This is a genomic window from Xanthomonas sp. PPL134, assembly GCF_040595915.1.
GTDB lineage: Bacteria > Pseudomonadota > Gammaproteobacteria > Xanthomonadales > Xanthomonadaceae > Xanthomonas_A > Xanthomonas_A indica.
Genome location: NZ_JAMDLL010000003.1, coordinates 1 through 57,394, shown reverse-complemented (window position 1 = coordinate 57,394; position 57,394 = coordinate 1). Strand labels below are relative to the sequence as shown.

50 protein-coding genes and 1 other RNA gene (1 of these 51 cut by a window edge) are annotated in these 57,394 nt (G+C 69.6%); 23 read left to right on the top strand and 28 right to left on the bottom strand.

Annotation, left to right across the window (positions count from 1 at the left end):
• From M3U25_RS08210 to M3U25_RS08170, 9 genes are all read right to left on the bottom strand, one after another.
• On the bottom strand, positions 1-614 hold the 5' portion of the coding sequence (locus M3U25_RS08210; protein ID WP_242160581.1) for a VWA domain-containing protein. 409 nt of this gene lie to the left of the window's left edge; the window shows 614 of its 1,023 coding nt (coding positions 1-614); its start codon is at positions 612-614; the stop codon falls past the left edge of the window.
• Entirely contained in the window at positions 611-1,078 is a 468-nt protein-coding gene (locus tag M3U25_RS08205) for a DUF4381 domain-containing protein (protein WP_355503717.1), read from the bottom strand. Before M3U25_RS08205 ends, M3U25_RS08210 begins: the two co-directional genes overlap by 4 nt.
• Complete coding sequence (locus M3U25_RS08200; protein WP_355503719.1) at positions 1,075-2,013, bottom strand: DUF58 domain-containing protein; 939 nt, start codon at positions 2,011-2,013, stop codon at positions 1,075-1,077. Before M3U25_RS08200 ends, M3U25_RS08205 begins: the two co-directional genes overlap by 4 nt.
• Positions 2,014-2,080: 67 nt before the next feature.
• Positions 2,081-3,100 (bottom strand): MoxR family ATPase, encoded by a 1,020-nt coding sequence (locus M3U25_RS08195; protein ID WP_242160578.1) that lies wholly within the window; start codon positions 3,098-3,100, stop codon positions 2,081-2,083.
• Between the two features lie 152 nt (positions 3,101-3,252).
• On the bottom strand, positions 3,253-5,166 hold the full coding sequence (locus M3U25_RS08190; RefSeq protein ID WP_355503721.1) for a type IV pilus secretin PilQ family protein: 1,914 nt from the start codon (positions 5,164-5,166) through the stop codon (positions 3,253-3,255).
• Between the two features lie 20 nt (positions 5,167-5,186).
• The gene (locus M3U25_RS08185) at positions 5,187-5,726 is read right to left on the bottom strand and encodes a pilus assembly protein PilP (RefSeq protein WP_355503723.1); all 540 of its coding nucleotides are present in this window, start codon (positions 5,724-5,726) and stop codon (positions 5,187-5,189) included.
• Entirely contained in the window at positions 5,723-6,388 is a 666-nt protein-coding gene (locus M3U25_RS08180) for a type 4a pilus biogenesis protein PilO (RefSeq protein ID WP_242160575.1), read from the bottom strand. Before M3U25_RS08180 ends, M3U25_RS08185 begins: the two co-directional genes overlap by 4 nt.
• Positions 6,385-7,176, bottom strand: coding sequence for a PilN domain-containing protein (locus M3U25_RS08175; RefSeq protein ID WP_242160574.1), 792 nt, complete (start codon positions 7,174-7,176; stop codon positions 6,385-6,387). Before M3U25_RS08175 ends, M3U25_RS08180 begins: the two co-directional genes overlap by 4 nt.
• Positions 7,176-8,234, bottom strand: coding sequence for a pilus assembly protein PilM (locus M3U25_RS08170; protein WP_343242790.1), 1,059 nt, complete (start codon positions 8,232-8,234; stop codon positions 7,176-7,178). Before M3U25_RS08170 ends, M3U25_RS08175 begins: the two co-directional genes overlap by 1 nt.
• A gap of 218 nt (positions 8,235-8,452) precedes the next feature.
• Between M3U25_RS08170 and M3U25_RS08165 the strand changes: the two genes are divergently transcribed.
• Positions 8,453-10,888 carry a penicillin-binding protein 1A gene (locus tag M3U25_RS08165; protein ID WP_355503727.1) on the top strand — a complete coding sequence of 812 codons (2,436 nt, stop codon included), beginning with the start codon at positions 8,453-8,455 and terminating at the stop codon, positions 10,886-10,888.
• Positions 10,889-11,040: 152 nt separating this feature from the next.
• Positions 11,041-11,685, top strand: a complete 645-nt coding sequence (locus M3U25_RS08160; protein WP_010341535.1) for a hypothetical protein — start codon at positions 11,041-11,043, stop codon at positions 11,683-11,685.
• 170 nt (positions 11,686-11,855) lie between these two features.
• Here the strand turns inward: M3U25_RS08160 and M3U25_RS08155 are convergent, their stop codons facing one another.
• From M3U25_RS08155 to M3U25_RS08115, 9 genes are all read right to left on the bottom strand, one after another.
• Positions 11,856-13,145 (bottom strand): citrate synthase, encoded by a 1,290-nt coding sequence (locus tag M3U25_RS08155; protein WP_026143410.1) that lies wholly within the window; start codon positions 13,143-13,145, stop codon positions 11,856-11,858.
• Between the two features lie 290 nt (positions 13,146-13,435).
• A complete protein-coding gene (locus M3U25_RS08150) occupies positions 13,436-13,678 on the bottom strand; it encodes a type B 50S ribosomal protein L31 (RefSeq protein ID WP_010341537.1) in 243 nt (80 codons plus the stop codon).
• Between the two features lie 163 nt (positions 13,679-13,841).
• Positions 13,842-14,780 carry a nucleoside hydrolase gene (locus tag M3U25_RS08145; protein ID WP_355503731.1) on the bottom strand — a complete coding sequence of 313 codons (939 nt, stop codon included), beginning with the start codon at positions 14,778-14,780 and terminating at the stop codon, positions 13,842-13,844.
• Positions 14,781-15,015: 235 nt separating this feature from the next.
• Positions 15,016-17,163: an ATP-dependent DNA helicase RecG gene (gene recG / locus M3U25_RS08140; RefSeq protein ID WP_355503733.1), complete on the bottom strand. Its 2,148-nt coding sequence runs from the start codon at positions 17,161-17,163 to the stop codon at positions 15,016-15,018.
• A 9-nt stretch (positions 17,164-17,172) separates the two neighbouring features.
• Positions 17,173-17,556 (bottom strand): RidA family protein, encoded by a 384-nt coding sequence (locus M3U25_RS08135; protein ID WP_010341827.1) that lies wholly within the window; start codon positions 17,554-17,556, stop codon positions 17,173-17,175.
• A 253-nt stretch (positions 17,557-17,809) separates the two neighbouring features.
• On the bottom strand, positions 17,810-19,981 hold the full coding sequence (locus M3U25_RS08130; RefSeq protein ID WP_019797021.1) for a bifunctional (p)ppGpp synthetase/guanosine-3',5'-bis(diphosphate) 3'-pyrophosphohydrolase: 2,172 nt from the start codon (positions 19,979-19,981) through the stop codon (positions 17,810-17,812).
• A 101-nt stretch (positions 19,982-20,082) separates the two neighbouring features.
• The gene (rpoZ, locus tag M3U25_RS08125; RefSeq protein WP_010343101.1) at positions 20,083-20,382 is read right to left on the bottom strand and encodes a DNA-directed RNA polymerase subunit omega; all 300 of its coding nucleotides are present in this window, start codon (positions 20,380-20,382) and stop codon (positions 20,083-20,085) included.
• A 112-nt stretch (positions 20,383-20,494) separates the two neighbouring features.
• A complete protein-coding gene (gene gmk / locus M3U25_RS08120) occupies positions 20,495-21,121 on the bottom strand; it encodes a guanylate kinase (RefSeq protein WP_010343100.1) in 627 nt (208 codons plus the stop codon).
• A 110-nt stretch (positions 21,122-21,231) separates the two neighbouring features.
• Positions 21,232-22,092 carry a YicC/YloC family endoribonuclease gene (locus tag M3U25_RS08115; protein ID WP_242080501.1) on the bottom strand — a complete coding sequence of 287 codons (861 nt, stop codon included), beginning with the start codon at positions 22,090-22,092 and terminating at the stop codon, positions 21,232-21,234.
• Positions 22,093-22,200: 108 nt separating this feature from the next.
• Here M3U25_RS08115 and rph point away from each other — a divergent pair, with 108 nt between their 5' ends.
• The 7 genes from rph (at position 22,201) to pepQ (ending at position 29,681) form a co-directional block, all read left to right on the top strand.
• The gene (rph, locus tag M3U25_RS08110; RefSeq protein WP_010343098.1) at positions 22,201-22,926 is read left to right on the top strand and encodes a ribonuclease PH; all 726 of its coding nucleotides are present in this window, start codon (positions 22,201-22,203) and stop codon (positions 22,924-22,926) included.
• On the top strand, positions 22,923-23,312 hold the full coding sequence (locus M3U25_RS08105) for a VOC family protein (protein WP_355503738.1): 390 nt from the start codon (positions 22,923-22,925) through the stop codon (positions 23,310-23,312). The genes rph and M3U25_RS08105 overlap by 4 nt, the downstream gene beginning before the upstream one ends.
• A complete protein-coding gene (gene rdgB / locus M3U25_RS08100; RefSeq protein WP_160945308.1) occupies positions 23,309-23,920 on the top strand; it encodes an RdgB/HAM1 family non-canonical purine NTP pyrophosphatase in 612 nt (203 codons plus the stop codon). Before M3U25_RS08105 ends, rdgB begins: the two co-directional genes overlap by 4 nt.
• A gap of 134 nt (positions 23,921-24,054) precedes the next feature.
• Positions 24,055-25,284, top strand: coding sequence for a radical SAM family heme chaperone HemW (gene hemW, locus M3U25_RS08095; protein WP_355503740.1), 1,230 nt, complete (start codon positions 24,055-24,057; stop codon positions 25,282-25,284).
• A gap of 105 nt (positions 25,285-25,389) precedes the next feature.
• Positions 25,390-27,756: a DUF1631 domain-containing protein gene (locus M3U25_RS08090; protein ID WP_355503759.1), complete on the top strand. Its 2,367-nt coding sequence runs from the start codon at positions 25,390-25,392 to the stop codon at positions 27,754-27,756.
• A complete protein-coding gene (locus M3U25_RS08085) occupies positions 27,753-28,094 on the top strand; it encodes a PilZ domain-containing protein (RefSeq protein ID WP_160945310.1) in 342 nt (113 codons plus the stop codon). Before M3U25_RS08090 ends, M3U25_RS08085 begins: the two co-directional genes overlap by 4 nt.
• A 264-nt stretch (positions 28,095-28,358) precedes the next feature.
• Entirely contained in the window at positions 28,359-29,681 is a 1,323-nt protein-coding gene (gene pepQ, locus M3U25_RS08080; RefSeq protein WP_355503743.1) for a Xaa-Pro dipeptidase, read from the top strand.
• A 112-nt stretch (positions 29,682-29,793) separates the two neighbouring features.
• Here pepQ and M3U25_RS08075 read toward each other — a convergent pair whose 3' ends face one another.
• Both M3U25_RS08075 and M3U25_RS08070 read right to left on the bottom strand, forming a co-directional pair.
• Positions 29,794-31,125: an aminopeptidase P N-terminal domain-containing protein gene (locus M3U25_RS08075; RefSeq protein WP_355503745.1), complete on the bottom strand. Its 1,332-nt coding sequence runs from the start codon at positions 31,123-31,125 to the stop codon at positions 29,794-29,796.
• A complete protein-coding gene (locus M3U25_RS08070; protein WP_160945314.1) occupies positions 31,125-31,670 on the bottom strand; it encodes a YecA family protein in 546 nt (181 codons plus the stop codon). Before M3U25_RS08070 ends, M3U25_RS08075 begins: the two co-directional genes overlap by 1 nt.
• Positions 31,671-31,880: 210 nt before the next feature.
• Here M3U25_RS08070 and M3U25_RS08065 point away from each other — a divergent pair, with 210 nt between their 5' ends.
• The 10 genes from M3U25_RS08065 to M3U25_RS08020 all read left to right on the top strand — a co-directional run bounded on the left by M3U25_RS08065 (position 31,881) and on the right by M3U25_RS08020 (position 39,340).
• The gene (locus tag M3U25_RS08065; protein ID WP_263392456.1) at positions 31,881-34,064 is read left to right on the top strand and encodes a GGDEF and EAL domain-containing protein; all 2,184 of its coding nucleotides are present in this window, start codon (positions 31,881-31,883) and stop codon (positions 34,062-34,064) included.
• Between the two features lie 67 nt (positions 34,065-34,131).
• The gene (locus M3U25_RS08060; protein ID WP_017910437.1) at positions 34,132-34,353 is read left to right on the top strand and encodes a TIGR02449 family protein; all 222 of its coding nucleotides are present in this window, start codon (positions 34,132-34,134) and stop codon (positions 34,351-34,353) included.
• Complete coding sequence (locus M3U25_RS08055) at positions 34,350-34,643, top strand: cell division protein ZapA (protein WP_242080491.1); 294 nt, start codon at positions 34,350-34,352, stop codon at positions 34,641-34,643. The genes M3U25_RS08060 and M3U25_RS08055 overlap by 4 nt, the downstream gene beginning before the upstream one ends.
• 98 nt (positions 34,644-34,741) lie before the next feature.
• A non-coding RNA gene (gene ssrS / locus M3U25_RS08050) (6S RNA) lies at positions 34,742-34,926 on the top strand.
• A gap of 160 nt (positions 34,927-35,086) precedes the next feature.
• Positions 35,087-35,866, top strand: a complete 780-nt coding sequence (locus tag M3U25_RS08045) for a thioesterase family protein (RefSeq protein WP_355503749.1) — start codon at positions 35,087-35,089, stop codon at positions 35,864-35,866.
• A gap of 81 nt (positions 35,867-35,947) precedes the next feature.
• A complete protein-coding gene (locus M3U25_RS08040) occupies positions 35,948-36,541 on the top strand; it encodes a 5-formyltetrahydrofolate cyclo-ligase (RefSeq protein ID WP_355503751.1) in 594 nt (197 codons plus the stop codon).
• Positions 36,538-37,008 (top strand): EVE domain-containing protein, encoded by a 471-nt coding sequence (locus tag M3U25_RS08035; RefSeq protein WP_017915860.1) that lies wholly within the window; start codon positions 36,538-36,540, stop codon positions 37,006-37,008. The genes M3U25_RS08040 and M3U25_RS08035 overlap by 4 nt, the downstream gene beginning before the upstream one ends.
• Positions 37,009-37,109: 101 nt before the next feature.
• On the top strand, positions 37,110-37,757 hold the full coding sequence (gene rpiA, locus M3U25_RS08030; RefSeq protein WP_295967857.1) for a ribose-5-phosphate isomerase RpiA: 648 nt from the start codon (positions 37,110-37,112) through the stop codon (positions 37,755-37,757).
• 169 nt (positions 37,758-37,926) lie between these two features.
• Positions 37,927-38,376, top strand: coding sequence for a DUF192 domain-containing protein (locus M3U25_RS08025; RefSeq protein WP_355503754.1), 450 nt, complete (start codon positions 37,927-37,929; stop codon positions 38,374-38,376).
• Between the two features lie 118 nt (positions 38,377-38,494).
• The gene (locus M3U25_RS08020; protein WP_242160556.1) at positions 38,495-39,340 is read left to right on the top strand and encodes a SirB1 family protein; all 846 of its coding nucleotides are present in this window, start codon (positions 38,495-38,497) and stop codon (positions 39,338-39,340) included.
• A 272-nt stretch (positions 39,341-39,612) separates the two neighbouring features.
• Here the strand turns inward: M3U25_RS08020 and M3U25_RS08015 are convergent, their stop codons facing one another.
• A complete protein-coding gene (locus tag M3U25_RS08015; RefSeq protein WP_019798180.1) occupies positions 39,613-39,804 on the bottom strand; it encodes a rubredoxin in 192 nt (63 codons plus the stop codon).
• A 72-nt stretch (positions 39,805-39,876) separates the two neighbouring features.
• On the opposite strand from M3U25_RS08015, the gene thiE reads away from it, so the two are divergent.
• A complete protein-coding gene (gene thiE / locus M3U25_RS08010; protein WP_355503757.1) occupies positions 39,877-40,500 on the top strand; it encodes a thiamine phosphate synthase in 624 nt (207 codons plus the stop codon).
• A 471-nt stretch (positions 40,501-40,971) separates the two neighbouring features.
• Here the strand turns inward: thiE and M3U25_RS08005 are convergent, their stop codons facing one another.
• Positions 40,972-44,136 (bottom strand): TonB-dependent receptor plug domain-containing protein, encoded by a 3,165-nt coding sequence (locus tag M3U25_RS08005; RefSeq protein ID WP_355503820.1) that lies wholly within the window; start codon positions 44,134-44,136, stop codon positions 40,972-40,974.
• Between the two features lie 308 nt (positions 44,137-44,444).
• Between M3U25_RS08005 and hemL the strand changes: the two genes are divergently transcribed.
• Positions 44,445-45,737 (top strand): glutamate-1-semialdehyde 2,1-aminomutase, encoded by a 1,293-nt coding sequence (hemL, locus tag M3U25_RS08000; RefSeq protein WP_355503822.1) that lies wholly within the window; start codon positions 44,445-44,447, stop codon positions 45,735-45,737.
• Positions 45,738-45,960: 223 nt separating this feature from the next.
• A complete protein-coding gene (locus tag M3U25_RS07995) occupies positions 45,961-48,735 on the top strand; it encodes a LuxR C-terminal-related transcriptional regulator (protein WP_355503824.1) in 2,775 nt (924 codons plus the stop codon).
• Positions 48,736-48,857: 122 nt separating this feature from the next.
• Here the strand turns inward: M3U25_RS07995 and azu are convergent, their stop codons facing one another.
• From azu to M3U25_RS07965, 6 genes are all read right to left on the bottom strand, one after another.
• On the bottom strand, positions 48,858-49,298 hold the full coding sequence (azu, locus tag M3U25_RS07990; RefSeq protein ID WP_355503835.1) for an azurin: 441 nt from the start codon (positions 49,296-49,298) through the stop codon (positions 48,858-48,860).
• Between the two features lie 162 nt (positions 49,299-49,460).
• Positions 49,461-50,648, bottom strand: coding sequence for a pyridoxal phosphate-dependent aminotransferase (locus M3U25_RS07985; RefSeq protein ID WP_355503826.1), 1,188 nt, complete (start codon positions 50,646-50,648; stop codon positions 49,461-49,463).
• 32 nt (positions 50,649-50,680) lie between these two features.
• Complete coding sequence (locus M3U25_RS07980; RefSeq protein WP_242160550.1) at positions 50,681-51,187, bottom strand: RidA family protein; 507 nt, start codon at positions 51,185-51,187, stop codon at positions 50,681-50,683.
• 45 nt (positions 51,188-51,232) lie between these two features.
• Positions 51,233-51,661 carry a cytochrome c gene (locus M3U25_RS07975; protein WP_355503828.1) on the bottom strand — a complete coding sequence of 143 codons (429 nt, stop codon included), beginning with the start codon at positions 51,659-51,661 and terminating at the stop codon, positions 51,233-51,235.
• Positions 51,658-53,229 carry an NAD(P)/FAD-dependent oxidoreductase gene (locus M3U25_RS07970; protein WP_355503831.1) on the bottom strand — a complete coding sequence of 524 codons (1,572 nt, stop codon included), beginning with the start codon at positions 53,227-53,229 and terminating at the stop codon, positions 51,658-51,660. Before M3U25_RS07970 ends, M3U25_RS07975 begins: the two co-directional genes overlap by 4 nt.
• Before the next feature lie 210 nt (positions 53,230-53,439).
• Positions 53,440-56,124, bottom strand: a complete 2,685-nt coding sequence (locus M3U25_RS07965) for a TonB-dependent receptor (protein ID WP_355503833.1) — start codon at positions 56,122-56,124, stop codon at positions 53,440-53,442.
• 299 nt (positions 56,125-56,423) lie between these two features.
• Between M3U25_RS07965 and M3U25_RS07960 the strand changes: the two genes are divergently transcribed.
• Positions 56,424-57,041 carry an HAD-IA family hydrolase gene (locus M3U25_RS07960; RefSeq protein ID WP_242160619.1) on the top strand — a complete coding sequence of 206 codons (618 nt, stop codon included), beginning with the start codon at positions 56,424-56,426 and terminating at the stop codon, positions 57,039-57,041.
• Positions 57,042-57,394: the final 353 nt, after the last annotated feature.

The following is a 57,394-nucleotide window of genomic DNA, read 5'->3' as shown; positions in this document are numbered from 1 at the left end:
TGCTTCTGCTCGCGCAGGCGCTTGACCGCCAGCGCGATCGCATCGCCCAGCGCGGTCTCGCGACCGGCCAGGCCGACCACGCTGTCGCGCAACTGGTCGCGCACCGTGGCCAGGTCCGCGGTCAGCGGAGTCAGCGCATACGCCTGCTGGCCGAACACCAGCAGGCCGATGCGGTCGCCGTCGCGGCGGTCGAGGAAATCGGCCAGCACCGCCTTGGCCGCGGTCAAACGATCGACCACACGCCCGCCCAGCGTCATGTCCGGCTCGCTCATGCTGCCGGACAGATCCACCGCCAGCATCAGTTGTCGGGCCTGCTGCGGCGGCGCGATGGGCTCGCCCAGTTGCAGCGGCCGCGCCGCCGCTGCGCACAGGCAGAACCAGGCCAGCCATGCCAGCCACACGCTGGCGCGCCACAGCCCACCGCGCACCGGCGCGGCGGCCACGGCCTGCAGGCGCTCGCCATAGGGCACGCGCAAGGCCGGCGCATTGCCGCGGCGTGCCGGCAGCAGCAGGTTGGCCAGCAAGGGCAGCGGCATCGCCAGCCACATCCAGGGCCAGGCGAAGCCGGCCACCAGGTCGCTGAGGCTCTGCCACGACGACGGCAACAGGCTCATCGCCGTCCTCCACGTCGCGTCGCCATCAGCACCAGGAACCGGCGCCGCGCCAGCGGCAGCAACGCCTGCACCTGTGCCGGGTCCACGCTGGGCCGATAACCGCCATCGAGCAGCACACGGCCCGGGCCGGCTGAGAACGCCTGGCGCTTGTCGCCACCGTCCAGGAACCGCAGCCAGTCCTCGCCCTGCAACGTCGCGGCGGCCGGATCGTGGCGTTGTGCCGCACGCCGCAACAACTCCGAGACCGCGGCCACCTGCGCCGGCGGTTCGCCCGCGCGCGTTGCCGCGTCGAACTGGCGGTGCCAGCGCTGCACGCGCTGGCGCCGGCGTATCCACACGAACAGCACCGCGGCGATCGCCAGCAGCAGCACTGCCGCCAGCATCCACCAGCCCGGTGCGGGCGGCCACCAGGCTGGCGCCGGCGGCAGATGCACATCGCGCAGGGGCAGTTGCTGCGGACTCATGCCATCGCCCCTTGCGACACCGGCAGCAACCACGATTCGCTGGGCGCGTCGCTCAGCAGCACCCGCACCTGCACGCCACGGCCCGGCAGTTCCGCAGCCAGGGTTTCCAGCGGCTGCACGAACTGCGCGCGCCAGCGCTGCTGCGCGGTGCTCGCCAGCAGATCCACTTCCACGCGGCGGCCGCCGGCCCAGAACGGCAGGGCTGCGCGCGGCGGCTGCACTTCCAGCGGATCGGCGAGCAGCAACAACTCGACGTCGTTGTGCAGCGCCAGTCCGGCCCAGCGCGCGGCGGGTACCGCCTGGGCGCTGGCCGGATCGGCCAGCACGGTCAGGCGCGATCCTGGGCGCAGCAACTTGGCCGCATGATCCAGGGCCATGCCCAGGCCGGCGTCGTCCTGCGGCGGCTGCGCATACCAGCGCGCCAGCGCATCGAGCACACGCAGCACCCCGCGCGGTCCGGAGGCGGGCGGCACCGGCGCTTCGCTGCGGCTGCCGCGCAGGGCGGCCAGGCGATCGCCCTGACGCTGCGCCGCCCATGCGGCCACTGCCCCGGCACGCGCCGCCTGCACCGACTTGAAGCGGACGCGCGTACCGAAATAGAGCGACGGCGCGGTATCGGCCACGATCAGGCTGAGCCGCTCGCGCTCGGCCTGGAACAATTTGGTGTGGGTACGGCCGCTGCGCGCGGTCAGCCGCCAGTCGATGTGGCGGACGTCGTCGCCCACCACGTATTCGCGCGATTCGGCGTACTCCATGCCACGCCCGCGCATCGGCGATGGCGCGGCGCCGCTGAGGCCGTGACGGCCACGGCGCGGCGCTGGCACTCGTGCGACGGCCGCGCGCAGCGCCACCAGTTCGGTCAGGCTCGGGCGGACGCCCGCCTCGGCCGGCGCGGCGGCCTGTGGTATGCCCGGCGCGGTCGGCTGCGGTGTCATCGTCGTTACTCCGTGCGAAGGCGGACGACCGTCAGCCCTGCATCAGGGCGGGCGTACCTGCACCCGGTCACGGCGGCGGCACCTTGTCCAGCAGCGCGGCGACCAGGCGATCGCCGTCCCAGCCTTCGGCGGTGGCTTCGTAGCTGGGCAACACGCGGTGGCGCAGCACGTCGGCAGCGACCGCGCGCACATCGTCGGGCGTGACGAAATCGCGTCCGGCCAGCCAGGCCCGGGCGCGCGCGCAACGCTCCAGCGCGATCGAGCCGCGCGGACTCGCGCCCCAGGCGATGCGCCGCGCCAACGCGGCGTCGTAACCGCTGGCGTCGCGCGAGGCCAGCACCAGTTCGATCAGATAACGCTCCAGCGGCGGCGCCATGTGCAGCGCCAGCACCGCACGGCGTGCGGCGAACACATCTTCCAGCGGCATGCGCGACGGCGGCGCCTCCCCCGCCTCCAGCGTCTCGCGCGCGCGCTCGCGCGCCAAGCGCAGGATCTCCGCTTCCGCCGCTGCTTCCGGATAACCGATCCGCACATGCATCAGGAAGCGGTCCAACTGCGCCTCCGGCAACGGGAAGGTCCCTTCCTGCTCGATCGGGTTCTGCGTCGCCATGACCAGGAACAGCTTCGGCAGCGCATAGGTATGCCGGCCGACGGTGACCTGGCGCTCACCCATCGCTTCGAGCAGCGCCGATTGCACTTTGGCTGGCGCTCGGTTGATCTCGTCGGCAAGCAGGATCGGATGGAAGATCGGCCCGGGCAGGAACTCGAAGCGGCTTTCCTGCGGACGCCACACCTCGGTACCGGTGAGGTCGGCCGGGAGCAGGTCCGGCGTGAACTGCACGCGGGCGAAGTCCGCTTCCAGGCGCGAGGCCAGGGCGCGAATCGCCGTGGTCTTGGCCAGACCGGGCGCGCCTTCGACCAATAGATGGCCGTCGGCGAGCAGCGCGATCAGCAAGCGTTCCACCAGCGCCGATTGGCCGACGATGGTCTGGGACAGGCCGTCGCGCAGGGCGACGAACGCGGCGTGCAGGCGCTGCTGCTCGGGCGCGGCCGGCGGGGAATCAAGGGGCGAGGAGGACGTGTTCATTTGCGCAGTCTGACCGATCACCGGTGAAAATGGTTCCGCGCGCGGCCGCCGCCGCGTGCTGTGAATTCAGGATTTCCTCATCCATGCGGCGTAAACGACGACGGGAGAGGCCTGCGCCTCTCCCGTCGGAGGATCCCGCCAGTCCGCACCGGTCAGCCGGCGCGCTTGGCCACGCGCATCACCTTCGGGGTCACGAAGATCAGCAGTTCGGCCTTGCTCTTGCTGCGGCCACGCTGCTTGAACAGATTGCCCAGGAAAGGCACGTCGCCCAGGAACGGTACCTTGGAGACGCTGCTGCGATCGGTGAACTCGTACACGCCGCCGATCACCACGGTCTGCCCGTCGTCGACCAGCACCGCGGTGTTGATTTCGCGGCGATTGATTTCCGGCACCGTGCCGTAGTTCTGCAGGGTGACGTAGCGTTCCACCTCGTCCTTCTTGACGTTCATGTTCAAGAAGATGCGGTTGTCGTCGGTGATGGTCGGGGTCACCTTCAGTTCCAGCAGCACTTCCTTGAACTGCACGTTCGGCGTGGCGGCAGTGCCGCCGGTACCACCGGTGATGGTGACGTAGCCGATTTCCTTACCCTGCTTGATCACCGCCTCGCGCTGGTTGGAGGTCACGATGCGCGGGTTGGAGATCACTTCGCCACGTCCCTCTTCCTGCAGCGCCGACAACTCCATGTCCAGCGAGAAGTTGGCGCCCAGCAAGGTGTAGGCGATGGCGCCCGGCGTGCCGGTGGTGAAGGTACCGGCGGGCATATTGAAGTTCAGGCCACCGGGGATGTTGTGCACGTTGTTGTTGATGATCGACGTGTTGTTGGCCAGGTTGCCACTGACCACGCCGGTATTGCCGCCGTACTGCCGGCGGCCGGCGATGCCGAAGCGCGCGCCCAGGTCGCGGGCGAAGGTATCGGTGGCGATGACGATGCGTCCCTCGATCAGCACCTGGTCGACCGGGCGGTCGATCACGTTGATCAGCTCGCGCATCTGCGCGACCTTCTTCGGGATGTCGCTGATCATCAGCGTGTTGGTGCGCTCGTCGGCGACGATGCGCCCGCGCGGCGACAGGAAGCCGTTGTCGTTCTGGCTGTTGCCGTTGCTGCCGCCATTTCCACCGCCACCACCGCCGCCACCACCGATGCCCTTGGCCTCGGTCAGCGCCTTGAAGATCGCCGTGGCGCTGTGATAGTTGATCTGCACGTAGTCGGTGATCAGGTCCTCGCGGTTCTCGATCGCGATGCGCGCGTCTTCCTTGTCCTGTTCGAACTTGGCCAGTTCCTGCTGCGGCGCGACCCAGATCACCTTGCCGTCGCGGCGCTTGTCCAGGCCCTTGGCGCGCAGCACGATGTCCAGCGCCTGGTCCCACGGCACGTTGACCAGGCGCAGGGTGACGCTGCCCTGCACGGTGTCGGACGCGACGATATTGAGATTGGATTCCTCGGCGATCAGCTGCAGCACCGTGCGCACCGGCACGTCCTGGAAGTTGAAGGTCACCGGCTTGCCGCTGTAGCCGCGCTCGGCCACCTGCGCGGCGGCCTGGCTGACCGTGGCCGCGGTGACCGCGCCGACGGCCGGCGCAGCGGCGCGCGGGGTGATCTCGACCACGTACTCGTTGCCCGACTGGTAGGCCAGCGACTCGAACGGGCCGTTGGTGCTCAGCGTCAGCTGCGCGCCGCCCGCATAGGGCTTGGCATCGATGCGCTGCACCGGGGTGGCGAAGTCGGTGACGTTGAGCGGCCGCTGCAGCTCCGGCGGCAGCATGGCATTGCCGACGTCGACCACCACGTTGTTGCCCTGCGTGCGCAGGTCCGGGCTGGCGCCGGCGCCGTTGAAGGACAGGATCAGCCGCCCCGCACCGCCGTCGCCGCGCTTGAAGTCGACCTTCGACACCGTGAGCTTGGCCGGCGTCGCCGCCGCTGCAGCAGGCGTGGCCGCAGGCGCAGTGGCCGGTGCCGCGCTGGCGACGAACGCGTTCCCGAGCATCGCCGCCAGCCCCAACGCGCATAGCCGCATCGTCGCGTGGCGCCGGATGGGGCGCAGGCTCAGGGCTTTGGAAAAAGTCATCGTGCTATCCCCATAATCAATCATTGATCGTCCAGCGCGACGGAGGCGGGACGTTCCAACCAGCCGCCGGCGCCATCCGGCACCAGTTCAATCAAATCGATGCGATCCTCGTGCACCCCGGTCACGCGGCCATCGCTCTGCCCCATGTACACGCCGGGACGCACGCGGTAGGTCACCTTGTCCGGCGCCATCACCAACGCGACCTGGCCCGCGCCACTCCCCAGCGTGCCGACCATGTTGAGGCTGTCCAGCGGGAACTGCTCCAGCGGCTCCTTGCGGCGGTTCGGGTCCGGGCGCAGGCCGCTGCTGCCGTCGGGGCTGGCCCAGGCATCGCTGAACGGATCGCGCAGGCCCTGCGCCGCATACTCGAAGGTTTCGAACTGCTGCATCACCGGCAGCGGCTCCAGCGGCTGCGCCGGCCGCGCGCGCACTTCCTTCACCCAGTTCTCCAGGTTCGGCGCATCGCCAGGCGTGCTGGTGATGCTGCGGCCGCACGCGCCGAGCACGAGCGCCAGCGCGCCCGCGGCGAGCATCCTGACAATCCGCTGCTGCCGGCTCATGCGCCACCGCCTTGCTTGCCCGCCTTCTTCGCGGCCTGCTCCTGTTCTTCCATTTCCTTGTCGTCCAGGTAGCGATAGGTCTTGACCGTCCCGGACAGTTCCAGTTCGCCGCGCGCGGTGATGCCGTTGCTCTTGTCGCGCGGCTTCAGGTTGATGTCGTGCATGGTCAGGATCACCACCCGCGGCAGCGACGCCACGCCGCTGACGAAGGCACCGAACTGGTGGTAGCTGCCGACCATGCGCAGGGCGATCGGCTTCTCCGCGTAGAACTCCTTCGGCGATTCCGGACCCGGCTGGAACAACTCGTTGGTCAGGCCGCTGGACAGCGCGGTCTGCGAGATGTCGATGATCAGGTCGGGCATCTCGGTCTTGCTCGGCAGCTGCCGCAGCATCTGCTGCAGCACCTGCTCCATCTGCACCAACTGCTGCTTGAGCGGCTGCAGGTTCACCGCGCGGCTCTGTTCCTTCTCGAAGGTGGCGCGCAGCTCGGTTTCCTTCTGTTCCAGCCCTTCCAGCTCGTCGCTCTTGCTGCTGATCAGCAGGAACCACGACATGGCCAGGATGAACAGCGTCACCAGCACGCAGAACACGATCTTGGCCTGCTGCGGCCAGTTGCCGATGTTGTTGAAATCCAGCTCTTTGATGTTGAATTTCTTGCTCATGACGCCGGTCCCTGTTGCGCTGGCGTGGCGGCGGGCGTCGGCGCGGCGGCCGGTGCCGGTGCGGCGGAACTGCCCGCGGCAGGTGCAGGCGCCGGCGCACCCGGCGTCTGCGCGGGCGGCGTGCCAGGCGCGCCACCCGCGGGCGCGGCGCCTGGGGTCGCGGGCGCGGCGGAGCCGGCCGGCACGGTCGCGTCGGCCGCCGGGTCGGTGCTCTCACCCGGCACCGGCAGCTTGACCCGCAGCGTGAACACGTACGGCAGCGCCTTGGTGTCGACGATCGGCCCCTTGGCGTCCTTCTCCTGGGCCTTGGCCTCGATCACGGTCAGTTCCGGATTGGTCATCCAGCCAGAGCCTTCGAGGTTGCGCATGTAGGTACTGACCCGCGCGTTGGACTGCGAGCGGCCTTCCAGGGTCAGCATGTCGCCTTCCTGCTTCACCGAAGTCAGCACCACGCCATCGGGAATGGTCCGCACCAGCGAGTCGAACAGATGCACCATCTGCGAGCGCTTGGCCTGCAGTTCCTCGATGACCTGCTTGCGCGCCAGCAGCCGGCGCTTCTTCTCGTCGAGGGTGTCGATTTCCTTGTTCTGCGCCTGGACCTTCTCGATCTCGGTCTGCAGATAGGCGTTGCGTTCGTTCTGGCCGCTGATCTGCAGGTCGTAGTAGAACCAGATCAGGCCCGCCAGCAGCACCCCGGCGAATGCGGCCAGGCCAAGCATCGAATAGAACTCGCGTTCGCGCTGCTTGCGCCGTTCCGCCCGCCAGGGCAGCAGATTGATCTTCGCCATCAGTCGAAGCTCCTCAGCGCCAGGCCGGTGGCGATCATCAGCGCCGGCGCATCCTGGGCCAGCGCATGCGCCTGGACCTTCGGGCCCAAGGTCATCTGCGCCAATGGGTTGGCGACCACCGTGGCCACGCCCAGTTGCTCCTCCACCATCTCCGGCAGCCCGGCCAGGGCGGCGCAACCGCCGGCCAGGACGATGTGGTCGACCCGGTTGAATTCGCTGCCGGCGTAGAAGAACTGCAGCAGGCGGCTGATCTGCTGCACCGTGGCTTCCTTGAACGGTTCCAGCACCTCGACCTCGTAGCTCTCCGGCAGCCCGCCCTGGCGCTTGGCCATGCCGGCTTCCTCGTAGGTCAGGCCGTAGCGGCGCATCACTTCGTCGGTCAGCTGCTTGCCGCCGAACACCTGCTCGCGGCTGTACAGGCTGCGCCCGCCGCGCAGGACGTTGAGGGTGGTCATGGTGGCACCGATGTCGACCAGGGCGACGATGCCGTCGGCGGCCACCGGCAGCTCGCTGGCCACCAGCGCGAAGGCGTTCTCGACCGCGAAGGCCTCCACGTCCATCACCTTGGCCACCAGGCCGCCCAGTTCCAGGGCCGACTGGCGCAGTTCCACGTTCTCCGAGCGCGAGGCGGCCAGCAGCACCTGCACCATCTCGGGGTTGTTGGGGATGACGCCCAGCACCTCGAAATCCAGGTTCACTTCGTCGATCGGGTAAGGGATGTAGTTCACCGCCTCCAGCTCGACCTGGGCTTCCAGTTCGCTCTCGTCCAGGTCGGCCGGCATCGGGATCACCTTGGTGATCACCGCCGAACCGGCCACGGCGGCCGCGGCATGCTTGGCGCGGGTGCCGGAACGGGTGACGGCGCGGCGGATCGCCTCGCCCACCGCCTCGACCTCGACGATGTTCTTTTCGACCACGGCATTGGGCGGCAAGGGTTCCACGGCGTAATGCTCGACGCGGAACCGGTTGCCGTTACGCGAAAGCTGCAGCAGCTTGACCGCGGTCGAACTGATATCGATGCCGATCAGCGGTTGCTGACTCTTTGGGATAAGCCCCACGGATTTTCCCCTGCCGGCGGGCACTTGGACGCCAATGTTGCGCCAGCGCATTAATAACAAATTTTTTGCAATTGGCAACCGCCCGGTTGCATACCGCGATCCGTGTCACGGCATGACCTGCGGCAGCAAACCCGTCGCATCCCCGGAACCGGCCCCAGCCGTTCCCCGGCGTACTCTATACTCTGCGCCCAAGAAATCTGCAATCGGAATCTCTCGCGATGCCCCGTTTTCGTCGTTGGCTGCGCTGGGCGCTGGTCACGTTCGTCCTCCTTGGCCTGGTCGGCGCCGCCGTGGCAGGCGGGCTGTACTATGTCGTTTCCTCCAAGCTCCCGGACGTGCAGACCCTGCGCAAGGTCGAACTGCAGGAGCCCATGTACGTCTACTCCAGCGACGGCAAGCTGATGGCGCTGTTCGGCGAGACCCGGCGCTACCCCATCACCATGAAGGACGTGCCGGAGCGGCTGAAGCAGGCCTTCCTGGCCACCGAGGACGCCCGTTTCTACGAGCACGGCGGCGTCGACTACAAGGGCATCGCCCGCGCGGTGTGGCTGCTGGCCACCACCAACGACAAGCGCGTGCCGGGCGGCTCCACCATCACCCAGCAGGTGGCCCGCCAGTTCTTCCTGAGCTCGGAGTACAGCTACACCCGCAAGCTGGCGGAGATCCTGCTGGCGCGCAAGATCGAGGCCGAGCTGAGCAAGGACGAGATCTTCGAGCTGTATCTCAACAAGAGTTTCTTCGGCAACCGCGCCTACGGCATCGCCGCCGCCGCCGAGTACTACTACGGCAAGAAACTCAACGAGCTGAGCCTGGACGAGATGGCCTCGCTGGCCGGCATCCCCAAGTTCCCCTCCAGCGGCAACCCGATCAGCAATCCCGAGCGCGCCAAGCAGCGCCGCGACAACTACGTGCTCAGCCGCATGGCCGCGCTGGGCTTCATCACCCCGGCCGAGGCCGAGGCGGCCAAGGCGGTGCCGATGCACGCCGCGCCGCATGAGCGCCCGGTCGAGGTCGAGGCGCCGTACGTGGCCGAACTGGTGCGCCAGGAGATGATCGCGCGCTTCGGCGGCGACGTGCTGGACAAGGGCTACCACGTCTATACCAGCATCGACTCGACTCTGCAGACCGCCGCCAACCATGCGGTACGCGAGGGCCTGGTCGTCTACGATCGCCGCCACGGCTGGCACGGGGTGGAGAAGCATTTCGACGTGCCCGCCAATGCCGATGCGGCGGCGCTGGCCAGCCACCTGAGCGGCGTCTACGTGCAGGGCGGGATGCTGCCGAGCATCGTCGCCAGCACCGGCAGCGACGGCAGCGCCACCGTGGTGCTCGCCAACAGGACCGAGCTGGTGCTGCCGGTGGCCGCCAGCCGCTGGACCGGGCGCAGCCCGGCCACCCTGCTCAAGCGCGGCGACCTGGTGCGCATCCAGGCCGGCGACAAGCCGGGCGAATGGGAGATCACCCAGATCCCGCGCGGCCAGGCCGCCCTGGTCTCGCTGGACGCCAACAACGGCGCGCTGCGCGCCATGGTCGGCGGCTTCAGCTATGCCGGCAACAAGTTCAACCGCGCCACCCAGGCGCGCCGCCAGCCCGGCTCCAGCTTCAAGCCGTTCCTGTACGCGGCCTCGTTCGAGAAAGGCTTCAATCCGGCCTCGATCGTGCTCGACGCGCCGGTGGTGTTCCGCGACCGCCGCGGCAAGACCTGGTCGCCGCAGAACGACGGCGGCGGCTTCCGCGGCCCGATGCGTCTGCGGGAGGCGCTGGTGCAGTCGCGCAACCTGGTCTCGGTGCGCCTGCTGGACGCCATCGGCGTGGACTTCGCACGCAAGTACATCAGCCAGTTCGGCTTCCAGGAAGCCGAGCTGCCGCCGAACCTGTCGATGTCGCTGGGCACCGCCTCGCTGACCCCGCTGTCGGTGGCACGTGGCTATACCGTGTTCGCCAACGGCGGCTCGCTGGTCAACACCTGGATCATCGACAAGGTCACCGACCGCGACGGCAAGGTGCTGTTCCAGGAGCATCCGCTGACCGCGTGCCGCAGTTGCGGCAGCGTCGGCGGCAATGCCGCGCCGGTCAGCCAGGTGGTGGACGGCTTCAACTTCGGCGCGGCCACGCCGCCGCCGGCGGCCAAGCCGGCCGCGACCGCCGCCACGCCGGCCGCGGACGAAAAGACCCCGGCCACCGACCCGGAGGCCAAGGTCGCACCACGCGCCATCGACGAGCGCACCGCCTATCAATTGGTGTCGATGATGCGCGACGTGGTCCAGCGCGGCACCGGCACGCCGGCCAAGGTGCTCGGCCGCGAGGACGTCGGCGGCAAGACCGGCTCCACCAACGACCATCGCGACGCCTGGTTCTCCGGCTTCGGCGGCCCGTACGTGACCACGGTGTGGGTCGGCCGCGACGACTACCGCTCGCTCGGCTACCGCGAGTACGGCGGCAAGGCGGCGCTGCCGATCTGGATCGACTACATGCGGGTGGCGCTGAAGGACCAGCCGATCGCCCGCAACGACCCGCCGGCCGGCATGGTCCAGGTCACCCTCAACGGCGCCACCGAGTGGGTCAAGACCGAGGACATGGACCGCATCCAGCAGCAGTTCGACGAAAGCCTGCAGGACCAGAAGACCGACGACGCGGCATTCGACATCTTCTGATCGCGCCACTCTCCTAGCCCCGGCGCTGGCCGGGGCAGATGCCGCCGGGCGCGCCTCGCCCGACGGACGCCGCAGCAGGCAGCGCAGCCGGCTACACCCGAATTTCGCAAGGCTGCGGTACAGTCGGGGCAGGCTTTGAGGGGAGGCGCTCCATGCACCACGCTCGGCAACATGCCAGGACCCGCACGCACGAACGCCGGCGCCGGCTGGCGCACGAAGCCGCCCGCCTGATGGCCGAGGGCGGCATCCGCGACTTCCACCAGGCCAAGCTCAAGGCCGCCGACCGGCTCGGCATCCACGACGATGCCTCGCTGCCGCGCAACAGCGAGATCGAGGACGCACTGCGCGAATACCAGCGGCTGTTCGCCGGTCCGGACCATGCCGGTGAGCTGCGGCGACGGCGCGAGGCCGCGCTGCGCGCGATGGACTTCCTGCACGCGTTCGCGCCGCGTCTGGCTGGCCCGGTGCACGACGGCACCGCCGACGCCAACAGCCCGGTGCAACTGCACCTGCACAGCGACGATGCCGAGGCGGTGGCGCGCTTCCTCGAAGAGCACCGCATCCCGGCCGAGTTGCGCAGCCGTCGCCTGCGCCTGGACCGCGAGCGCAGCGAGGACTTCCCGGTGTGGCTGTTCACCGCCGAGGAACTGACCTTCGACCTGACCGTGCTGCCCTACGACGCGCTGCGCCAGGCGCCGTTGTCGCAGGTGGACGAAAAGCCGATGCGGCGCGCCTCGATGCCGCAACTGCGGCAGCTGCTGACCGAGCAGGACATCGCCGACTACCAATACGGCTGAGCCCGGCAGCGCCGCGGCCGTGGCGGGCGGCGCGCCAGGCACGCGCCAACGCCAACGCACCGGCCGCGGTGCGACGTGACACCTGCCTGCCCTTCTCCCCGCTTCATCGCCGCCACAACGAAAAACGCCCCGCAAAGCGGGGCGTTCCGGACAGCCTTGAGGGCGATCGATCAGCGCTTGTCGGCGCTGGTGTAGTCGCGCTTGTCGTAGCCGGTGTAGATCTGGCGCGGACGGCCGATCTTCATTTCCGGGTCGACCTGCTGCTCCAGCCAGTGCGAGACCCAGCCGGCGGTGCGGGCGATGGCGAACATCACGGTGAACATCTCCACCGGAATGTTCAGCGCCTTGTAGATGATGCCCGAGTAGAAGTCGACGTTCGGGTACAGCTTGCGCTGCACGAAGTAGTCGTCCTTCAGCGCGGCCTCTTCCAGCTTCAGGGCCACTTCCAGCAGCGGGTCGTTGACGCCCAGCTCGCCCAGCACCTTGTGGGTCATCTCGCGGATGATCTTCGCGCGCGGGTCGAAGTTCTTGTACACGCGGTGGCCGAAGCCCATCAGGCGGAAGCTCGAGTTCTTGTCCTTGGCCTTGGCCACGGCGCTCTCGACGTTGTCAGCGGTGCCGATCTCTTCCAGCATCTTCAGCACGGCTTCGTTGGCGCCGCCGTGCGCCGGACCCCACAGCGCGGTGATGCCCGCGGCGACCGAAGCGTACGGGTTGGCGCCAGTGGAACCGACCAGGCGCACGGTCGAGGTCGAGGCGTTCTGCTCGTGGTCGGCGTGCAGGATGAACAGCAGGTCCAGGGCCTTGGCCACGACCGGGTTCATCTGCAGTTGCTCGCTCGGCACCTCGAACATCATGTGCAGGAAGCGCTCGACATAGCCGAGGTTGTTGCGCGGATAGCGGATCGGCCAGCCGATCGAGTAGCGGTAGGCGGCGGCGGCGATGGTCGGCACCTTGGCGATCAGGCGGATCGCGGCCAGGCGGCGCTGCTCCGGATCGTTGAGGTCGAGGGTGTCGTGGTAGAACGCCGACAGCGAGGCCACGGTACCGGCCATCATCGCCATCGGGTGCGCGTCGTGACGGAAGCCGCCGAGGAAGTTCTTCAGCGACTCGTGCATCATCGTGTGATGCGTCACTTCGTGGTCGAACTTCTTGAATTCGTCGGCGGTGGGCAGCTCGCCGTTCATCAGCAGGTAGGCCACTTCGAGGAAGTTGGACTTCTCGGCCAGCTGCTCGATCGGGTAGCCACGGTACAGCAGCACGCCGTTGTCGCCGTCGATGTAGGTGATCGCCGACTTGCAGCTGGCGGTCGCGGTGAAGCCCGAGTCGTAGGTGAAGAGACCGGTCTCCTTGGTCAACTTGGAAATGTCGACGCAATCATTGCCCAGGGTGGGCTTGAGTACCGGAAGAACGACCGACTTGTCGCCGGCGTTCAACGTGACCTGATCAAGATCGGACACAGTGTGCGCTCCTCGATGGAAGGCGCCTGTCCGATTACGTTGCGAACAGACGCGTGAAGGAAGTCCACGGCAATCGCCACGGATCGCGCCATTATCGCACAGCAGCATTTGCGTCGTCGCTCACCCCTCCTGCGGCACGATGGCGGCAGGAAAGCGACACAGCGTTGCATCCTCGCCGCATTTTCACGGAAGGATGACACCGGCGCGCCCATGCCGGGAAGGGACCATGCAGCGGATAGCAAAACGGCCGCGCAAGCGGCCGTCGCTTTACATCCGTTCGACGGTTCCGATCAGCGCGCGTAGCGCTTCTGGAACTTGTCGATGCGGCCGCTGGTGTCGATGACCTTGTGCTTGCCCGTGTAGAACGGGTGCGAAGCCGAGGAAATTTCGACCTTGATCAGCGGATACTCTTCGCCGTCCTCCCACTTGACCGTCTCTTTCGAGGACATGGTCGAACGGGTCAGGATCTTGAAATCGGAGGTGACATCGTGGAACACGACGTCGCGGTACTGGGGATGGATGTCGGCCTTCATGGGCTCGCACCGTAGGTGGCTGCTGGACAAGAGGGAAACTATAACAGCCCTGCTGCCCTCCACGCAACGTTTACGTCGCGGCAGATGCGGTGGCAGCGCCCATGGGCGCCCCGCCCGGGACGCCACGGGCGATCCCGCCCGGATGCGGGCGGGATCGGCAGGCTCAGCCGGCACCGACTGCGGCCCGCGCCAGGTCCAGGAAGCGGGCGTGGTCGTAGCGGATCAGCATGGTCGCGTTGTCCGGCAGGCCCAGCTGGCGGTTCCAATCGACCAGGGTGGCGCCGCGGGTATGCACCCCGGACAGCTCGATCTGCATCGGGCGCGCCTGCACCTCCTGGGCACCGTCGGGCTGCAGCGCCCAGGCCATCGCCAGTGCGTCGGCGGCATACCAGTGTTCGCCGCGCGCGTCTTCCGACCACAGCCGGGTCTTGCGCGAGATCAGCTCGTAGAAGCGCGCCTTCGGCGCATCCACCGCCAGCCACTGCTCGACCTCGCGGTGCGGCAGCCCGTGCGCCACGGTCGCCTCCCAGTCGGCGACCTCGATGTGCGGGAACGACTTGAACACGATGTGCGCCGCCTCCGGATCGAAGGCGATGTTGAACTCGGCGGCCGGGGTGATGTTGCCGTGGCAGGTGATCGCCCCGCCCATCACCAGGAAACGGCCGACGCGCTGCGGCAGGGTCGGGTCCAGCTTCAGCGCCAGCGCGATGTTGGTCAGCGGCCCCAGCGCGACCAGCAGCAGGCGCCCGGCGTAGTGGTGCGACAGGCGCAGGATCGCCAGCGCGGCGTGCTCGGCCTCGGCGCCACGCGCGGCCGGCGGCAGGTCGACGTCGCCAAAGCCGTCCTGGCCATGCACGTGCCCGGCGTCCACCGAGGGATGCAGCAGCGGATCGGCGCAGCCGGCGAACACCGGCACATCCTCGCGCCCGGCCACTTCGCACAGCTTCAGCGCATTGCGCACGGTGTGGCGCAGGCCGACGTTGCCGGCGGCGATGGTCAGCCCGACCACCTCGTGGCGCGGATCGGCGAACGCCATCAGCAGCGCCAGCGCATCGTCCACGCCGGGGTCGGTATCGATCAACAGGGGAATCTTGTCGCTCATGCGTCGCTTCGCTCGTCCATTCGGCCGCCGAGTCTGGCACCGCGGCGCGGGCATGGGAAGGAGCCGGGATTGGGGAGCCGGGATTGGGGATTCGCGAGAAGCGGCGGCACGACTCTCCGTCGCAGGAACGGCTTCAGCCGCGACCTGCGAACGAAGACGTGGCGATGCCGCTTTTGCGAATCCCCGCTTTCAACAGCCGAATGGCTGGTCATCCCCAATGCCGAATCCCCGCCCCTCACGCCCCGGCGAACCGCACCGCCCCACCGACCCAGCGCGCGACGATGCGGTCGGCCAGGACCGGCGCCTCCTCCAGCAACCGATCGGCCAGCGCGTGCACGCGCGGCAGCAGGCCGGCGTCGCGGGCCAGGTCGGCCACGCGGAACGCGGCCAGGCCGGTCTGGCGGGTGCCCAGCAATTCGCCGGGACCACGCAGCTCCAGGTCCTTCTCGGCGATGACGAAGCCGTCGTTGGTCTGGCGCATGGTTTCCAGGCGCTGCCGCGCCATCGCCGACAGCGGCGCCTGGTACATCAGCACGCAGCTCGACGCGGCAGCGCCGCGCCCGACCCGGCCGCGCAACTGGTGCAACTGCGCCAGGCCAAGGCGTTCGGCGTTCTCGATGATCATCAGCGAGGCATTGGGCACATCCACGCCGACCTCGATGACGGTGGTGGCGACCAGCAGGTCGATCTCGCCCTGCTTGAACGCACGCATCGCCACCTGCTTCTCCGCCGGCTTCATGCGCCCGTGCACCAGGCCCACGCGCAGCTCCGGCAACTGTGCCGACAGCGCCTCGAAGGTGGCCTGCGCGGCGCTGGCCTCGAGCCGGTTGCCGGCGCCGGCCTGCGCGGACTTCTCGCTGTCCTCGGCCTCTTCGATCAGCGTGCAGACCCAGTAGGCCTGGCGGCCTTCGGCACAGGCCACGCGGATGCGCTGCACCAGCTCGGGACGGCGCTCGGCGTTGAGCACGATGGTCTGCACCGGGGTGCGCCCCGGCGGCAGTTCGTCGATCGAGGAAACATCCAGGTCGGCATACGCGGCCATCGCCAGGGTGCGCGGGATCGGCGTGGCGGTCATCACCAGTTGGTGCGGCACGCCCGCGCCCGAGGCACCCTTGTCGCGCAACGCCAGGCGCTGATGCACGCCGAAGCGGTGCTGCTCGTCGACGATGGCCAGGGCCAGGTCGTGGAAGCGCACCGCCTCCTGCATCAGCGCATGCGTGCCGACCACCACCTGCGCCTCGCCGGAGGCGATCTGCGCCAGGGTCGCGCTGCGCGCCTTGCCGGTGACCTTGCCGGCCAGCCAGGCCACGCGCACGCCCAGCGGCTCCAGCCAGCCGCGCAGGTTGGCCAGATGCTGTTCGGCGAGCAGTTCGGTGGGCGCCGCCAGCGCCGCCTGCTTGCGCTTGTCCACCGCCAGCATCGCCGCCAGCGCGGCGACCACGGTCTTGCCGCTGCCGACGTCGCCCTGCACCAGCCGCAGCATCGGCGCAGGCCGCTCCAGGTCGGCGCGGATCTGCGCGAACACGCGCTGCTGCGCGCCAGTCAGTTGGAACGGCAGCGACTGCTGCAGGCGCTTGGCCAGCAGCCCGCGACCGCGTAGCGACGGCGCCGGCTGGCACTGCAGGGCGATGCGCTGGCGCCGCAGGCTCAGGTGATGCGCGAGCAACTCCTCCAGTGCCAGGCGCTGCTGCGCCGGATGCAGGCCGGCGGCGAGCGCGCCCAGGTCGGCCTGCGGCGGCGGCCGATGCGCGACCAGCAGCGCGCTGCGCAGCGACGGCAGCCCGAGTTCGGCCAGCAACGACGCCGGCAGGAGCTCCAGCGCTGCCTCCTCGGGCAGCCGGTCCAGCGCCTGCCCGATCAGCCGGCGTACGGTCGCCGGGCCGACGCCCTCCACCGCCGGGTACACCGGATCCAGGCGATCACCCAACGCCGCGTCGTCGTCCTCGCCGAGGATCTGATAGCTGGGATGCACGAACTCCAGCCCGTGCTGGCCCGGCTTGGGCGTGCCGAAGGCGCGCAAGCGCGCACCGACCGCGAACTGCGCCGCCTGCGCCGCACGGAACTGGAAGAAGCGCAGCACCAGGGTGCCGCGCGAGTCGTCGGCCACCGCCACGCGCAGCATCGGCCGGTAGCGGAAGCCACGGTCCACCGCCTGCACCCGCCCCTCGATCTGCGCGGGCACGCCGGGTTGCAGCGCCGCCACCGTGGTCAGGCGGGTGCGATCCTCATAGCGCAGCGGCAGGTGCAGCCACAGGTCCTGCAGCGTGGACAGGCCGCGCGCGGCGAATTTCTCCGCCAGCTTGGGTCCGACGCCGGGCAGCGTGGTCAGCGGCACCTCGCCTGCCGCCGACAGCGCCGGCGCCGGAACCTGCACGCGCGGCACGGCGGGGGATCAGTCCAGCACCATCACCGCGTCCACTTCGAAGCCCGCGCCCTTGGGCAGGGCCGAGACTTCGATGGTGGAACGCGCGGGGAACGGCGCCTGGAAGTAGTCCTGCATCACCGCGTTGACCTGCGCGAACTGCGCCAGGTCGGTGAGATACAGCCCCAGGCGCACGATGCGATCCAGCGAGCCGCCGGCCGCCTCGGCCACCGCCTGCAGGTTGTCGAAGGCGCGGCGCGCCTGCGCGGCGATGTCGCCGGCGACGATCTCGCCGGTGGCCGGATCCAGCGGGATCTGCCCGGAGAAGTACACGGTGTTGCCGGCGCGCACGGCCTGCGAATACGGACCGATCGCAGCCGGTGCACGGTCGGTATGGATGATCTGGCGGGACATGGCGACTCCGTTGGAAGAATGTCCGCCTAGTTTAGCTGGCGCGCGCGGCTGGGGATTGGGGATTGGGGATTGGGGATTGGGGAGCAGCGTGAGGGCGGGACACGCCGCAGTGCCCGCTTTCAGGAGATTTTCGTAGGAGCGGCTTCAGCCGCGACACTTCATCGGTAAGGCGTCGCGGCTGAAGCCGCTCCTACGACGCCAGGGCCAGGCCCGCGTCGAATCCCCAATCCCAACTCCCCAATCCCGGCACCACCTACTGGCGCCGCACGCTCTGCACCGCATTCAAGCGCCGCAGCCGGCGCATCACCTCGGCCAGGTGGTTGCGGTCGCGCACCTGGATGTTGAAGCGCAGCACCGCGGCGTTGAAGTCGCGGTCCAGGTAGTCGACGCGCTCGATGTTGGACTGGCTCTGCGCGATCGCCGCGGCCAGTTGCGCCAGCACGCCGGTGCGGTTCTCCACGTCCACCACCAGCGCGGTGTCGTAGTCGCCGATGACGCTGGTATCCCAGCCGATCGGCACCCAGCGCTCCGGCGATTTGCGCAGTTCGGCCAGGTTCGGACAGTCCAGCCGATGCACCACGATGCCCTTGCCGGCGGTGTGATACCCCATGATCTCGTCGCCGGGAATCGGCTGGCAGCAGTTGGCGAAGCTGACCACGCCGCGCTCGGTGCCGTTGATCAGGATCTTTTCCTGCGAATGCTTGGAGTGGCCGCCGCCGCGCAGTTCGGCATACGCCATCAGCGCCTGCGCCGCCTGGTTGGGCATCCAGTTGCCCAGCGCCACGTCGGCCAGCAGGGCTTCGAGACGCGGGTAGCGGTGCTCGCTGAGGAAGGAGTCCAGGCGCCCCTTGGGCAGCCGTTCCAGCGAACTGTCCATCGCCTCCAGCGCGCGGTCGAGCATGCGGTGGCCGAGCTGCACCGCGTCCTCGTGCTCGAGCTGCTTGAGCTGGTGACGGATCGCGGTGCGCGCCTTGCTGCTGACCACGAACTCCAGCCACTGCGGCTTGGGCGTGGCCGAGCGCGCGGTGATCACTTCCACCGTCTGTCCGCTGACCAGCTTGGTGCGCAGCGGCACCAGCTTCTTGTCCACGCGCGAGGCCACCGCGCGATTGCCGACGTCGGTGTGCACCGCATAGGCGAAGTCCAGCGCGGTGGAGTTGCGCGGCAACGCCAGGATCTTGCCCTTGGGCGTGAACAGGTAGACCTCGTCCGGGAACAGGTCGACCTTGACGTTGTCCAGGAACTCCAGCGACGAGCCGGCGGCGCGCTGCGATTCGATCAGTTCGACGATCCACGCGTGCGCGCGGCTCTGCGCGCTGTTGGGCGAATCGCCGCCGAACTTGTAGGTCCAGTGCGCGGCGACGCCGCGCTCGGCGATCAGGTCCATCTCCTCGGTACGGATCTGCACTTCGATCGGCGAGCCGTAGGGCCCGAACAGCACCGTGTGCAGCGACTGGTAACCGTTGGCCTTGGGAATGGCGATGAAGTCGCGGAAGCGCGCATCCAGCGGCTTGAAGGTCGCGTGCACCGCGCCGAGCGCGTGGTAGCAGTCCGGCACGCCCCGCACCACCAGGCGGAAGCCGAACACGTCCATTACCTGGTCGAACGATTTGTTCTCGTCGCGCATCTTGTTGTAGATGCTCCACGGGGTCTTGATCCGGCTGACCAACCGGTGTTCCAGCCCTTCCTTGGCCAGGCGCTGCGACAATTGCACCTCCACCTGCGCCATCGACTCGCGGCGCACCACCGGCTGGCTGCGGATGTGTTTTTCGATGATCGCGTGGCGCCACGGATGCAGCGCGCGGAAGCCGAGATTCTGCAGCTCGGACTTCATCAGGCTCATGCCCAGGCGCTGGGCGATCGGCGCGTAGATCTCCAGGGTCTCGCGGGCGATGCGGCTGCGCGCCTCGGCGCTCTGCGCGCCCAGCGTGCGCATGTTGTGCAGGCGGTCGGCGAGCTTGATCATGATCACGCGCAGGTCGCGCGACATCGCCAGCAGCATCTTGCGGAAGCTCTCGGCGGCCGCTTCCTGGCGGTCGCGGAACTTGAGCTTGTCCAGCTTGGTGACGCCGTCGACCAGTTCCGCCACCGCCTCGCCAAACTCGGCGGCCAGTTCGGCGCGGGTCAGCGGGGTGTCCTCGATGGTGTCGTGCAGGATCGCCGCGATCAGCGCCTCCACGTCCAGGCCGAGTTCGGCCAGCACCCCGGCCACCGCCACCGGATGGGTGATGTAGGGCTCGCCGGACTTGCGGGTCTGCCCCGCGTGCGCGGCCGCGCCGACCTCCCACGCACGGCGCAGCAGCGGGATCTGCTCGGCGGGCAGATAGCTGGCGCTGCGTTCGAGCTGCAGGACGTAGTCGGGGACCGCCTCGTCGGCCGACGGCGGCGCGGCACTGGCGACCTGGGCAGAAGGGCCTGGGTTCATGCGGAAAGACTATGCCAGCGGCGCGTGGACGGCAAACCCGCAAAACGAAACAGCCCGCGGATGCGGGCTGTTCGCAGGACGATCGCGACGCGGGGACGCGATCAGTCGTCGTTCTTGGACATGTCCTCGTCGGCCACCACCTCGGCCGCGGCCCATTCCAGGGCTTCGCGCTCGGCGCGCTCGCGCTCGGCCTTCTCGACCTCGTCGATCAGCGCATTGTCGATCTTGCGCGCGGCGATCTCGCGCAGCGCCAGCACGGTCGGCTTGTCGGCCGATTCGGTGTTGTCGAGGGTGGCCTGCACGCCGTTGGCGAGCTGGCGGGCGCGCTTGGACGCCATCATGACCAGTTCGAAACGGTTGTTAACGACTTCCAGGCAATCTTCTACGGTGATGCGGGCCATGCGGGCTCCCGGCGGGCCGGCAACGGCCACGCGTTCGAATGAGGGAAAGGGCGGGAATTGTAGGGCGGACGCCGCCCAAGATCAACCCCACCCCATTGCGTTCCCTTTGGAATCAGCCAGTTGGCTGTTCCTGCAGGAGGGTGGCGATCAACCCGGCATGGCGCTGCTGCTGCGGCAGGCGGCGCAGGCGGCTGGCGACGAAGATCGCGCACATCTCGTCCACGGCGGTGTCGAAGTGCTCATTGACGATCACGTAGTCGAAGTCGGCGTAGTGCGACATCTCCTCGCGCGCGGCGGCCAGCCGCTGCGCGATCACCGCCTCGCTGTCCTGGCCGCGCTTGCGCATGCGCTGCTCCAGCGCCTCGCGCGAGGGCGGCAGGATGAACACGCTGACCGCGTCCGGCACCTTGGCCCGCACCTGGCGGGCGCCCTGCCAGTCGATCTCCAGCAGCACGTCGTGACCGGCAGCCAGCTGCGGCTCCACCGACTGCCGCGCGGTGCCCTTCCAGTCGCCGTGCACGCGGGCGTACTCGAAGAAGTCGCCGGCATCGATCATGCGCTGGAATTCGTCGGCGGAGACGAAATGATAGTGCTCGGCATGGCGTTCGCCCGGGCGCGGCGCACGCGAGGTGAACGAGATCGACAGCGCGATCTGCGGATCGCGCGCCAGGGTGGCGTTGACGATGCTGCTCTTGCCGGCGCCGGAGGGGGCCGCCACGATGTAGAGAGTGCCGCGCATTTTCTTGGGAATGGGGAGTCGGGAATGGGGAATGGGAACAGCACCGAGCCGGGCTGGGGGTGAATCGTACCCGCTTTGACGATTCCCCATTCCCGATCGCCCATTCTCGGCTACTCCAGGTTCTGCACCTGCTCGCGGATCTGGTCGATCAGCACCTTCAGTTCCACCGCGGCGTTGGAGGTGCGGCTGTCCACCGACTTCGAGCCGAGGGTGTTGGCCTCGCGGTTGAACTCCTGCAGCAGGAAGTCCAGGCGCCGGCCCGCCGGTTCCGGCTGGCGCAGCACCCGGCGCAGTTCCTTGATGTGGCTGCCGAGCCGGTCCAGTTCCTCGTCCACGTCGAGCTTCTGCAGCCACAGCACCAGTTCCTGCTCGGCGCGGCCGGGGTCGACCGGATGCGGCAGGTCGGCCAGGCGCGCCGCCAGCTTGGCGCGCTGGCCGTCGCGGATGGCCGGGATCAGCGTGCGCACCTCGCCGGCGATGCGTTCCACCGCATCGACCCGCTCGACGATAGCCGCGGCCAGCTTGCCGCCTTCGCGCTCGCGCGCGGCGACGAACTCGGCCAGCACCTCGTCCAGCAGTTCCAGCGCCTGCGCCTGCAGCGCCGCCGGATCGACGCTCTGCCCCTGCAACACGCCGGGCAACTGCAGCAGGTCGACGAACTGCACCTGCATCTGCGCAAAACGCGCGCCCAGCCGCTGCGCCAGCACGCCCAGCTGCTCGACCAGGGCCTCGTTCACCGCCAGGGTCTGCGCCGCGTCCGGCGCGCGCAGGCGCAGCATCAGGTCGAGCTTGCCGCGGCTGATCCGCGCGGCCACGCGTTCACGCAGTTGCGGCTCCAGCGCGCGCAGCTCCTCCGGCAGGCGCACGCCCACCTCCAGGAAACGGTGGTTGACCGAGCGCAGCTCGCACCCCAGCGTGCCCCAGGGAGTGATGCGCTCGGCGCCGGCGTAGGCGGTCATGCTGCGGATCATGCGGTGTTCCAATGCGGACAAGGGGCGGATGTTAACCTAGCGCCCTTTCCTGCCTTGCCGAACGCGGTCACATGCCGCGCATGGCCCCGCCCTTCCCGGAACCCCTGCATGTCCTTCTCCCGTCCCAGCGGCCGCACGGCCGATCAGTTGCGCCCGGTCCGCATCGAACGCGCCTTCACCCGCCATGCCGAAGGCTCGGTCCTGGTCAGCTTCGGCGACACCCGCGTGCTGTGCAACGCCAGCGTCGAGAACCGCGTGCCGGGCTTCCTGCGCGGCAAGGGCGAAGGCTGGGTCACCGCCGAATACGGCATGCTGCCGCGCGCCACCCATTCGCGTTCCGATCGCGAGGCCGCGCGCGGCAAGCAGGGCGGACGCACGCTGGAGATCCAGCGTCTGATCGGCCGCGCGCTGCGCGCCTGCGTCGACCGCACCGCGCTGGGCGAGCGCACCATCACTCTGGACTGCGACGTGCTGCAGGCCGACGGCGGCACCCGCACCGCCGCCATCACCGGTGCCTACGTGGCTCTGGTGGATGCAGTGAACTGGCTGCAGAAGCGCGGCGACCTGAAGAAGCCGGTGGTGCTGGGCGCGGTCGCGGCGGTCTCGGTCGGCGTCTACCGCGGCGTGCCGGTGCTGGACCTGGACTATGCCGAGGACAGCGACTGCGATACCGACATGAACGTGGTGATGAACGACGGCGGCGGCTTCATCGAGCTGCAGGGCACCGCCGAGGGCCACGCCTTCCGTCGCGACGAACTGGACGCGCTGCTCGGCCTGGCCGAGCGCGGCATCGGCGAGCTGCTGGCGGCGCAGCGCGCGGCCCTGGCGCAATGAACCGGCGCCTGGCCCTGGTCACCCTGGTGGTGGCCGACTACGACGAGGCCATCGCCTGGTACACCGGCAAGCTGGGCTTCCAGTTGCTGGAAGACGTGGACCAGGGCCACAAGCGCTGGGTCGTGGTCGGGCCTGGCGATGCGCGCGGTGCGGCGCTGCTGCTGGCGCGCGCCAGCGACGACGCGCAGCGCAGCCGCATCGGCGACCAGACCGGCGGCCGGGTCGGCTTCTTCCTGCACACCGACGACTTCCAGCGCGACCATGCGGCGATGCTCGCCGCCGGCGTGGAATTTCTGGAAGCCCCGCGTCACGAACCCTACGCCACGGTCGCGGTGTTCCGCGATCTCTACGGCAACTCCTGGGATCTGCTGGAGCCCACCGCATGAAACTGGTCCTCGCCAGCAGCAACGCCGGCAAGCTCGAAGAACTGCATGCCCTGCTCGACGACGTCGGCGTCGACCTGATCGCGCAATCCACGCTCGGCGTCAGCGATGCCGACGAGACCGGCCTGACCTTCGTCGAGAACGCGCTGCTCAAGGCGCGCCACGCCGCCCGCGTCACCGGCCTGCCGGCACTGGCCGACGACTCCGGCATCTGCGTCGACGCGCTGCACGGCGCTCCCGGCCTGTATTCGGCGCGCTATGCCGGCGAACACGGCAATGCGCAGGCCAACATCGACAAGCTGCTGGACGCACTCCACGATGTCCCGGACGCGCAGCGCGGTGCGCACTTCTACTGCGTGCTGGTGCTGCTGCGGCATGCCGAGGATCCTCAGCCGCTGCTGGTGGAGGGCCGCTGGCGCGGCCGCATCGCGCGAGCCCGTGCCGGCACCGGCGGACATGGCTACGACCCGGTATTCCTGGACCCGGACCACGGCCAGACCGCGGCCGAGATGCCGCTGGCGCTGAAGAACCGCATCAGCCATCGCGCCCTCGCCCTGCAGCAGCTCAAGCAGCGCTTGGCCGACCTGCTGGCGGCGCAACCGACCGGATGAACGCGCCGCGCGCGGGCATCCGACCAGGGCCGGCGCCATGGCCCGCGCGGCCCGTGTCGCGCCACGCCGTCAGGCCCTGACCACCACCCAGCACACGCGCCGCCCGCCTCTCCGCTTCCCCGCCCTCGCCCGCCATGTCGCACGCCCACGACCATTGCCAGCATCCGCCCGGCACCGCCTGCCCGGACACATCCGCGCACGCCGGCAGCCCGCCGCTGGTGCCGCCGCCGCTGTCGCTGTACGTGCACCTGCCGTGGTGCGTGCGCAAATGCCCGTACTGCGACTTCAACTCGCACGCGGCCAAGGGCGCGCTGCCGTTCGACGCCTATGTGGAGGCGCTGATCCGCGACCTGGACCAGGACCTACCGCTGGTCTGGGGCCGCGTGGTCAACAGCGTGTTCTTCGGCGGCGGCACGCCCAGCCTGTTCCCGCCCGAGGCGATCGACCGTTTCCTGCAGGCCGCCAGCGCCCGGCTGCGCTTTGCCCCGGGCCTGGAGATCACCCTGGAGACCAATCCCGGCACCGCCGAGCACGGCCGCTTCGACCGTTACCTGGCGGCCGGGGTGAATCGCCTCAGCTTCGGCATCCAGAGCTTCGACGATGCGGCGCTGCAGCGGCTGGGCCGCATCCACGACGGTGCCGAGGCCGAGCGCGCGGTGAAGCTGGCGCAGGACGCCGGCTACGCCAATCTCAACCTGGACCTGATGTACGCGCTGCCGCAGCAGACCCTGGCCGAGGCCGAGCGCGACATCGCGCAAGCGCTGGCGCTGCAGCCGACCCACGTGAGCCACTACCAGCTCACCCTGGAACCGAATACGCTGTTCGCCGCGCGACCGCCGCAGGGCATTCCCGAGGACGACGACGCCTGGGACATGCAGGAACGCTGCCAGGCGCTGCTGGCCGAGGCCGGCTACGCGCAGTACGAGGTCAGCGCCTACGCCCGCGCCGGCTACCGCTGCGCGCACAACCTCAACTACTGGACCTTCGGCGACTATCTCGGCATCGGCGCCGGCGCCCACGGCAAGATCAGCTCCGGCGCCGAGCAGAGCATCCTGCGGCGCTGGAAGCACAAGCATCCGCAGGCGTTCCTGGACACGGCCGGGACGCCGGCAGCGATCGGCGGCGACGAATGGATCGCGCCGGAGCGGCGCCCGTTCGAGTACATGCTCAACGTGCTGCGCCTCAACGACGGCTTCGCGCTGCGCGACTTCAACGCCCGCACCGGCCTGCCGCTGCAGGCGATCGCCCCGGCCCTGGCCACCGCGCAGGCCCGCGACTGGCTGCGGGTGGACGCCGGCCACGCCGTGCCGACCGAGCTGGGGCGGCGTTTCACCAACGACGTGGTCGCGCTGTTTCTGCCCTAGGACGGTGTCCTGACGACGTCGCCCGCCTTGGTTGCGGCGGCGGATCGTGCTACATACCGCGCAGAAAAGTACAACGGCGATCACAGGATGCCCGTGTCTGCGACCATGTCGGCCCCGCCGGCGACGCTTGCCAGCGCCGCCCTGCCGGCGCGCGTGCGCGACCTCCTGCAGACCTTGCACGCCCAGTTGTGGCAGGCCCTGGACGCGCCGTTGCAAACGACCCTGGACGACCTGGAGCAGACCCTGTTCGAGCAGGCCCAGCGCGCCCGCAACGGCCAGGTGCAGCAGGACATCTACCAGGAAGTGCAGCGCTTGCGCGCGCAGCGCGCGGGCGTTGCGCCGTTCTATCGGGCGCACCTGGAAGCCGGATTGGCCGGCATCCGCAGCCCGTTGGCGATGGCCGCCACGCCGCGCGCGGCCAAGGCCGGCGCCACCGCGCAGATGATGACCCTGGTCGCCGATGTGGATATCGACCGCGACATCGTGCTGCACGAGATCGCCCGCCGCGAGGCCACCCGCTGCAACATCCCGCTGCAGTTGCTCGGCCAGCGCTTCGGCGTGCTGGCGGCGCGGCCGGCCTTCGAGATCGAGCAGTTGCCGCTGGGGCCGCACGCGCTGTGCCGGCTGCTGCGCGATGCCGGCGACGCGCTGGGCCTGGGCCTGGACACGCAATTGGCGCTGTACCGCGCCTTCGAACGCCAGGCGCTGGCGCGCTACGGCGAGATGGTGGAAGGGGCCAACGTCATGCTCACCCAGGCCGGGGTGCTGCCGGGCCTGATCTACCTGCCCTACGTGGCGCGCAGCACCAACGTCGAGCCGGGCGCGCGCCGCGTCGCGCGCATGCCCGCAGGCACCGAGCCAGCCGCTGCCGCCAACGGCCCCAGGGGGAGCGGCAGCGCTCCCGGCCAGACCGCGCCTGCCGCGGGCGTGTCGCCCGGGCCCGCCGCCCCACCGCCGCTGCCGCCAGCGGGGCCGGCGGCCGGTGCCGGCGAGCCAGCCGCTGGCGGTCCCGATCTGGCCACCCTGCGCCAGCTGCTGGCGGCCGCACGCGCGCATGCCGCGCCCGCTGCCGCGGCGCCCGCGGCCATGGCCACCGGTGCCGCCCCCCTCCCGTCGCTGCCGGCGAGCGCCGTCGGCGCGGCGCCGGTGCCGACCGCCAGCCTGCTGGAGGCCCTGGGCGAACTGCAGGCGCAGCCGCCGGCCCACAGCACCCTGGGCGGGCTGCGCGGACGCCGCCACCTGCGCGACGTGCGCGCCGCCCTGCTGCAGGCGCTGCGCGCCACCCATGGCGCACAGGCGACCCTGGCACCGCAGCAGGCCGACACCTTCGATCTGCTCGGCCTGCTGTACGGCGAAATCGAGCGCGAGGTACGCCCCGACGCACCGGCTGCGGGGCTGCTGGAACGCCTGCAGGTGCCGCTGGTGCGTGCGGCGCTGCAGGATCCGGCGTTCTTCGCGCACAGCCGCCACCCGGCGCGGGAACTGCTCAACGCCGTCGCCGAATCTGGCGCGACCTGGCTGGGCGAAGACGACAGCGATCCGACGCTGCTGCTCAAGCTCAACCACGCGGTGGACCGCGTGGTCGAGGAGTACGAAGGCGACGAGGTCGTCTTCGAACAGGCCCACCAGGACATCCTGGCGCAGCAGCGCAGCCTGGCGCACAAGGCCGAGATCGCCGAACGCCGCCACGTCGAGGCCGCGCGCGGCAAGGAACGGCTGGAGCTGGCCAAGCAGACCGCGACCGCCACCCTGGAGGCGCTGTGCACTGCCCGGCAACCGCCCGGCTTCGTGCAGACCCTGCTGCAGCAGGCCTGGTCCGACGTGCTGGTGCTGACCCTGCTGCGCCAGGGCGAGGACTCGGAGACCTGGCGCGAGCGCATCGGCCTGGCCGAGCGCATCGCCGAGGTCACCTGCCAAAGCGACGGCGCCTACGATGCCGCCCTGGCCGAGCGCGTGTGCCAGGCGCTGCTGCAGGTCGGCTACCACCAGCAGGAAGCCGAGGCGATCGCCCGCCGCCTGTCCACGCCCGGCGGCACCGATGCCACCACCTCGCGCACCGAACTCAGCGTGCGACTGAAGGCGCGCACCCGCCTGGGCGACCAGGGCGAGGACGACGAACGGCCGTCGCTGCCGCCACGCACCGAGACCGAACAAGCCGCGTATGCGCGGCTGCGTACACTGCCGTTCGGCACCTGGTTCGAGTTCGTCGTCAACCAGCAGGGCGACCTGAAACGGCAGCGCCTGTCCTGGTACAGCCCGATCACCGATCGCGCGCTGTTCGTCAACCAGCGCGGCCAGAAGGCCGCCGAGCACACCCTGGACGGGCTGGCGCGGCTGTTGGCGCAGGGCCAGGCCCGCATCGTCAGCGAAGACCGCGCCCGCCTGATCGACCGCGCCTGGCAGGCCGCGGTGCGCGCGCTGCGCACCCTGGCCGGCGCGCCCGCGGCCGACGACGCGATGGAGGGCGCATGAGCACCGACGCCCGCCGCTCGCCGCGCCGCCAGGTCCCGGAGATGGTGCCGGTCCTGGACCTGATGGAAGACGCCGTGGTCGGCCGCCTCGGCAACGTGTCCGAACACGGCATGCTGCTGCTGGCTTCGGCGCCGCTGCACGAGGACGCCCTGTACCAGTTGCGCTTCGCGATGCCGCACGCCGACCGCGAGGTGCAGATCGACGTCGGCGCGCACCTGCTGTGGAGCGAACCTTCTCACGCACCGGGCCAGGCCTGGGCCGGCTTCCGCTTCCTGACCATTTCTCCCGCGCACCGCGACCTGTTGCGGCAGTGGATCAACGCCGCATCCGGCGGCTAACGCCGCCGATCTCGCAGGAGCGGCTTTAGCCGCGACCGGCATTCGCGGGAACGCCTCGGTCGCGGCTGAAGCCGCTCCTACGACAGCCATCCGAGTCCGTTGCGCGCTCCGACTCAAAAAGATCCAGCGGATCGACAAAGCCCCGCGTCGCCGGCGCAGCTTCGGCAACGTACGCTATGCACGCCGCCCACTCACGTCCGCACACCTACACCGTTTCCGGCACACTTGGCGCCCTGTTTCCGCATCGCCGAACGAGCCATTGCCATGCCCCAGCACGACCCCAGCGCCTTGTACGCCGACCACCTGCGCACCCTGACCCGACGCGCCGACGAGGCGCTGGCGCGCGGCGGCTTCGACCACCTGGTGGTCCCCAGCGGCAGCCTGCACTACCAGGTGTTCGACGATCGCGATTATCCGTTCGCGGTGAACCCGCAGTTCAAGGCCTGGCTGCCGCTGACCCGGGTGCCGAACAGCTGGCTGGTGTACACGCCCGGACGCCGGCCGCAGGTGATCTTCCACCAGCCCCGCGACTACTGGCACGTGGTGCCGGACGCACCCAGCGGCTGGTGGGTGGAGCACTGCGACATCCACCTGATCCGCACCCCGGACGAGGCGCTGGCGCTGCTGCCGGATGTCGCGCGCAGCGCGATCCTGGGCGAGCCGCAGAGCGCACTGGGCGGCTACGTGCCGAACAACCCGGCGGAGGTGCTGCAGTACATGGAGTACCACCGCGCCTACAAGACGCCCTACGAGCTGGCGCTGATGCGCCAGGCGCAACAACTGGCAGTGCGCGGCCATCGCGCCGCCGAGGCCGCGTTCCGCGAAGGCCGCAGCGAGTTCGAGATCCACATGGCCTACTGCGCCGCGGTCGGGCAGGACGCGAACGAACTGCCGTACGGCAACATCGTGGCGCTGAACGAACACGGCGCCGTCCTGCACTACACCGAACTGCAGCGGCAGGCGCCGACGCCGCTGCGCAGCTTCCTGATCGACGCCGGCGCCTCCGCGCACGGCTACGCCAGCGACATCACCCGCACCTACGCCGCCGATCGCGACAGCGACTTCCAGGCGCTGATCGACGCGGTGGACGCCGCGCAGCAGCGCATGGGCCAGGCCGTGCGCGCCGGCGTCGACTACCGGCAGCTGCACCTGGATGCGCACCTGGCGCTGATGGGCGTGCTGAAGGATGCCGGCGTGCTCACCGTGTCGCCGGAAACCGCGGTGGCCACCGGCGTCAGCGCCGCGTTCTTCCCGCACGGCCTGGGCCACCCGATCGGCCTGCAGGTGCACGACGTCGCCGGCTTCGCCGCCAGCGACCGCGGCGGCCGCATCGAACGCCCCGACGGCCACCCCTACCTGCGCATGACCCGCACCCTGGAACCGGGCATGGTGGTGACGATCGAGCCGGGCCTGTACTTCATCGACATGCTGCTGGACGACCTCAAGCAGGCCGGCCACGGCGACAGCGTCGACTGGGCGCGCGTGGAACAGTTCAAGCCCTACGGCGGCATCCGCATCGAGGACGAGGTGGTGTGCACCGAGGACGCGCCCGAGAACCTGACGCGTCCGGTATTTGCGGCGGCCTGAGGGCCGCCGCCGGGAATGGAGAATCGGGAATCGGGAATCGCAACAGCAAAAGCGCCCGGTCCGCTAGCTGACCTTTCTACGCGCGGGCGCCGCTTTTTCCATTCCCTAGTCCCTAATCCCCATTCCCAGCCATCAAGGCCTCGATCTCCTCGGCGCTGCGCGCCAGGGCATCGGTGAGCACGCGGTGGCCGTCGTCGGTGATCAGCACGTCGTCCTCGGTGCGGATGCCGATGCCGCGCCACTTCGGGTCCGCGTCCTTGTCGTCCGGTGATACGTACAGGCCGGGTTCGATGGTGAACACCATGCCCGGCTCGAGCAGGCGCGATTCGCCGGCCAGCCGGTAGTCGCCGACGTCGTGCACGTCCAGGCCCAGCCAGTGCCCGGTCTTGTGCCGGTAGAAGCGCCGGTACTCGCCGCTGGCCAGGTTCTGTTCCAGGCTGCCCTTGAGCAGGCCCAGCCGCAGCAGGCCTTCGGTCAGGGTCTGCACCGCGGCCAGGTGCCCGGCCTCGTAGGCCACGCCCGGCCGCGCCTGCGCCAGCGCGGCGGCGTGGGCGGCACCGACCAGGTCGTGCAGCGCGCGCTGTTCGGCGCTGAAGCGGCCGTTGGCCGGGAACGTGCGGGTGATGTCGGCGGCATAGCCGCGGTACTCGGCACCGGCATCGACCAGTACCAGCTCGCCGTCGCGCAGGCGCGCGGCATTGGCGCGGTAGTGCAGCACGCAGGCGTTGTGGCCGCTGCCGACGATGCTGCCGTAGGCCGGCCAGGCATCGCCGGCGCGGAATTCGCGCTCGATTTCGGCCTGCAGTTGGTATTCGTGCACGCCCGGGCGCGCCAGCCGCATCGCCGCGCGGTGCCCGGCCACGCTCAGGTCCGCAGCGACCTGCATCAGCGCGATCTCGTCGCGCGATTTGAACAGGCGCTGCTCGTGCAGCAGATGGCCCAGTTCCAAAAATTCGTGCGGCGGCTGCGCGCCATGCCGCACCTGCTCGCGCACGCGCTTGACCCAGCCGATCAGCTTCAGGTCGAAATCGACATCGCGGCCGAAGTGGTAGTACACCCGCGAGCGCCCTTCCAGCAGCCCCGGCAGGATCTCGTCGAGGTCGTCGATCGGATAGGCGTCGTCCATGCCGTAGCGCTCGACCGCGCCTTCCTGGCCCGCCCGCGGACCGTCCCAGGCTTCGCGCTCGGGGTCGCGTTCGCGGCAGAACAGCAGCGCTTCGCCGTGGCGGCGCCCGGGCACCAGCACCAGCACCGCATCCGGCTCGGGGAAGCCGCACAGGTACCAGAAGTCGGAATCCTGCCGGTACGGGTAGTGCGTGTCGTGGCTGCGCACCCGCTCCGGCGCGCTGGGCAGCACCAGGATGGCCTGCTCGCCGGCCATGTCCATCAGCTGCCGGCGCCGGCGCGCGTACTCGCCGGAGGAAATCCCGGTGAGCCGCTTCATCAGTTCAGGCGCTGCCGGTGGCGCGGGCCGAGCACGCAGTCGCTGTGCAGCAACAGCGCCGCCACGCGCACGAACTCCTCGATCTCGGCCAGCGCGTCCTCGTCCTCGTCGCCGCTGTCGAAGTCGTCGGCGCTGGCCTGGGCCAGCCGTGCGAGGTCCTGCAGCGCTTCCTGGCCCTCCTCGGACAGGGGCGGTGCCGCCCCTGCGGCCAGGCCAAAGCCACCGAGGAAGCCGCGGCACCAGTCGAACAGCGCATCGGCACGCTCGGGCAGCGACGCGCCGGCATCGGCCAGCACCAGGTCGAAACCGAAATCGCGGTCGTTCAGTTGCGCAGTCGTGGCCTCGCGCAGGCGATCCAGCGCGTCGCCGCTGCGCGGCGCGGCGATGCTGGCATCGGCCAGCACGGCAGCCGGCCACGCCGGCAGTTCGGCGCCGCCGCCGGCCAGCCAGCCGCACAGGGCGCCGTGCAGTTCGGCTGCCGACGCAGCCAGGCCAAGCGTCCGGCTGGCATCGGCGATCTGGTCGGCAGTGGGAAGTTCGGTCATGGAGCGAAGCCTGTCGGGCGCTGGCCACGGGCCTGTGGCGGCCTGCAGCGGAATCGGGACTGCGCAGTGTAGCAATCGCGTGTGCGCCGCCGCTTGTGGAGGCTTCCGACACGCGCCTACACTCCACCACCCGTTCTTTGACAGAAGTCACTTTCCGCCATGCCATTGGAGCACGTTGCTGCAGGAGCTGCGGAAAGGACCGGCCTGGCCTTGTTCGGCGAGACCTTGCTGGCCGTATGGCCACTGGTGGCCCTCGGCGCGCTGGCGGCCTGCGGGGTGGCCGCGCTGTTCGCCCTGCGCTCGCGCCGGCGCCTGCGCGAGCAGTTGCACCGGCACGCACAGCTGCAGCAACGCGACCAGCACCTGAAACTGGCGCTGTGGGCCTCGGGCGAGCACTTCTGGGATTACGACCTGCAACAGCGCACGCTGCGGCTGATGCGCGCCGACGAGGCCACGCCGCACGCGCAGGACATCGGCCTGGTGATCCGCGAGAACGAGCCGCTGCGGATCCATCCCGAGGACATGGAACAGGCGCGGCAGGTGCTGCAGGAACACCTGCAGGGCCGCACCGCGATCTATACCGCCGAGTACCGCGTGGACCTGGCCGGGGACGGGGTCTGGCACTGGGCACGGGTGCGGGGCCGCGTGGTCGACTACGACGCCAGCGGCGCACCGCGTCGCCTCGCCGGCACCGCACGCGACATCACCTCGCACCGCCAGGCCGACCTGGAGCGGCGCATCGCCGCCGAAGTGCTGCGCAGCATGGGCGAGGCGGTCGCCGTCCTCGACGAGGAGCGCCGCTTCATCTCGGTCAATCCGGCGTTCACCCGCATCACCGGCTACAGCGAGCGCGAGGTGCTGGGCCAGCCGATGACGCTGATCGACCACACCCCGGAAACGCCGGCCGCGCCAGTGGCCGAGCACGGCCGGCACTGGCGCGGCGAGGCCTGGAAACGGCGCAAGGACGGCCAGGAGATCCTCTGCCACCTGCGCCGCAACACCGTGGTCGACGCCGACGGGCGGCAGAGCTTCCAGGTGGTGGTGCTGGAGGACATCACCGACCAGAAGCGTGCCGAGCAGGAACTGCGCTACCTGGCCAACTACGACACGCTGACCAGCCTGCCCAACCGTGCGCTGCTGTCCGAGCGCCTGGCGCGGGCGATCGTGCGCGCGCGGCGCCAGGCCGGCTCGGTCGCGGTGCTGTTTCTGGACCTGGACCGTTTCAAGGACATCAACGATTCGCTCGGCCATGCGGTCGGCGACCGCGTGCTGCGCGCCGTGGCCGAACGCCTGCAGCAGGCGGTGGGGCCGCAGCACACGGTGGCGCGGCTGGCCGGCGACGAATTCACCGTGGTGGTCGAGGACATCGTCAGCCAGGGCGAGGCCGAGGCGGTGGCCGCCCGCGTGCTGGCCGCCTTCGAGGCGCCGCTGCGGCTGGACGAACGCCGGGAGGTCGCGGTCTCCAGCTCCATCGGCATCTCCCTGTTCCCGCAGCACGCGCTGCTGCCCAGCGAACTGCTCAAGCACGCCGACACCGCGATGTACCAGGCCAAGGCCGCCGGGCGCCGCAACGTGCAGGTGTACTCGGCGCGCATGGACGAGGCCACCCGCCATCGCGCCACCCTGGCCAGCACGCTGCGCAAGATCCCCTTGGACCAGGAACTGAAGCTGGTCTACCAGCCGCGCTACTCGCTGCGCACGCAGCGGGTGGTCGGCGTGGAAGCGCTGCTGCGCTGGCACAGCGCCGATTTCGGACCGGTCTCGCCGAGCCAGTTCATCCCGCTGGCCGAGGAGACTGGGCTGATCCTGGAGATCGGCGAATGGGTGCTGCGCCAGGCCTGCGGCGCGCTGCGCGACTGGCGGCGGATGGGGCTGACCGACCTGTGCATGTCGGTGAACGTCTCGGCGATCCAGCTCGAGCGCGGCAACCTGCCGCAGCTGATGGCCGAGATCCTCGCCGAGACCGGCGTGCCGGCCGCCAACATCGAACTGGAACTGACCGAGAGCGTGGTGATGTCGCAGGTCGGCAAGAACGCCGAGTTGCTGCGCGCCTGCCGCGAGCTGGGATTGACCCTGGCCATCGACGATTTCGGCACCGGCTATTCGTCGCTGGCCTACCTGAAGCGCCTGCCGATCAATACCCTGAAGATCGACCAGGAATTCATCGGCGATCTCACCCGCGACCCGGACGACGAGGCAATCACCAGCACCATCATCGCGATGGGCCATTCACTGGCGCTGAAGGTGGTGGCCGAAGGGGTCGAAGACGCCGGCCAGCTGGCGTTCCTGCGCACGCACGGCTGCGACGAGATCCAGGGCCACCTGGTGGCGCCGGCGCTGGAGCCGGACGCCTGCCTGCGGCTGTTGCAGCAACCGCTGCGGCTGCCTGCCTGAGCGCCGGCCATGGCGCCGCCGCGCGGCGTCTTGACCGCCCCTCCGGCGCATGCCTATCGTGAGCGCCATGGACAGCCCTGACGCCCTCGCCGAGCTTCGCGCCCTTGCCGCACGCGTGGAAACGCTGGTCGAGCGCTGCCAACGCCTGTCCGACGAGAACCGCAGCCTGCGCCAGCAGCAGGAACACCTGATCGGCGAGCGCTCGCAGTTGCTGACCAAGAACGAGCAGGCGCGTTCGCGCGTGGAAGCGATGATCGCCCGATTGAAGTCCCTGGAGCAGCACACGTGAGCGAGCCGGTCAGCGTCCGCATCCTCGACCGCGAGTACACCGTCGGCGTCGAGGCCGAGGAGCGCGACGGCCTGCTCGCCGCCGCGCGCCTGCTCGACGCGAAGATGCGCGAGGTGCGCGGCAGCAACCGCATGGCCGCGGTGGATCGCGTCGCCGTCCTTGCGGCGCTGAATCTGGCGCACGAGCTGCAGCAACTGCGCGACGAACACGCGCAGCGCGACCGCGAGATGGCGCGCACACTCGCCGATCTCAATCGGCGCCTGGACAGCGTGGTCGATACGACGCGCTGATCCGCTCGTGGCGCGGCGATCATCAACGTGAATTGCAACGCACCGAAGCACCGACGAACGGACTAGCCAAGCGCGACGACGGCGCTATACTCCACTTGCGTTCTCTGCTGTGAACGACAGCGTGTGCAAACATTCGCCTTGTCCCTTAATGACGACCACGGGGTGGCGACGGAATCGGGAGTGCAAGTCCGCCTCGTAGCGGGAAGCCCGATGATTCTCCAGCCATCCCACTTGAACCCCGGGTTCAAGGTCGTTTCGCACGCATCGTCACGGCGGAGAATGCAATTCTTCCAGGAAGCGGCGCCGCAAGGCGCCGTTTCCTTTTTGCGCGTCCGCAACCTGCGTGTCCACCACGTCGTCGTTGCCGGCGCAGCGCATGTGCGACGCGTTCTCGCGCCGGCCGAAACCCGGGATACTGGTGTCCCCACCACGGAGATCCCGGATTGCCGACGCTCGCCCAGATCCTCGACCGCTTCGACCCCGCAGCGGGATTCGATGTCCCCGCCAGCTGGCGACAAGGCCGCACCGCCTTCGGCGGACTGTCCGCGGCGCTGGCGCTGCAGGCGGCGCTGCGCACGGCGCCGTCCGCGTTGCCGCCACTGAAGTCGGCACATATCGGGTTCATCGGCCCGGCCGACGGCACCCTGCGCTTCGATACGCAGGTGTTGCGCCAGGGCAAGTCCGCCACCTCGGTCGCGGTCGATTGCCTGGCCGACGGACAGGTCGCCCTGCGTGCCGCATTGCTGTTCGCGCAGCCGCGCCCCAGCCGCATCGCCCACGACTTCCTGCCGGCACGGCCGGCGGTGGTCGGCCCCGACGCGGCGACGCCGATCGCCGACAGCGCCGCGACGCCGGCCTTCGTCGCCAACTTCGACATGCGCCTGGCCGGTGGCGCGCTGCCGCTGTCCGCCGCGGCCGACCCGGAGTTGCTGGTCTGGGCGCGCCATCGCGACGCCGACGGCGTGGACCCGAGCGTGGCCCTGGTCGCGCTGGGCGACTGCCTGCCGCCGGCCGCGATGACCTGCTTCAGCGCACCGGCGCCGGTCAGCTCGATGACCTGGACCCTGGACTTCCCGCAGCCGGCCAGCGCCAGCGACTGGTTCCTGCTGCGCTCGGCCAGCCTGCATGCCGAGGACGGCTACTCGCTGCAGGACATGCAGATCTGGGACACGGCCGGGCGGCTGGTGCTGTGGGGCCGACAGACGGTGGCGCTCTACGCGTGATCGCCGCGGCGGCGACCGCGCCTGCTGGTCAGTGCGTGCGCCGGCGCCGACAATAGCGCCAATCCTCGCCACGCCTGCCCGATGACTGCCGACGACCGCGATTCCCTGCGCCAGGACCTGCGTGCGCGCCGCCGCGCGCTCACCGCGCCCGTGCGCCTGGCCGCCGCCGATGCGCTGGCGCAGCGGTTGCTGGACTTGCCGTTCGCGCCGCAGCACGGCCATGTCGGCGGCTACTGGGCCATGGACGGCGAGATCGCGCTGCACCGCTGGCAACTGTCGCTGCCGGACGCGGTGCAGTACTGCCTGCCGGTACTCAGCGGCGACACCCTGCGCTTCGCGCCGTGGCGTCCCGGGCAGCCGCTGCGCGCCAACCGCTACGGCATCCCCGAACCCGACGTCGACCCGACTACGACCCTGGCGCCGGCACAGATGGCCCTGGTGGTGGCGCCGCTGGTCGGCTTCGACACCGCCGGCGGCCGCCTGGGCATGGGGGGCGGCTGGTATGATCGCAGCTTGGCTTTCCGCCAGCGGCAGGCCCCGCCGCCCTGGCTGGTCGGGGCCGCCTTCGACGCGCAGCAGGTCGCGGCCTTGCCGCTCGCCGCCTGGGACGTGGCGCTGGACGCGGTCTGCACCGAATCCCTCACCCTGACGACCGCGCACGATTTCCCCGCATGACCGCACGCACCCGCTATTGGCTGATGAAGTCCGAACCGGACGCCTTCTCGATCGACGACCTGCAGCGGGTCGGCACCGAACCCTGGAACGGCGTGCGCAACTACCAGGCGCGCAACTTCATGCGCGACGGCATGAAGGTCGGCGACGGCATCCTGTTCTACCACTCCAACTGCAAGGTGCCAGGCATCGTCGGCGTGGCACGCGTGGCCAGCCAGGCCTACCCCGACGCCACCCAGTTCGACCCGTCCTCCGACTACCACGACCCCAAGGCCACCCCGGAGCAGCCGCGCTGGTACCTGGTGGACGTGGCCTTCGAGCGCAAGCTGGCGCGCACCATCGCGCTGGACGAGATCAAGCAGCACGCCGACGCGCTGGGCGAGGGCTTCCCCCTGGTCGCCCGCGGCAACCGCCTGTCGGTGTTCCCGGTCAGCGCCGCGCAGTGGAAGCTGCTGCTTTCGCTCGAATAGCCGGGATTCGGGATTGGGGATTGGGGATTTGCCTCCCAGCCCCACCCGCCTGCCGCTTCAACGAATCCCCAATCCCGAATCCCCACTCCCGAGCTCTTCCAATGTCAGACGCCAAACGCCTTGCCGCCGAAAAAGCCATCGACTACGTCCAGGACGGCATGATCGTCGGCGTCGGCACTGGCTCCACCGTCGCCTATTTCATCGACGCGCTCGGCCGCATCGGCCACCGCATCAAGGGCGCGGTGTCCAGTTCCGAGCAGAGCACCGCGCGCCTGCGCCAGCACGGCATCGAGGTGCTGGAGCTGAACCACACCGGCAACCTGTCGCTGTACGTGGACGGCGCCGACGAGTGCGATCCGAACAAGTGCCTGATCAAGGGCGGCGGCGCCGCGCTGACCCGCGAGAAGATCATCGCCGAGGCCAGCGAGCGCTTCATCTGCATCGTCGACCCGAGCAAGCAGGTGCAGACCCTGGGCGCGTTCCCGCTGCCGATCGAGGTGATCCCGATGGCGCGCAGCCTGGTCGCCCGCGAGATCCTGGCGCGCACCGGCGGCCAGCCGGTGTGGCGCGACGGCGTCATCACCGACAACGGCAACGTGGTACTGGACGTGCATCACCTGTCGATCACCGACCCGGTGGCGCTGGAGCGCGAACTGAACCAGATCCCCGGCGTGGTCTGCGTCGGCCTGTTCGCGCGCCGCCCGGCCGACGTGGTGATCGTCGGCGGCGAGCCGCCGCGCGTCCTGTAGACGCGCGCTGTCGCGCGCGTGGGATTGGGGAGTCGGGATTGGGGATTCGTAAAAGCGTGGATCCCGGCTTTTACGAATCCCCAATCTCCAATCCCCAATCCCCGCTCTTGACGCCACGCGCACCATGCAACAAGGTGCGCGCTGTCTTCCTCTTGCCCTGGCCCTGCCCATGTCCCTCTTCCGCGCGCTCAGCGTCCTTCTCCTGCTCGCCCTCAGTGGCTGCGCCAGCGCCGGCGACCATTGGGTGGAATTGGGCGGACATCGCTACGACGTGGAACTGGCGCAGAACGATGCGACGCGCGCACGCGGGCTGATGTTCCGCGACCAGATGGACGCCGACCACGGCATGCTGTTCATCCACGACCGCGAGGAACCGCAGGCCTACTGGATGAAGAACACCAAGATCCCGCTGGACATCCTGTACTTCGACAACCAGCGCAAGCTGGTGGCGCAGCAGCGCGACGTGCCGCCGTGCTCGGCCGGCGACGCCTGCCCGCCCTACCCGAGCAACGCGCCGGCACGCTACGTGCTCGAACTCAACGCCGGCCAGGCCGAGCAGTTGAAGCTGCAGGACGGCACCGAACTGCGTTTCGGCCCGGGAATTCCACAGGGCCACTGACCCGTCAACGGTGCCGGCGGCGTCGGGAAAAGGCCCCGCGACCACGGCGCTGAACCCGACACCGCTGTCGGGAACGGCCGGACTTGATCGGGCCCGGCTTTGCCGCCAGTCTTGGGCCATGGCCGCCCCATTGACATTGCCGAGCTGGAATACCCTGGCCGCTCTGGATGACGATGCCCTGCCGCTGCTGGCGACCGCGCTGCTGATCGCCCGCGACGAGTATCCGGAGCTGGATGCCGCCCATTACGACACCCTGGCGCAGAGCCACGCCGACCACCTGCGGCACGAGGTGGCGACGATCGAGCAGTGGCCGCTGAAGATGGCGGCGATCAATCGCCACCTGTTCGAAGAACTGGGCTATACCGGCAACCACGACGAGTATTACGACCCGCGCAACAGCTACATGAACCAGGTGTTCGAGCGGCGCCTGGGCAACCCGATCTCGCTGGCGCTGGTGCAGATGGAAGTGGCGCGGCGCCTGGACATCCCGCTCGACGGCGTGTCCTTCCCGGGGCATTTCCTGGTGCGCCTGCCGGTGGACGACGGCCTGCTGGTGATGGACCCGTTCAACGGCGGGCGCCCGCTGGCGGTGGAGGAACTGCGCGAGCGCGCGCGGCCGCACATGGGCGGCGAAAGCCCGGACGACCGCGCCCTGCTGCAGATCCTGGACCCGGCACCGCACCGCGCGATCCTGACCCGGGTGCTGCGCAACCTGCACGGCGTCTACGCCGAACGCGACGAGTGGGACCGTGCCGCGCGCAGTGCCGACCGCGTGCTCAAGCTGATGCCGGACCAGCCCGAAGCCCTGCGCGACCGCGGCATGGCCTACCTGCAGATGGACTACGTGCCCGGCGCGCGCCGCGACCTGGGCCGCTACCTGCAACTGAACCCCGAGGCCGCCGACGCCCTGCCGATCCGCGAGCGCCTGGTGGAACTGAGCGCGCGTGCGCAGCGGATGCATTGAGGCTGGGAATGGGGAGTGGGGAATCGGGAATGGGAAAAGCCCATGCCCTGAGGCTCTGAGGTTGCTGACCTGATCAAGCCTTCACTAGATAACCGACCGAACGGATCATTCGAACGTCGGCGGGCAGGCGGCAGCGCGCGACAACCGACCATGCGATCCGACGGCCCGCTCGCAATGTCTGCCTGCCCCCTTGAAAACTTATCTGCGGTGCGAAGCTACAGGCACGGGAGTCGCTTTCCCATTTCCGGTTCCCCACTCCCCATTCCCAGCGCTCACTCCATCTCGACCATCTCGAAATCGTCCTTGGTCACGCCGCAGTCCGGGCAGGTCCAGGTGTCGGGCACGTCTTCCCAGCGGGTGCCGGGGGCGATGCCTTCTTCCGGCAGGCCGTCGGCCTCGTTGTAGATGAATCCGCAGACGACGCACATCCAGGTGCGATAGGTGGTGGCGGTGGCGTCGCTCATTGGATAATCGCAGGTCACAGTCGGACGGAACGGCATTGTCCCATCGCCGTCGACGCATCGGAAGGCTTGGCCATGAACGCATCCCCGGCGCCGCGCGGCGTGTACCTGATCACCCCCGACGAAGCCGATGGCGCGCGCCTGCTGGCGCGGGTGACGCCGCTGCTGGACCAGGGCGTGATCTGGCTGCAGTACCGCAACAAACGCGCCGATGCCGCGCAACGGCAGCAGCAGGCCGCAGCGCTGCAGGCGCTGTGCGCGCAGGCCGGGGTGCCGCTGATCATCAACGACGACGTCGCCCTCGCGCAGGCGGTGGGCGCGGCCGGCGTGCACCTGGGCGAGGACGACGGCGACCTGGCCGCCGCGCGCGCCGCGCTCGGGCCGCAGGCGCTGATCGGCGCGTCCTGCTACGACGACCCGGCGCTGGCCCGCAGCGCCGTGGCCGCCGGCGCCAGCTACGTCGCCTTCGGCGCGTTCTTCCCCACCCGCAGCAAGGTCACCACGCGCCGCGCCACGCCCGACCTGTTGCGCGATGCGGCGGTACTGGGCGTGCCGCGCGTGGCGATCGGCGGCCTCACCCCAGACAACGCGCGCCCGCTGGTCGCGACCGGCGCCGACCTGCTGGCGGTGATCAGCGGCGTGTTCGATGCGCCCGACCCACGCGCGGCGCTGGCCGCATACCGCGCCTGTTTCGACTGAAGCGCCGAACAAGGGTGTGCCTGGCGACGGTACCCAGATGGGACAAATAAGGAGGCCGACATCGCGTCGTGCACCCAAACACTGCGAGTCGCTGCGCGCCGGACCCTCACCCCAACCCCTCTCCCGAGGGGAGAGGGGCTAGGCGGTCCCTTCTCCCTCCGGGACCATGACCCCCTTTTCGGGGGAAGGTGCCCCGCAGGGGCGGATGAGGGTACGGGCGCAGCCTCGTGCACCCAAACACCACGAGATGCTGCGCGCCGGACCCTCACCCCAACCCCTCTCCCGAGGGGAGAGGGGCTAGGCGGTCCCTTCTCCCTCCGGGACCATGGCCCCCTTTTCGGGGGAAGGTGCCCCGAAGGGGCGGATGAGGGTACGGGCGCAGCCTCGTACATCCAAACACCACGAGACGCTGCGCGCCGGACCCTCACCCCAACCCGATCCCGATGGGAGAAGGGCTAGCCCGCTGCCCGCTCAGAAGTCGTAGCTCAGCGTCACCCGTGCCGAGCGCGGCGCCTGGTAGGCCACCGCCTGGTTCCACAGCGGGTTGACCTCGCCCGGGTTCAACTCGGAGAACGGATAGACGTTGACCGCCGTCTGCCGGTTGGTGACGTTGAACACGTCCAGGCTCAAGGCCAGCTTGCCGTCGGCGAACTTCGGCTTGTAGCTCACGCCCAGGTCCAGTTGCGCCACCCAGCCCAGGGTGCCGTGCGACCCCGGCGGCGACGGCTCGCCGGTGCCGGTGCTGGGGTTGAAGCAGAAGTGGTAGGGGCCGCCGGTGACGCTGGGATTGGCATAGCCGGCCGGATCGCGATCGCCGGGATCGTAGTTGTCGCCGTAGTAGTAGCCCAGGCAGGGCCGCGGCGCGCCGGAGATCAGGCTCAGGTTGGCCGAGGTGCCCCACTCCTCCGTCAGCTGGTAGAACCCGTAGGCCTTGAACTGGTGACGACGGTCGTTGGACTGGTTGCCGTTGAAGTGCTCCATCAGCGCCGCATGGTCCCAGCTCTGCGTGGTCGAGGTCGCTGCCTGGCCCTGATAGCTGCCCAGCGCACCGCCGGTCCGCCACAGGTCCGAGCGCAGCTGGCCCTCGGTGGTGCCGTAGCTGTGCGACCACACGTAGCTCATCTTGGTGTACCAGCGGCCGTCGAACGGCCGTTCCAGGTTGAATTCCACCGCCGAATAGCGACGCTTGAATTCGGGGTAGCCGCCCTGCTCGCGGGTCACGGTCAGGGCATGGATCTGGCCATCCGTGCCGATCACCCGGTAGGTGTTGGTCTTGCCCGGATTGACCAGCGCGGCGCTGGCGTTCTTGGTCCAGTCGATATCCACGCCCGCCGCCGCGGCTGCGGCCAGCAGGCCGGCATTGGAGTTGTCGAGGTTGGTGTCGTCGATGCCGTCGTTGAGCCGGCGATGCACGCCACGCACGCCGAGCACCCAGTCGTTGGGCAGCAGCTTGCTGAAACCGAGGATGAGCTCGTCCTGGTTCTCGCCCTTGATGTCCTCGACGACCGCAGTGCGCACGTCGGCGAGGCGGCCGAAGCGCGAGTTGGCCGAGACCGGCGGCGCGAGTTGCCGGGCCAGGATCGGCGTGCCGTCGGCGTTGATGCCGCTGTAGGTGTAGTAGGTGCTGGTGGACACCGCCGGGGTGAACAGGCCGGCGGGCGACAGCGGCAGGCCGAGGTAGTAGCGGCCGAGGTTGCCGTAGACCTTGAGGCTGGAATCGCCGTTGACGTCCCAGCTGAAGCCCAGCCGCGGCGCCCACTGGTTCTTCAGCGCGATATAGGCCTGGCCGAACGGGGTGTAGTTGGTGAAGCTGTCGTTGCGCACGCCCAGCGAGAGCAGCAACGTGTCGGTGGCCTGCCAGTGGTCCTCGATGTAGTAGGCGGTCTGCTTGGCATCGTAGGAGTACAGGTTGGTGGCGATGTCCTTGGTGACGTAGTAACCGGTGCTGCCGTAGGTGGGATCGGCCAGGCCGGGGCTTGGCACGCCGATGCTGCCGTCCTCGGCGACGGAGCCGCTGACCAGGCCGCCGCTGTTGCGGCCGAAGGGATCCGGGGTGTAGCCATAGGTCCAGGCATAACCGGGGCCGGAACTGTACGAGCCGATATTGATCGCCTCGCTCTTCTGGTTGTCGATGCCGACGTTGACGCTGTGCTCGCCGAGGCGCCAGTTGAGGTTCAGGCGCAGGTTGTCCTTCTTGTATTCGCGGTCCGGATCGGTGATCGAGCTGACCGTCTGCGCGTTGCCGATCGGGGTGCCGCCGGTATAGGCCGGGTTCTGGTTGGCGACGCTGTTGAGGAACGGGCCGTTGCCGGCGTCGTAGCCGATCGCGGTGAGCTTGTTGGGCAGTCGTTCCTTGCCGTACAACGCGGTCAGGGTGACGTTGTCGCCGAAGTACCCGGTGTACTTGCCCAGGAACAGGGTCGGGCCGAAGGTGTTCTTGGCTTCGCGCCCCTTGTAGCTGCGCACGTCGCGGTTGACGTAGTCGTAGCGGTAGATGCTGCCGTTGGTGCGCGCCTCGTCCTGCGCGCCGGTGAACTCCAGCAGGTGGTTGTCGCTGATCTGCCAGTCGATCTTGGCGTAGGCGCGGGTCTGCTTGTAGTCGTAGCGGGTCCACGGCGAGCCGGAAATGCCGCCCGAGGTGACGCGGGCATCGGCGACGCGGGTGCCGCTGGAATCGACCTGCTCCAGGGCCAGGAAGAAGAACAGGCGGTCGCGGAGCAGCGGGCCGCCGACATAGGCGCTGTAGGTGGTCTGGTCGGCGCTGGTCTCGCTCAGCGGCTGGTAGTTGCCGGCGGTGTACTTGGCGTTGGCGGGATTCCAGTACACGCTGTCCCTGCGGAAATACAGGTCGCGCTGCCTGGCGCTGAGGCTGTCCGGTTGCCAGATCACCGCCGCGCCGAAATGCCAGTCGTTGCTGCCGCGCTTGCCGACCTGGCTGATCACGCCGCCGTTGGAGCGGCCGTACTGCGCGCCATAGCCGCCGGTGAAGATTTCCTGCTGATCGATCGCGCCGTACGGCAGGGTCAGCCCGCCCAGGCTGCTGGCGGGATCAGTGGTATTGAAGCCGTTGAGGTAATAGGCGTTCTCGCTGGCCGCCGAGCCGCCGAAACTGGCCAGCGAGCCGCCGAGCGGGCCGTTGTCGTAGCCGCCGCTGTTGTTGACCACGCCGGGCGCGAGCAAGGCGATGGCCTCGGCGCTGCGGCCCAGCGGCAGCACCGCCAACTGCTCGGCGGTGATCACGGTACGGCTGTCGACGCTGGCGACGTCGATCCGCGCCACGTTGCCGGCCACCACATTGACCGCATCCAGCGTCTGCGCGGGGCCGCCGAAGCCGACCTCGGTCCCGGCACCGACCACCAGGCTGATGTTCTCGCGCGTCTCCACCACCTTGCCGTCGCGCTTGAGCGTGACCGTGTAGGTGCCCAGCGGCAGGTTGCCCTGCGCGTAGCGGCCGCGTTCGTCCACCTTCACCTCGCGGCTGAAGCCGCTGCTGGTGTTGGTGATCAGCACGCTCCTCTCGCCGGCGCCTGGCGGCACGCTGCCGACGATGCTGCCGGTGGTGGACTGCGCATAGCCATTGCCGGCGGCAAGCGCCAGCGCGAGCGCCAGGGCGCTCCTGCGGATCTTACGATGCATGCTCTCTCCCGAAGACGAACATCGTTGGCACGCCAACGAACATGCAGGCGCAACGCCGGATGGCGATCCCCGCGCCCGCGGTGGACACTCCGCCCATCGCATGCCCGATTCCCATCGGCAATCGGGTCATGCGCCCCTGGACGTTCCGATCCTAGGCAGCGAATCGCGGCGCGGCGACGGCGGCGACGGGTAGGTGGCGCAGGACCGGGTAGGCGACATGGCGCGCATCGGCGGCAGCCGCGACAATAGAGGGCCTCGCTCCGTGCCCGGCCGATCGGCCCGGCCAGCATCGTCAAGGATTTCCGCTCATGAACCATTCCCGCTCGCACGCCCTGTTCAGCCAAGCGCAGTCGCTGATTCCCGGCGGCGTCAATTCGCCGGTGCGCGCCTTCAAGTCGGTGGGCGGCGAGCCGTTCTTCGTGCAACGCGCCGATGGCCCTTACCTGTACGACGTCGACGGCAACCGCTACATCGACTACGTGGGCTCGTGGGGGCCGATGATCGCCGGCCACAACCATCCGGCGGTGCGCGAGGCGGTGCAGCGCGCGATCGGCGACGGGCTGTCGTTCGGCGCGCCGTGTCCGGCCGAGGTGACGATGGCGCAGACCATCACCCGGCTGGTGCCGTCCTGCGAGATGGTGCGCATGGTCAATTCCGGCACCGAAGCCACGCTGTCGGCGGTGCGCCTGGCGCGTGGCGCCACCGGGCGCAACCGCATCGTCAAGTTCGAGGGCTGCTACCACGGCCACGGCGACTCGTTCCTGGTCAAGGCCGGCAGCGGCATGCTGACCCTGGGCGTGCCGACCTCGCCGGGCGTGCCGGCGGGCCTGAGCGAACTCACCGCCACCCTGGCCTACAACGATGCCGAGGGCGCCACCGAACTGTTCGAACGGATCGGCCACGAGATCGCCGCGGTGATCATCGAGCCCGTGGTCGGCAACGCCAACTGCATTCCGCCGCGCCCGGGCTATCTGCAGCACCTGCGCGACCTGTGCACGCAGCATGGCGCGCTGCTGATCTTCGACGAGGTGATGACCGGTTTCCGCGTCGCGCTGGGCGGCGCGCAGGCGCACTACGGGGTGACGCCGGACCTGACCACCTTCGGCAAGATCATCGGCGGCGGCATGCCGGTGGGCGCCTATGGCGGGCGCGCCGAGCTGATGCGGCAGGTGGCGCCGTCCGGGCCGATCTACCAGGCCGGCACGCTCAGCGGCAATCCGGTGGCGATGGCCGCAGGACTGGCGATGCTGGAACTGATCCAGGCACCGGGCTTCCACCAGCGCCTGGACGCGGCCACCGCACAGCTGTGCGCCGGGCTGGAGGCCGCTGCGGCGGCGGCCGGCGTGGCAGTCACCACCAACCAGGTCGGGGCGATGTTCGGGCTGTTCTTCACCACGGAAAAGGTGGAGACCTATGCGCAAGCCACCGCCTGCGACACCGCCGCGTTCAACCGGTTCTTCCACGCGATGCTCGAGCGCGGCGTGTTCCTGGCGCCGTCGGCCTACGAGGCAGGCTTCCTGTCCAGCGCCCACGACGACGCGGTGCTGGAGGCCACGCTGGCCGCGGCGCGCGAGGCGTTTGCGGCGGTCGCCGCCGGCTGAACGAACCGCGGGCAGGCGTGGGCGGCTTTGCTTTTGTGGCAACGCTGGCATAAGTTCGACAGGCAACGCCAGCGGACGGCACCAGGGTGGGGACCCGTGGAACCTACGCGGCCAAGACCGTTCCGCACTCCGTGCGGCACGGCGGCGCGCGTCCGGTTCCGTCCCGTCAACCGAACCGCCGGAGGGCGCAAGGGCGACCGCTGCAGAAGACATTGCTGGCGACATGCCCAAGCCTGTCACGCTGTTGAACCCGCGTTTTCCTGCGTCCACGCACGACAGCGCCGCCGTGCCCGATTGGGTATTGGTCGACAAGCTCGCACCGCCGCGCGTGCGCGTGGCCACGGTGGCGCGCGAGGCCTTGCTGCAGCACCTGGACCGCGCCGCCGACCTGCCGCTGACCCTGCTGCTGGCACCGCCGGGGTTCGGCAAGACCACCTTGCTCGGGCAATGGCACCAACGCCTGCGCGAGCGTGGCGAAGCCGCGGTGGCATGGCTGTCGCTGGACGAGGACGATGCCGACCCCGGGCGCTTCCTCGCCTACCTGGCGCTGGCCGTGCGCGATGCCGGGGTCGAACTCGGCGCGCCGCTGCAGGCCGCGTTGCAGCAGCAAGGGCAGGATCTCGATGCGGCCGTCACCGTGCCCAGCCTGGTCCGTGCGATCCGCGCCGCGCCGCGGCGCCTGCTGGTCATCCTCGACGACTACGACCGCGGCCAGGCCAGCGCGCTCGATGAGGTACTGACGCGGCTGGTCGAACACGCCGGCGGCCAACTGCACCTGCTGCTGGCGACGCGGCGCGCGCCGGCGCTGCCGCTGGCGCGCTGGGCGCTGCAGGGCCAGGTGGAGCGCATCGGCGCCCGCGAGCTGGCCCTGGACGAGGCGGAGACGGCGGCGCTGCTGGGCGCGCAGGTACCGCTGGCGATGGCCCGGCAACTGCGTCGCCAGACCGAGGGCTGGGCGGTGGCGCTGCAACTGGCCGGGCTGTGGCTGGGCGGCGACGAACGCCGTCGCGACGACCTCAGCCGCTTCTCCGGACGTACCGCCGAGCTGGCGGCGTACCTGGCCGAACAGGTGCTCAACGACCTGGATCCGGAACTGCGCACGCTGCTGCTGCAGCTCTCGCCGCTGGAACGGTTCAACGCCGCGCTCGCCGACGCGGTGCGCGAGCGCGATGACAGCGGCCGCCTGCTGGAGCGGCTGGCGCACTTCCAGGGCCTGCTGGTGACCCTGGACGGCGAGCACGAATGGTTCCGGTTCCATCCGCTGTTCGCCGATTACCTGTCCCAGCAGTTGGAACGCGCCACGCCCGGGCTGGCACCGCAGTTGCAGCGGCGTGCTGCGCAGTGGTTCGACGCACACGGACAACTGCCGGAGGCGGTGCGGCACGCGGTGCGCGGCGGCGCGATCGACAGCGCCGCCGACTGCATCGCCCGTGCCGGCACCTGGCAATTGCTGCTGCGCCACGGCACCGCGCCGGTTCGAGCGCTGCTGCGCCGCTTTCCGCGGCGTTGCATCGGCGAGCAGCCGGCGCTGGCCCTGACCCAGGCCTACCTGCACATGAAGCTGGGCGAGTTCGCGCACGCGCAGACCCTGCTGGAGCGATTCCGTGATTTGCCCGAACCGATGCGCGCGCCGTTCGAACGCGACTACACGGTGGTGGTGGCGTTGCTGCGCGACCTGCTCGACCAGGTCTGCGCCAACCGGCGCGGGCTGGCGCAGATCGCCGCACAGGCCGCCGCGCTGGACGCGGACGACAGCCTGGGCCGCGGCACCCTGTGGTGCATCTGCGCCACCACCGCGCTGGGCCGCGCCGATTTCGCCGACGCAGAACGCTATGCGCAACTGGCCGGCACCGCGATGCAGGCCAGCGGCAGCGAGGTCGGCGTCAGCTATGCGCTGACCCACCTGGCGCAGAGCCAGTTCTACCGTGGCCAACTGGATCGGGCGGAGGCCACCTGCCGCCAGGCGCTGGCCATCGGCCAGCGCCAGCAGCAGCTCGACCCGACCCTGCAGGCGGTGGGGCAATGCCTGCTCGCGCAAGTGCAATGCGAACACGGCCGCTACGACGCGGCGGCCGACTGTCTGCAGCCGGCGCTGGCGTTCCTGGAACAGCACGACGGCTGGCTGGACGTGTACGCCGCCGGCTACGAGACCGCCCTGGTACTGGCGCGCCAGCACGACCGCAGCGGCCGCGCCGCACTGGACCTGCTCGACCGCATCGACCGGATCGCGCATGCCCGACACCTGAGCCGGCTCGCCGACCTGGCGCTGGCCTGGCGGCTGCACGTGCTGCTCGACCAGCCGCCGTCGCCGGCGATCGACCTGCTGATCGCGCGTGCCAGCGGCGAGGCGCGCTTCACGCACGCCCTGGCGCAGCCGCAGGATTGGCGCTTTCTGACCGCGCTGGGTTTCGCCCTGGCCCGCTGGCATCGCCTGGGCGGACGCACTCGCGCCGCGCTGGCGGTGCTGCAGGGTGTCGAAGCACGCTGCGTGGCCACCGACAACCAGGTGCACCTGGCCCGCGCACGCGCGCGCATCGCCCTGGTGCTGCACGACCGCGGCGAATCCGCCGCCGCCCTGCCCTACTTGCGCCACGCGCTGCAGCACGTGGCCACCACCCAGGCCTGGCAATGCCTGCTGGAACTGGGCGTGCCGGGCAAGGCGCTGCTGCGCATGGCGCGCCAGCAGGACCCGCAGGCGGCGCCCAACACCACGCTGGCAATGACCATCCAGGCCTTGCTCGACAAGCTGCGTCACGACCAGGACAACGGCGCCGAACTGTTCAGCGAACGCGAACTGGAAGTGCTGGCGCTGCTGGCGCAAGGCGACACGAACAAGCAGATCGCGCGGCGCCTGGCGCTGTCGGAGAACACGGTCAAGTTCCACCTGAAGAACCTGTACCGCAAGCTGCAGGCCGGCAATCGTGAGGCCGCCCTGGCCAACGCGCTGCAACGCGGGCTGCTGCAGCGCGCGGCACCGTCGGAGCGCGCAGCGGACTGAACGCGGCGACACGCGCGTTGCGTGCCATCAGGGTCCTGCAGGCGCGAGCGCTGCCGTGCTCATCCGCGGCGCCGGCACGCGCAACACTTCGCCGCCGTACCGCGCGCTGCGCGCGATGTGCCTCAGCCGAACACGAACTTGCCCTTCATCACCGCCCAGTGCCCCGGGAACGAGCAGAAGAAGGTGTAGTCGCCGCCCTTGGCGAGCTTGGCGGTGGAAAAGGTGATCGTGTCCGACTGCCCGGCGCCGATCACCTTGGTGTGCGCGATGACCCGCGCATCGTTCTTGGGCAGGTAGCTGTCGGCCAGGCTGCTACTGACGCCGGCATTGGCCACGGCGGGGAAATCGGCGGTCTTGGTCAGCACCCAGTTGTGGCCCATCACCGCCGCGGCGAGCTTGCCGCTGTGCTTGAGCGTCAGCGCCACCTCGGTACAGTCGGCGGCGACCTTGATCTGGGTCTGGTCGAAGGACATCTGGTCGGTGCCGGTGATGGTCACCGCACAGGTCTTGGCCCAGGCCGCCGGCGCGAACGCGAGCGCAGCGAGGACCAGCAAGGGGGACAGCGAGGATGCTTTCAAGAAAAACTCCTTGGCAATGGAAACGGCGCAGCGACGTCATGTGCGGCACCACGCGCTGCCTGCGCAGCGCCACGACTGTCCGCTTTCGCGCAAATGCTTGTCAACGTCGAACTTTGCGCGCATCGCGGCATGCGGCATGCGCAGTCGCTAGGCGTTGCGGAAGAATCCATGCAGCGGATCGTGCGACGCCAGCGGCGCCGGCACCGGCAGCGGCCCGCGCTTGCCCGCGGCGACCTGCGCGAACGCCTGCTTGAACCGCGCCATCTCCGCCGCGGTGCCGACGGTGATGCGCGAGCGCTCCGGCCACAATGTCCAACTGCGGCCGACGAACACGCCATAGGTGGCCATCGCATCCATGAACTCCTTCGCCGGGCGCTTCACGTCGACCATGAAGCAATTGCTCTCCGAGGCGGTGCACGCGTATCCCTGCGCGCCGAGCCAACGCACCACGTCGCCGCGGATGGCGCTGTTGAGCGCGCGCCGCTGCGGCACCAGCGCCGGATCGCGCAGGCTGGCCAGGCCTGCGGCGACCGCAGTCACCGGCAGGCTGTTGATGCTGTAGAACTGGAGCTTGGCCAGCAGCTCGGGGCGCGCCACCGCGTAGCCCAGGCGGATGCCGGCCATGCCATAGAGCTTGGAGAAGGTGCGCAGCACGATCACGTCGTCGCCGGCGGCGACGCGGTCGACCATGCTGCTGGCGCTGTCGGAGAAATGCAGGTACGCCTCGTCGACCACCAGCACGCTGCCCTTGGGCTTGTGCGCCAGCGCGTATTCCAGGTCCTTGCGCGGAGTGACCGAGCCGGTGGGGTTGTTCGGATTGCAGATGTAGATCACTCCGGCATGGGCGTCGGCGGCGCACATGGCCTGCACGTCGTGCGCGTCGTCCTTGCGGAGCGGCACTTTGATCACCTTGGCGCCATTGCGCGCGGCCGCGCGCCAACCGGATTCGTAGGTGGGATCGGCGGTGACCAGGGACGCAGCGGGCGACGTGAACGCCAGCATGGCGTAGTCCAGCGGCTCGGTGGAGCCGGCGTAGGCCATCAGATGATCCAGGCCCACACCGAGCTGGGTGGCGAGGGTCTGCAGCAATTCGAGCTGCAGTTCGCCCAGGTAGCGCCCGCCGCTGGAGGCGATCGCGGCGATCGCGCGCTGCGCTGCCGGCGAGGGGCCACCGGGATACTCGTTGGCGTTGATCAGCACCGGCGCCAGTGCGGCGCTGGCGGCCGGCGCCGCCGTGGGCGCGGCCTGCGCCAGCCACGGTGTGCCGAGGCCGGCCGCGGCGACCAGCGCCGACTGCTGAAGGAACCGGCGGCGCGAAGGCGACGACTGCTGCATGACGGACTCCTGGCAAGAACGTGGCGAAGGCACTACGGACGCACCGCGACCACTTCGATCTCGATGCGATACAGCGGATTGCCAAGCGCGGCGATCTGGAACGCCGAACGCGCCGGCAGGTTGGGCTGCTCGGGCGTGCCGAAGAACTGCCGGTAGCCCTCCATGAAGCCGGCGAAATCCATCTTCCCGCCCAGCGCCGGATCCCCGACCAGGAACGCCTGCATCTTGACCACGTCGCGCATGCCCAGGCCCATGCCTTCCAACTGCGCCTTGATCTGCGACAGCACGCTGACCGTCTGCGCCTTGGTGTCGCCGTAGCTGGCCGGCGCATCCTTCGCGGCCGGATCGAGCGGCCGCGGCACCGCACCGCTGAGATAGACCGTGGTCTTGCCGGCCGGGATCTCCACCGCCGCGGAGATCGGGAAATCGCTGTTGGGAATCTTGTGGCGCACGATCTCGGCGGCGCCGGCCAGCGCGGGCAGCCACAACGCGGCGCACAGGCCGACACGGAGCGAACGGGAAACGACGCGATGGCGCATGCGGAACTCCTTGCGATCGGAACGGGAAAGGAAAGCCAGGCCGGCTCAGTGCCGCAGCGCGTGCACGTCCTCGGCACTGAGCCGGCCGGGATAGTCGTTGCCAAACTGGCTGCGCACGTAGTGCACCACCTCGGCGACCTGGCGGTCGTTGAGCGTGTCGGCGAAGCCGGGCATGCCGCCGTGGCCGTCGAGCACCATCATCGCCACGTAGGGCGCCGCGGCCACCTTGGGATTGCCGGCCAGCGCCGGATACTCGCCGGCGCCGCGCGCGCCCTGCCCGCCCGGCATGTGGCAGCCCTGGCAGATCGCCGCGTACACGGTGGCGCCGGAGGTGGTGGTGAACTCGGCCTGCGGATACAGCGGGGTGGCGTCGGAACTCTGCGCCGCGGCCGGGCCGATCCCCGGCGGCAGCATCAGCGCGACGAGGGCGGCGACGATCGCCGCGGCGAGCATCCAGGAACGATCCAGCTTCATGCGCTAGCTCCGTTGACCACGCGCCGGTGCAGGCGCTCGATCGCGTCCAGCGCCGAGGTGATGGCGCCTTCCTGCCAGGCCGGGATGTACGAGGCGTGTTCGCCGGCCAGGGCGATACGGCCATCGATCTGGCACAGGTTCTCGTAGTGTTCGGCGCGTGCGGCATCGCTCCACACGCCGAAGCAGCCGTGCGTGAACGGCACCCGGTGCCAGCCCACGGCGATGCCGTTGTCGAATTCGCGCGGGTACTGCGGATGCAGGTGGGTGCCGTACTCCACCGCCTTGGCCACGCGCTGCGGCGGCGGCATCGAGGTGAACTCGAACGCCTCCAGCCCCCACACGTAAGCGCCGAGCAGCACGCCCTTGCCGGCGCGCTGGAAGCCGGTGCTCGGATAGCTGATCAGGGTGATCGGCAGGTCGGTGTAGCTGATGCCGCCGTAGATCGCCTCGTCCTCTTCCCAGAAGCGGCGCTTGAACTGCAGGCCGACCTTGACCGAGGCCGCATACGGCACCTGGCCGATGGCCGCGGCCATCTTCTCGCCCACCGCGATCGGGATTCGGCTGAGGATCGACAGCGGGATCGTGCACACGCACCAGTCGGCCTTGGCCAGCCGTTCGCTGCCGTCCGCCTCATAGGCGACGCTGACCCCGTGCGCATCCTGGTCGATGCGGGTGACCCGCGCGTCGTAGCGGATCGCATCGCCGAGCTGGCGCGCGAAGGCCTTGCCGATCTGGTCCATGCCGCCGACCGGCTGGAACATCGCGGTCTGCATCTCGTAGTTGTTGCCTGCCGCCAGCGTGGTCCACAGCCGCGAGCGCAGGATGTCCTCGGTAGTGAACGGTTCGGAGAACTGCGGCTTGCCGGACAGGCCGCCGCCGGGATACTTGGCGAAGCCGCGGCGCTCGCTGCTCTCGCGGCCCTTGACGTAGCCGAAGTCCTTGTCCAGCGCGCCCCAGTTGCGCAGCGACTCGAGCAGGATCTCCTGGTCCTCGCGCTGCAGTTGCGCGTCCAGCGCGCCCTGCTTGGTGCTCTTGGCCAGCAGCTCGGCCACGTGCCCCTTGTAGTCGGCGTCGATGTCGCGGAAGCGCTGTGGCCTGCCGCCGAAGCCGGCCTGGCTGTGCAGCAGCGCGTTGAAGTTGACCTGCACGAACGGCTCCAGCGCCACCCCGAACTGCTTGCAATAGGACAACACCGCCTTGTGGTGGTGCGGGATGCGCCACGGCCCGGGGTTGAGGTACAGGCCCTCGTCGAATCCGCACTGCTGGGTGAAGCCGCCCAGTTCGGTATAGCGGTCGCCGCCGCGCAGCGTCCAGTTGCGGCCGCCGGGACGCGCGTTGTACTCGAGCACCTGGACGCGGTAGCCAGCCTTGCGCAGTTCGTAGGCCGCGGTCAGGCCGGCCAGGCCGGCGCCGAGCACCAGCACCGAGGCGCCGCGGGCGTCGCCGTCCAGCCGCGGCACGCCGGCGAAGCGCGATTCGGCGGCCAGGCCCAGGCTATGCATCGCCTGGTACATCATCGCGCCGCCGCCGGCCAGGCCGATCCTGGCGAGCAACTGGCGGCGGGTCATGGCTCCCTTGGGGGCTGCGTGCATCGTGGACATCGCCTCGCGGATAGCGGATCGACCATAGCCGCCGCGACGGCGGCGCAGGTCGGCTGCGGCGGGTAGGCCGCGATGGAGTGGGTAGGTGGGTGGGGGTGGGTGCTTGGCGGGGATTGCGGCCGCCGCACCCTCACCCCACCCCCTCTCCCGGGGGGAGAGGGCTCAAGCGGGCGCGGCTCAGAAGCGGTAGGTGAGCTTGGCGTAGTAGCGCGCGCCGAAGTAGCCGATCGGGCTGCCGGTCAGGTACGGCGAGTTGTAGTAGCTGAGGTAGTTCTTCTCGAGGTAGTCGTAGGCCGCCGCCGGGATCTTGTCCGGATACGTGTTGAACACGTTGTCGCCGCCGATGCTGACCGTGAGCCGCTCGGTGGGGCGGTAGGTCAACTCGACGTTGGTCAGCGCCAGCGTGCCGATCTCCTGCTTGTAGTACGGCGCGCCGTTGACGTCGACCACGTCGAGCTTGCGGAGCACGCTGTCGGGGAACACATCGCCGTTCCAGTCGTCGTACGGCGTGACCAGCTGGTATTGCGGCCCGTAGATCGCCTCGGTCACACGCAGGCTGAACTTGCCGATGTTGAAAGTGGCGCCCAGGTTGACCCGGTACTTGGGCGCGTTGTTCTCCAGGTTGATCAGGGTCGCCGCGCTGTACATGGTGGCGCCGCCGAGCACCTGTGGCGCCGGCTTGGCGTCGAGCACCTCGGTCTTGTTGTAGTTGGCCGCCAGGATCCAGTCGATCGAGCCCCAGTCGAACTCGCTGATGTAGTTGGTCACCCAGTCCACGCCGCTGCTGCGGGTCTTGAGCGCATTGTTGAAGATCGCCACGGAGATGTTCTGGCGCGCGGTGGCGTCGAGCGAGCCGCCCGGCGCGGACGGGTCGATGCCGCCCAGGTAGCCGAAGTCGACCAGGGCCTGGCCCAGCGCGGTGTTGTAGCTCGCGTCGGGAACGCCGTCGCCGTTGGTGTCGCCCGGCTCCCCGGCCCGGGAATACTCGAAGGTCCCGACGCCGATGCGGTCGGAGATGGTGATGCGGTAGACGTCGAGCGTGCTGTCGAGGTTGGGCATCGGCCGGAACACGAAGCCCAGGCTGTAGTTGGTGCTGGTCTCCGGCTTCAGGCTGCCGAAGCCCAGCGCCTCGGCGGCCGCGCTGTTGGGCTGCAGCGTCGGGGTGGCACTGGTCGGGCCGACCTGCACCGCCGAGTAGTAGCCTTCCTGCAGGGTCGGCGCGCGGAAGCCGGTGCTGGCGGTGGCGCGCACCGCGAACGTGTCGCTGAGGTCGAAGCGGGTGGTCAGCTTGCCGACCACCTTGCTGCCGAAGTCGCTGTAGTTCTCGTAGCGCCCGGCCACGTCCAGCAGCCACTTCTCGGTCGGATTGAACACCACGTCGGCATAGGCGGCGTAGCTGTGGCGGCTGTAGGACCCGGTGTTGAACAGCGGGTTGTAGCCAGGGAAGGAGGAGGCGCCGGCGCCGTAGTACGAGGTCGGGTCGCCCGCATCGATGCCATAGCCGTCGCGGCGGTACTCGATGCCGGCGTTGAAGGTCAGCGGCTGCGACAGGCCGACCTCGAAATCGTGGGTAGCGTTGAGGTTGGTGGTCCACTGGCTGGCCCAGAAGCTGCCGTCGTAGAAATCCTCGGGCGAGTAGCCGTCCTCCTGCCACAGGCTGAAGTTCATCGAGTTCAGCGTGTACACGTCCATCTTGTTCTTGCCATAGCTGCTGGAGAAATCCCAGGACCAGTCGGCCAGCACGCCCTTCAGCCCGGCAGTGAGCTCGTAGTCGACCTCGTCGGAGGCCTCGGACGGATTGAAGCCCAGCGGGTACTTGTGGCTGACCGTGCCGGTGGCCGGATCGACATAGCCGCCATCCTGGCTGGGACGCCGGTAGTTCTCCTCCGACTGCGCGGTCTTCTTGCCGAAGCTGCCGAACGCGTAGAACTCGAGCGTGTCGCTGAGCACCGCGCCGGAGTTGAAGAACAGCACCTTGCGGTGCACTTCCGGCGGATTGAGCCAGGCGTTGACGTTGGGAAAGCGCGGGTTGAGGGTCATGCCGCGCACGTCGTCGGCGAGGAAGGCGGCCATACTCGGATTGACCGCCGAGCAGTCGGCGTAGTTGGCCACGCAGTCGGCGTAGCTGTAGGAGCCGAGCCGGTACACGGTCTTGCGGTTCTCGACCTCGGCGCTGAGGCTGAAGTACGCCGCATCGCTGCCGAAGCCGATGTTGGCGCCCCACGAATCGGTCCCCCCGCCCCCGTCCTTGTAGCCGGCATAGCCGGCATCCACCTCGCCACCGTCGTGGTTCTTCTTCAGGATGATGTTGATGACGCCGGCGATCGCGTCCGAGCCGTACAGCGCCGCGGCACCGTCGGTGAGCACTTCGACGTGGTCGATCGCCGCAGCCGGGATGAACGACAGGTCCGCCGACGCCGCGCCGGTGGTGGTGTTGACGTTGGAGGTGATGTGGCGGCGCTTGCCGTTGACCAGCACCAGCGTATGGTTGGGCGAGAGGCTGCGCAGGCTGGCGGTGAGCGTCTGGCTCGCCATGTCGTTGCCGGTCTGGTTGGCGTTGTAGGACGGCACCTGGTTGGCGATGGCGTTGATCAGGTCCGGCGCGGCCGACTGCTTGAGCATCTCCGCACTCACCAGTTGGATCGGCGCCGGGCTGTCGGTCACCGCCATGTTGGCCTTGCGCGTGCCGGTGGAGATCACCGTGATCGCGTCCAGCGTCTTGGCCTGGCCGTCCGCGTCTTCCGCCAGTGCCGGCAGCGCCTGCGCGGCGGCCAGCACCAACGCCAGCGTGGCCGTTCCGTGGCGATGCCCGGCGTTCCCCAGCCCCCTGCGCACCGACTTCGCCAGACGATGCGTTTTCAATCGCTTGCTCATGCCCAAGACCCCCTGGATGACGTGGATATCGCGTGGAAACGCACCTGTCCCCCGACCGGCGACGCCGCGAACGCGGCGCGGAGGAACCATAGCCAGGGAGGTGCGGCGAGCGGCCGCAGTCGAGGGGTAGGTGGGCCGCATGCGGGTGGGCCGCGCGCGACCGGCGGCACCGCGCGGGTAGCCGCGTTCGCCGCGGCGGGGACTGGGTTAATCTCGGGTGCCCCACCCACGACCCGTCGCATGCCCCAGTACCGCCCTTGCGTACCGCCGCCCGCGCCATGGCCGCGTTGACCCTGCCGCGCCCGCGCCTGCTGCTGCTCGATTTCGACGGCGTGCTGGCCGGGTATACCCGCGCGGCGCGTATCGCCTGCCTGGCCGAGCAGTGCGGCTGCGAACCGGCACAGGTGCGGCAGGCGCTGTTCGCGTCCGGACTGGAAACCGCCTACGACGGCGGCGAGATCGCCACCGCCGACTACCTGCAACGGCTCGGGCAGGGCCTGGACAGGCAGGTGCGCGAGGCCGACTGGATCGCCGCGCGCGTCGTCGCCAGCCGCGGCGATCCCGGCGTGGTCGAGCGCGTCCTGGCACTGGCCGGCAGCGTCGACATCGGCGTGCTGACCAACAACGGCGCGCTGATGGCCGAGGCGGTCGAGCAGATCGTGCCGGCGCTGTTTCCGTTGCTGCAGGGCCGGGTGCTGTGCAGTGGCGCACTCGGCGGACGCAAGCCGCAGGCCGAGGTCTATCGGCGGGCGCTCGAGCGGTTCGGCGTCGCCCCGCGGCACGCGCTGTTCATCGACGACCTGTTCGTCAACGTGCGCGGCGCCCGCGCCATCGGCATGCGCGCCGAAACCGCCAGCGGCGCCCGCGCCGTGCGCCGCGCCCTGGCGCGGCATGGCCTGGCCTAGGCATCGCGCCTACCCGCGCGGCAGACGCGCCCTGCCGCAGCCACAAGGGTGAATTAAAGCGGCTTCAGCCGCGACGCGCGATGCGATGGCCTCGCGGACCCCACAGGCCATCGCCCCCGCATTGCGGCAGCCACCGGTCATCGCGTCGGGACTGAAGTCCCTCCCACAGGCGCTTGCCTGCACGTCACGTGACCGCTGGCGCGATGCCCACCTGTGGGAGCGGCTTCAGCCGCGACGCGCGATGCGATGGTCTCGCGAACCCCAAAGGCCATCACCCCCGCATTGCGGCAGCCACCGGTCATCGCGTCGGGACTGAAGTCCCTCCCACAGGCGCTTGCCTGCACGTGACGTGA

Bases quoted from the DNA above. Each gene is read 5' to 3' on its own strand.
- M3U25_RS08205 (WP_355503717.1), bottom strand. From the start codon at position 1,078: ATGAGTCCGCAGCAACTGCCCCTGCGCGATGTGCATCTGCCGCCGGCG.
- hemW (WP_355503740.1), top strand. From the start codon at position 24,055: ATGTCGCACGCCCACGACCATTGCCAGCATCCGCCCGGCACCGCCTGC.
- M3U25_RS08185 (WP_355503723.1), bottom strand. From the start codon at position 5,726: ATGAGCCGGCAGCAGCGGATTGTCAGGATGCTCGCCGCGGGCGCGCTG.
- M3U25_RS08005 (WP_355503820.1), bottom strand. From the start codon at position 44,136: ATGCATCGTAAGATCCGCAGGAGCGCCCTGGCGCTCGCGCTGGCGCTT.
- M3U25_RS08115 (WP_242080501.1), bottom strand. From the start codon at position 22,092: ATGATCCGCAGCATGACCGCCTACGCCGGCGCCGAGCGCATCACTCCC.
- M3U25_RS07975 (WP_355503828.1), bottom strand. From the start codon at position 51,661: ATGAAGCTGGATCGTTCCTGGATGCTCGCCGCGGCGATCGTCGCCGCC.
- M3U25_RS07970 (WP_355503831.1), bottom strand. From the start codon at position 53,229: ATGACCCGCCGCCAGTTGCTCGCCAGGATCGGCCTGGCCGGCGGCGGC.
- pepQ (WP_355503743.1), top strand. From the start codon at position 28,359: ATGCCCCAGCACGACCCCAGCGCCTTGTACGCCGACCACCTGCGCACC.
- M3U25_RS08160 (WP_010341535.1), top strand. From the start codon at position 11,041: ATGCACCACGCTCGGCAACATGCCAGGACCCGCACGCACGAACGCCGG.
- thiE (WP_355503757.1), top strand. From the start codon at position 39,877: ATGAACGCATCCCCGGCGCCGCGCGGCGTGTACCTGATCACCCCCGAC.
- M3U25_RS08015 (WP_019798180.1), bottom strand. From the start codon at position 39,804: ATGAGCGACGCCACCGCCACCACCTATCGCACCTGGATGTGCGTCGTC.
- M3U25_RS07980 (WP_242160550.1), bottom strand. From the start codon at position 51,187: ATGCGCCATCGCGTCGTTTCCCGTTCGCTCCGTGTCGGCCTGTGCGCC.
- rpoZ (WP_010343101.1), bottom strand. From the start codon at position 20,382: ATGGCCCGCATCACCGTAGAAGATTGCCTGGAAGTCGTTAACAACCGT.
- M3U25_RS08090 (WP_355503759.1), top strand. From the start codon at position 25,390: ATGTCGGCCCCGCCGGCGACGCTTGCCAGCGCCGCCCTGCCGGCGCGC.
- M3U25_RS08180 (WP_242160575.1), bottom strand. From the start codon at position 6,388: ATGAGCAAGAAATTCAACATCAAAGAGCTGGATTTCAACAACATCGGC.
- M3U25_RS08175 (WP_242160574.1), bottom strand. From the start codon at position 7,176: ATGGCGAAGATCAATCTGCTGCCCTGGCGGGCGGAACGGCGCAAGCAG.
- M3U25_RS08200 (WP_355503719.1), bottom strand. From the start codon at position 2,013: ATGACACCGCAGCCGACCGCGCCGGGCATACCACAGGCCGCCGCGCCG.
- M3U25_RS08075 (WP_355503745.1), bottom strand. From the start codon at position 31,125: ATGAAGCGGCTCACCGGGATTTCCTCCGGCGAGTACGCGCGCCGGCGC.
- M3U25_RS08085 (WP_160945310.1), top strand. From the start codon at position 27,753: ATGAGCACCGACGCCCGCCGCTCGCCGCGCCGCCAGGTCCCGGAGATG.
- rpiA (WP_295967857.1), top strand. From the start codon at position 37,110: ATGTCAGACGCCAAACGCCTTGCCGCCGAAAAAGCCATCGACTACGTC.
- M3U25_RS08165 (WP_355503727.1), top strand. From the start codon at position 8,453: ATGCCCCGTTTTCGTCGTTGGCTGCGCTGGGCGCTGGTCACGTTCGTC.
- M3U25_RS08105 (WP_355503738.1), top strand. From the start codon at position 22,923: ATGAACCGGCGCCTGGCCCTGGTCACCCTGGTGGTGGCCGACTACGAC.
- M3U25_RS07985 (WP_355503826.1), bottom strand. From the start codon at position 50,648: ATGCAGCAGTCGTCGCCTTCGCGCCGCCGGTTCCTTCAGCAGTCGGCG.
- M3U25_RS08195 (WP_242160578.1), bottom strand. From the start codon at position 3,100: ATGAACACGTCCTCCTCGCCCCTTGATTCCCCGCCGGCCGCGCCCGAG.
- gmk (WP_010343100.1), bottom strand. From the start codon at position 21,121: ATGCGCGGCACTCTCTACATCGTGGCGGCCCCCTCCGGCGCCGGCAAG.
- M3U25_RS08060 (WP_017910437.1), top strand. From the start codon at position 34,132: ATGGACAGCCCTGACGCCCTCGCCGAGCTTCGCGCCCTTGCCGCACGC.
- M3U25_RS08025 (WP_355503754.1), top strand. From the start codon at position 37,927: ATGTCCCTCTTCCGCGCGCTCAGCGTCCTTCTCCTGCTCGCCCTCAGT.
- M3U25_RS08150 (WP_010341537.1), bottom strand. From the start codon at position 13,678: ATGAAGGCCGACATCCATCCCCAGTACCGCGACGTCGTGTTCCACGAT.
- M3U25_RS08145 (WP_355503731.1), bottom strand. From the start codon at position 14,780: ATGAGCGACAAGATTCCCCTGTTGATCGATACCGACCCCGGCGTGGAC.
- rph (WP_010343098.1), top strand. From the start codon at position 22,201: ATGTCCTTCTCCCGTCCCAGCGGCCGCACGGCCGATCAGTTGCGCCCG.
- M3U25_RS08020 (WP_242160556.1), top strand. From the start codon at position 38,495: ATGGCCGCCCCATTGACATTGCCGAGCTGGAATACCCTGGCCGCTCTG.
- M3U25_RS08190 (WP_355503721.1), bottom strand. From the start codon at position 5,166: ATGACTTTTTCCAAAGCCCTGAGCCTGCGCCCCATCCGGCGCCACGCG.
- M3U25_RS07995 (WP_355503824.1), top strand. From the start codon at position 45,961: ATGCCCAAGCCTGTCACGCTGTTGAACCCGCGTTTTCCTGCGTCCACG.
- rdgB (WP_160945308.1), top strand. From the start codon at position 23,309: ATGAAACTGGTCCTCGCCAGCAGCAACGCCGGCAAGCTCGAAGAACTG.
- M3U25_RS08130 (WP_019797021.1), bottom strand. From the start codon at position 19,981: ATGAACCCAGGCCCTTCTGCCCAGGTCGCCAGTGCCGCGCCGCCGTCG.
- hemL (WP_355503822.1), top strand. From the start codon at position 44,445: ATGAACCATTCCCGCTCGCACGCCCTGTTCAGCCAAGCGCAGTCGCTG.
- M3U25_RS08040 (WP_355503751.1), top strand. From the start codon at position 35,948: ATGACTGCCGACGACCGCGATTCCCTGCGCCAGGACCTGCGTGCGCGC.
- M3U25_RS08135 (WP_010341827.1), bottom strand. From the start codon at position 17,556: ATGTCCCGCCAGATCATCCATACCGACCGTGCACCGGCTGCGATCGGT.
- M3U25_RS08035 (WP_017915860.1), top strand. From the start codon at position 36,538: ATGACCGCACGCACCCGCTATTGGCTGATGAAGTCCGAACCGGACGCC.
- M3U25_RS08070 (WP_160945314.1), bottom strand. From the start codon at position 31,670: ATGACCGAACTTCCCACTGCCGACCAGATCGCCGATGCCAGCCGGACG.